At 62.3% G+C, this 56,085-nt stretch carries 56 protein-coding genes and 1 other RNA gene (2 of these 57 cut by a window edge); 20 read left to right on the top strand and 37 right to left on the bottom strand.

What is annotated here, in order from left to right; all coding sequences use genetic code 11:
• From HU760_RS05275 to rsmI, 8 genes are all read right to left on the bottom strand, one after another.
• Positions 1 to 1,020, bottom strand: partial view of a UDP-N-acetylmuramoyl-tripeptide--D-alanyl-D-alanine ligase gene (locus HU760_RS05275; RefSeq protein ID WP_186675146.1) — the 5' portion only. 348 nt of this gene lie to the left of the window's left edge; only the first 1,020 of its 1,368 coding nucleotides appear in the window; the start codon lies at positions 1,018 to 1,020; the stop codon falls past the left edge of the window.
• On the bottom strand, positions 1,013 to 2,503 hold the full coding sequence (locus tag HU760_RS05270) for a UDP-N-acetylmuramoyl-L-alanyl-D-glutamate--2,6-diaminopimelate ligase (RefSeq protein WP_437179776.1): 1,491 nt from the start codon (positions 2,501 to 2,503) through the stop codon (positions 1,013 to 1,015). The genes HU760_RS05275 and HU760_RS05270 overlap by 8 nt, the downstream gene beginning before the upstream one ends.
• On the bottom strand, positions 2,500 to 4,242 hold the full coding sequence (locus HU760_RS05265; protein ID WP_186675342.1) for a peptidoglycan D,D-transpeptidase FtsI family protein: 1,743 nt from the start codon (positions 4,240 to 4,242) through the stop codon (positions 2,500 to 2,502). Before HU760_RS05265 ends, HU760_RS05270 begins: the two co-directional genes overlap by 4 nt.
• Entirely contained in the window at positions 4,242 to 4,535 is a 294-nt protein-coding gene (gene ftsL, locus HU760_RS05260; protein WP_056801817.1) for a cell division protein FtsL, read from the bottom strand. Before ftsL ends, HU760_RS05265 begins: the two co-directional genes overlap by 1 nt.
• Positions 4,532 to 5,479 carry a 16S rRNA (cytosine(1402)-N(4))-methyltransferase RsmH gene (gene rsmH, locus HU760_RS05255; RefSeq protein WP_437179775.1) on the bottom strand — a complete coding sequence of 316 codons (948 nt, stop codon included), beginning with the start codon at positions 5,477 to 5,479 and terminating at the stop codon, positions 4,532 to 4,534. The genes ftsL and rsmH overlap by 4 nt, the downstream gene beginning before the upstream one ends.
• The gene (gene mraZ, locus HU760_RS05250; protein ID WP_029612140.1) at positions 5,476 to 5,931 is read right to left on the bottom strand and encodes a division/cell wall cluster transcriptional repressor MraZ; all 456 of its coding nucleotides are present in this window, start codon (positions 5,929 to 5,931) and stop codon (positions 5,476 to 5,478) included. Before mraZ ends, rsmH begins: the two co-directional genes overlap by 4 nt.
• A gap of 307 nt (positions 5,932 to 6,238) precedes the next feature.
• Positions 6,239 to 6,598: RNase P RNA component class A (rnpB, locus tag HU760_RS05245), an RNA gene on the bottom strand.
• 67 nt (positions 6,599 to 6,665) lie between these two features.
• Complete coding sequence (rsmI, locus tag HU760_RS05240; protein WP_186675148.1) at positions 6,666 to 7,541, bottom strand: 16S rRNA (cytidine(1402)-2'-O)-methyltransferase; 876 nt, start codon at positions 7,539 to 7,541, stop codon at positions 6,666 to 6,668.
• A 186-nt stretch (positions 7,542 to 7,727) separates the two neighbouring features.
• On the opposite strand from rsmI, the gene HU760_RS05235 reads away from it, so the two are divergent.
• The 5 genes from HU760_RS05235 to HU760_RS05215 all read left to right on the top strand — a co-directional run bounded on the left by HU760_RS05235 (position 7,728) and on the right by HU760_RS05215 (position 11,489).
• Entirely contained in the window at positions 7,728 to 9,545 is a 1,818-nt protein-coding gene (locus HU760_RS05235) for a penicillin-binding protein activator (RefSeq protein ID WP_186675149.1), read from the top strand.
• Positions 9,545 to 9,916 (top strand): YraN family protein, encoded by a 372-nt coding sequence (locus HU760_RS05230; RefSeq protein ID WP_186675150.1) that lies wholly within the window; start codon positions 9,545 to 9,547, stop codon positions 9,914 to 9,916. Before HU760_RS05235 ends, HU760_RS05230 begins: the two co-directional genes overlap by 1 nt.
• 86 nt (positions 9,917 to 10,002) lie before the next feature.
• Complete coding sequence (locus HU760_RS05225; RefSeq protein ID WP_170032430.1) at positions 10,003 to 10,596, top strand: phosphoheptose isomerase; 594 nt, start codon at positions 10,003 to 10,005, stop codon at positions 10,594 to 10,596.
• Entirely contained in the window at positions 10,593 to 11,171 is a 579-nt protein-coding gene (locus HU760_RS05220) for a BON domain-containing protein (RefSeq protein ID WP_186675151.1), read from the top strand. Before HU760_RS05225 ends, HU760_RS05220 begins: the two co-directional genes overlap by 4 nt.
• 99 nt (positions 11,172 to 11,270) lie before the next feature.
• Positions 11,271 to 11,489: a YgdI/YgdR family lipoprotein gene (locus HU760_RS05215; protein WP_170032434.1), complete on the top strand. Its 219-nt coding sequence runs from the start codon at positions 11,271 to 11,273 to the stop codon at positions 11,487 to 11,489.
• A gap of 49 nt (positions 11,490 to 11,538) precedes the next feature.
• Here HU760_RS05215 and HU760_RS05210 read toward each other — a convergent pair whose 3' ends face one another.
• From HU760_RS05210 to rplM, 7 genes are all read right to left on the bottom strand, one after another.
• A complete protein-coding gene (locus HU760_RS05210) occupies positions 11,539 to 11,967 on the bottom strand; it encodes a ClpXP protease specificity-enhancing factor (protein WP_186675152.1) in 429 nt (142 codons plus the stop codon).
• Between the two features lie 10 nt (positions 11,968 to 11,977).
• Positions 11,978 to 12,601: a glutathione S-transferase N-terminal domain-containing protein gene (locus tag HU760_RS05205; RefSeq protein ID WP_186675153.1), complete on the bottom strand. Its 624-nt coding sequence runs from the start codon at positions 12,599 to 12,601 to the stop codon at positions 11,978 to 11,980.
• Between the two features lie 117 nt (positions 12,602 to 12,718).
• The gene (locus HU760_RS05200) at positions 12,719 to 13,498 is read right to left on the bottom strand and encodes a cytochrome c1 (RefSeq protein WP_186675154.1); all 780 of its coding nucleotides are present in this window, start codon (positions 13,496 to 13,498) and stop codon (positions 12,719 to 12,721) included.
• Positions 13,498 to 14,709, bottom strand: coding sequence for a cytochrome b (locus HU760_RS05195; protein ID WP_170032442.1), 1,212 nt, complete (start codon positions 14,707 to 14,709; stop codon positions 13,498 to 13,500). Before HU760_RS05195 ends, HU760_RS05200 begins: the two co-directional genes overlap by 1 nt.
• The gene (petA, locus tag HU760_RS05190) at positions 14,709 to 15,302 is read right to left on the bottom strand and encodes a ubiquinol-cytochrome c reductase iron-sulfur subunit (protein ID WP_170032444.1); all 594 of its coding nucleotides are present in this window, start codon (positions 15,300 to 15,302) and stop codon (positions 14,709 to 14,711) included. The genes HU760_RS05195 and petA overlap by 1 nt, the downstream gene beginning before the upstream one ends.
• 263 nt (positions 15,303 to 15,565) lie before the next feature.
• Positions 15,566 to 15,958 (bottom strand): 30S ribosomal protein S9, encoded by a 393-nt coding sequence (gene rpsI, locus HU760_RS05185; protein WP_003260797.1) that lies wholly within the window; start codon positions 15,956 to 15,958, stop codon positions 15,566 to 15,568.
• A 14-nt stretch (positions 15,959 to 15,972) separates the two neighbouring features.
• Positions 15,973 to 16,401, bottom strand: coding sequence for a 50S ribosomal protein L13 (gene rplM, locus HU760_RS05180; RefSeq protein WP_003260798.1), 429 nt, complete (start codon positions 16,399 to 16,401; stop codon positions 15,973 to 15,975).
• A 258-nt stretch (positions 16,402 to 16,659) separates the two neighbouring features.
• Here rplM and HU760_RS05175 point away from each other — a divergent pair, with 258 nt between their 5' ends.
• Complete coding sequence (locus HU760_RS05175) at positions 16,660 to 17,700, top strand: NADP(H)-dependent aldo-keto reductase (protein ID WP_186675155.1); 1,041 nt, start codon at positions 16,660 to 16,662, stop codon at positions 17,698 to 17,700.
• Positions 17,701 to 17,913: 213 nt separating this feature from the next.
• Complete coding sequence (locus tag HU760_RS05170; protein ID WP_186675346.1) at positions 17,914 to 18,834, top strand: GlxA family transcriptional regulator; 921 nt, start codon at positions 17,914 to 17,916, stop codon at positions 18,832 to 18,834.
• A 33-nt stretch (positions 18,835 to 18,867) separates the two neighbouring features.
• On the opposite strand, the gene zapE is transcribed toward HU760_RS05170, so the two are convergent.
• From zapE to HU760_RS05155, 3 genes are all read right to left on the bottom strand, one after another.
• Positions 18,868 to 19,962, bottom strand: coding sequence for a cell division protein ZapE (gene zapE / locus HU760_RS05165; protein WP_186675156.1), 1,095 nt, complete (start codon positions 19,960 to 19,962; stop codon positions 18,868 to 18,870).
• A gap of 84 nt (positions 19,963 to 20,046) precedes the next feature.
• A complete protein-coding gene (locus tag HU760_RS05160; RefSeq protein ID WP_186675157.1) occupies positions 20,047 to 21,396 on the bottom strand; it encodes a tryptophan--tRNA ligase in 1,350 nt (449 codons plus the stop codon).
• Between the two features lie 25 nt (positions 21,397 to 21,421).
• Complete coding sequence (locus HU760_RS05155; RefSeq protein ID WP_186675158.1) at positions 21,422 to 22,057, bottom strand: alpha/beta hydrolase; 636 nt, start codon at positions 22,055 to 22,057, stop codon at positions 21,422 to 21,424.
• A 135-nt stretch (positions 22,058 to 22,192) separates the two neighbouring features.
• Between HU760_RS05155 and HU760_RS05150 the strand changes: the two genes are divergently transcribed.
• Positions 22,193 to 22,627 (top strand): Z-ring associated ZapG family protein, encoded by a 435-nt coding sequence (locus HU760_RS05150; protein ID WP_003257164.1) that lies wholly within the window; start codon positions 22,193 to 22,195, stop codon positions 22,625 to 22,627.
• 98 nt (positions 22,628 to 22,725) lie between these two features.
• Here HU760_RS05150 and HU760_RS05145 read toward each other — a convergent pair whose 3' ends face one another.
• Positions 22,726 to 23,922: a methionine gamma-lyase gene (locus HU760_RS05145; RefSeq protein ID WP_186675159.1), complete on the bottom strand. Its 1,197-nt coding sequence runs from the start codon at positions 23,920 to 23,922 to the stop codon at positions 22,726 to 22,728.
• A 127-nt stretch (positions 23,923 to 24,049) separates the two neighbouring features.
• Here HU760_RS05145 and HU760_RS05140 point away from each other — a divergent pair, with 127 nt between their 5' ends.
• The 3 genes from HU760_RS05140 to HU760_RS05135 all read left to right on the top strand — a co-directional run bounded on the left by HU760_RS05140 (position 24,050) and on the right by HU760_RS05135 (position 25,269).
• A complete protein-coding gene (locus HU760_RS05140; protein ID WP_186675160.1) occupies positions 24,050 to 24,529 on the top strand; it encodes an Lrp/AsnC family transcriptional regulator in 480 nt (159 codons plus the stop codon).
• A gap of 306 nt (positions 24,530 to 24,835) precedes the next feature.
• Entirely contained in the window at positions 24,836 to 25,021 is a 186-nt protein-coding gene (locus HU760_RS24595; RefSeq protein ID WP_367615776.1) for a pyocin-S2/colicin E7-DNase domain-containing protein, read from the top strand.
• Positions 25,018 to 25,269 (top strand): bacteriocin immunity protein, encoded by a 252-nt coding sequence (locus HU760_RS05135; RefSeq protein WP_186675161.1) that lies wholly within the window; start codon positions 25,018 to 25,020, stop codon positions 25,267 to 25,269. The genes HU760_RS24595 and HU760_RS05135 overlap by 4 nt, the downstream gene beginning before the upstream one ends.
• Before the next feature lie 179 nt (positions 25,270 to 25,448).
• Here the strand turns inward: HU760_RS05135 and cysN are convergent, their stop codons facing one another.
• The 3 genes from cysN to HU760_RS05120 form a co-directional block, all read right to left on the bottom strand.
• The gene (gene cysN, locus HU760_RS05130) at positions 25,449 to 27,350 is read right to left on the bottom strand and encodes a sulfate adenylyltransferase subunit CysN (RefSeq protein ID WP_186675162.1); all 1,902 of its coding nucleotides are present in this window, start codon (positions 27,348 to 27,350) and stop codon (positions 25,449 to 25,451) included.
• A 15-nt stretch (positions 27,351 to 27,365) separates the two neighbouring features.
• Entirely contained in the window at positions 27,366 to 28,283 is a 918-nt protein-coding gene (gene cysD, locus HU760_RS05125; RefSeq protein WP_170032460.1) for a sulfate adenylyltransferase subunit CysD, read from the bottom strand.
• A 186-nt stretch (positions 28,284 to 28,469) separates the two neighbouring features.
• The gene (locus tag HU760_RS05120) at positions 28,470 to 29,228 is read right to left on the bottom strand and encodes a Nif3-like dinuclear metal center hexameric protein (RefSeq protein WP_186675163.1); all 759 of its coding nucleotides are present in this window, start codon (positions 29,226 to 29,228) and stop codon (positions 28,470 to 28,472) included.
• A 168-nt stretch (positions 29,229 to 29,396) separates the two neighbouring features.
• Here HU760_RS05120 and algW point away from each other — a divergent pair, with 168 nt between their 5' ends.
• On the top strand, positions 29,397 to 30,557 hold the full coding sequence (gene algW, locus HU760_RS05115; protein ID WP_186675164.1) for a Do family serine endopeptidase AlgW: 1,161 nt from the start codon (positions 29,397 to 29,399) through the stop codon (positions 30,555 to 30,557).
• Positions 30,558 to 30,587: 30 nt separating this feature from the next.
• On the opposite strand, the gene HU760_RS05110 is transcribed toward algW, so the two are convergent.
• From HU760_RS05110 to HU760_RS05095, 4 genes are all read right to left on the bottom strand, one after another.
• On the bottom strand, positions 30,588 to 31,352 hold the full coding sequence (locus HU760_RS05110; RefSeq protein ID WP_170032466.1) for an amino acid ABC transporter ATP-binding protein: 765 nt from the start codon (positions 31,350 to 31,352) through the stop codon (positions 30,588 to 30,590).
• Between the two features lie 10 nt (positions 31,353 to 31,362).
• Positions 31,363 to 32,460 carry an amino acid ABC transporter permease gene (locus HU760_RS05105; protein ID WP_186675165.1) on the bottom strand — a complete coding sequence of 366 codons (1,098 nt, stop codon included), beginning with the start codon at positions 32,458 to 32,460 and terminating at the stop codon, positions 31,363 to 31,365.
• A gap of 10 nt (positions 32,461 to 32,470) precedes the next feature.
• Complete coding sequence (locus tag HU760_RS05100) at positions 32,471 to 33,649, bottom strand: amino acid ABC transporter permease (RefSeq protein ID WP_186675166.1); 1,179 nt, start codon at positions 33,647 to 33,649, stop codon at positions 32,471 to 32,473.
• Positions 33,650 to 33,716: 67 nt separating this feature from the next.
• On the bottom strand, positions 33,717 to 34,745 hold the full coding sequence (locus HU760_RS05095) for an amino acid ABC transporter substrate-binding protein (protein ID WP_186675167.1): 1,029 nt from the start codon (positions 34,743 to 34,745) through the stop codon (positions 33,717 to 33,719).
• A 332-nt stretch (positions 34,746 to 35,077) separates the two neighbouring features.
• On the opposite strand from HU760_RS05095, the gene HU760_RS05090 reads away from it, so the two are divergent.
• Both HU760_RS05090 and rhlB read left to right on the top strand, forming a co-directional pair.
• Entirely contained in the window at positions 35,078 to 35,734 is a 657-nt protein-coding gene (locus HU760_RS05090; RefSeq protein WP_186675168.1) for an alpha/beta hydrolase, read from the top strand.
• Between the two features lie 100 nt (positions 35,735 to 35,834).
• Positions 35,835 to 37,292 (top strand): ATP-dependent RNA helicase RhlB, encoded by a 1,458-nt coding sequence (gene rhlB / locus HU760_RS05085; RefSeq protein WP_186675169.1) that lies wholly within the window; start codon positions 35,835 to 35,837, stop codon positions 37,290 to 37,292.
• A gap of 130 nt (positions 37,293 to 37,422) precedes the next feature.
• On the opposite strand, the gene moaE is transcribed toward rhlB, so the two are convergent.
• The 5 genes from moaE to HU760_RS05060 all read right to left on the bottom strand — a co-directional run bounded on the left by moaE (position 37,423) and on the right by HU760_RS05060 (position 41,507).
• A complete protein-coding gene (gene moaE, locus HU760_RS05080) occupies positions 37,423 to 37,869 on the bottom strand; it encodes a molybdopterin synthase catalytic subunit MoaE (protein ID WP_186675170.1) in 447 nt (148 codons plus the stop codon).
• A 2-nt stretch (positions 37,870 to 37,871) separates the two neighbouring features.
• Complete coding sequence (locus HU760_RS05075; protein WP_170034283.1) at positions 37,872 to 38,117, bottom strand: MoaD/ThiS family protein; 246 nt, start codon at positions 38,115 to 38,117, stop codon at positions 37,872 to 37,874.
• Positions 38,117 to 38,587 (bottom strand): cyclic pyranopterin monophosphate synthase MoaC, encoded by a 471-nt coding sequence (gene moaC, locus HU760_RS05070; RefSeq protein ID WP_186675171.1) that lies wholly within the window; start codon positions 38,585 to 38,587, stop codon positions 38,117 to 38,119. The genes HU760_RS05075 and moaC overlap by 1 nt, the downstream gene beginning before the upstream one ends.
• A 116-nt stretch (positions 38,588 to 38,703) precedes the next feature.
• A complete protein-coding gene (locus HU760_RS05065; RefSeq protein WP_186675172.1) occupies positions 38,704 to 40,098 on the bottom strand; it encodes a PhoH family protein in 1,395 nt (464 codons plus the stop codon).
• A 272-nt stretch (positions 40,099 to 40,370) separates the two neighbouring features.
• On the bottom strand, positions 40,371 to 41,507 hold the full coding sequence (locus tag HU760_RS05060) for a polysaccharide deacetylase family protein (protein ID WP_186675173.1): 1,137 nt from the start codon (positions 41,505 to 41,507) through the stop codon (positions 40,371 to 40,373).
• Positions 41,508 to 41,644: 137 nt separating this feature from the next.
• On the opposite strand from HU760_RS05060, the gene yaaA reads away from it, so the two are divergent.
• On the top strand, positions 41,645 to 42,424 hold the full coding sequence (gene yaaA / locus HU760_RS05055; protein WP_186675174.1) for a peroxide stress protein YaaA: 780 nt from the start codon (positions 41,645 to 41,647) through the stop codon (positions 42,422 to 42,424).
• A gap of 115 nt (positions 42,425 to 42,539) precedes the next feature.
• On the opposite strand, the gene HU760_RS05050 is transcribed toward yaaA, so the two are convergent.
• The 6 genes from HU760_RS05050 to HU760_RS05025 all read right to left on the bottom strand — a co-directional run bounded on the left by HU760_RS05050 (position 42,540) and on the right by HU760_RS05025 (position 48,346).
• Entirely contained in the window at positions 42,540 to 43,754 is a 1,215-nt protein-coding gene (locus HU760_RS05050) for an efflux RND transporter periplasmic adaptor subunit (protein WP_186675175.1), read from the bottom strand.
• On the bottom strand, positions 43,747 to 45,204 hold the full coding sequence (locus HU760_RS05045) for a TolC family protein (RefSeq protein ID WP_186675176.1): 1,458 nt from the start codon (positions 45,202 to 45,204) through the stop codon (positions 43,747 to 43,749). The genes HU760_RS05050 and HU760_RS05045 overlap by 8 nt, the downstream gene beginning before the upstream one ends.
• Positions 45,197 to 46,366, bottom strand: coding sequence for an ABC transporter permease (locus tag HU760_RS05040; protein WP_186675177.1), 1,170 nt, complete (start codon positions 46,364 to 46,366; stop codon positions 45,197 to 45,199). Before HU760_RS05040 ends, HU760_RS05045 begins: the two co-directional genes overlap by 8 nt.
• A complete protein-coding gene (locus tag HU760_RS05035; RefSeq protein ID WP_186675178.1) occupies positions 46,359 to 47,006 on the bottom strand; it encodes an ABC transporter ATP-binding protein in 648 nt (215 codons plus the stop codon). Before HU760_RS05035 ends, HU760_RS05040 begins: the two co-directional genes overlap by 8 nt.
• Before the next feature lie 14 nt (positions 47,007 to 47,020).
• Positions 47,021 to 47,809: a hypothetical protein gene (locus HU760_RS05030; RefSeq protein ID WP_186675179.1), complete on the bottom strand. Its 789-nt coding sequence runs from the start codon at positions 47,807 to 47,809 to the stop codon at positions 47,021 to 47,023.
• A gap of 96 nt (positions 47,810 to 47,905) precedes the next feature.
• Positions 47,906 to 48,346: a hypothetical protein gene (locus HU760_RS05025; protein WP_186675180.1), complete on the bottom strand. Its 441-nt coding sequence runs from the start codon at positions 48,344 to 48,346 to the stop codon at positions 47,906 to 47,908.
• 927 nt (positions 48,347 to 49,273) lie between these two features.
• Here HU760_RS05025 and HU760_RS05020 point away from each other — a divergent pair.
• The 5 genes from HU760_RS05020 to HU760_RS05000 form a co-directional block, all read left to right on the top strand.
• Positions 49,274 to 50,590 carry a nucleotide sugar dehydrogenase gene (locus HU760_RS05020; RefSeq protein ID WP_186675181.1) on the top strand — a complete coding sequence of 439 codons (1,317 nt, stop codon included), beginning with the start codon at positions 49,274 to 49,276 and terminating at the stop codon, positions 50,588 to 50,590.
• An 86-nt stretch (positions 50,591 to 50,676) separates the two neighbouring features.
• Positions 50,677 to 52,158, top strand: a complete 1,482-nt coding sequence (locus HU760_RS05015; protein ID WP_170032494.1) for a glycosyltransferase family 2 protein — start codon at positions 50,677 to 50,679, stop codon at positions 52,156 to 52,158.
• Between the two features lie 36 nt (positions 52,159 to 52,194).
• A complete protein-coding gene (locus HU760_RS05010) occupies positions 52,195 to 53,361 on the top strand; it encodes an alginate biosynthesis protein Alg44 (protein WP_186675182.1) in 1,167 nt (388 codons plus the stop codon).
• 12 nt (positions 53,362 to 53,373) lie between these two features.
• Entirely contained in the window at positions 53,374 to 54,801 is a 1,428-nt protein-coding gene (algK, locus tag HU760_RS05005) for an alginate biosynthesis TPR repeat lipoprotein AlgK (RefSeq protein ID WP_186675183.1), read from the top strand.
• Positions 54,798 to 56,085: the 5' portion of an alginate export family protein gene (locus tag HU760_RS05000; RefSeq protein ID WP_186675184.1), read on the top strand. 191 nt of this gene lie beyond the right edge of the window; 1,288 of the gene's 1,479 nt are visible here — the first part of the coding sequence; the start codon lies at positions 54,798 to 54,800; its stop codon lies off the right edge, out of view. The genes algK and HU760_RS05000 overlap by 4 nt, the downstream gene beginning before the upstream one ends.

Raw genomic sequence — 56,085 nt, 5'->3', positions numbered from 1 at the left:
GGGATTTGCGTTGTAACTGTCGTCGATCACGCGCACGCCATTCGGCGCGAGCTGCGCCACGGTGCGGCCCTTGACCGGCTGCACCGCGGCCAGCCCGGCGGCGATGCCGTCCAGGCTCAGACCGACGGCATGGGCGGCAGCGGCGGCGGCCAGGGCGTTGCTGACGTTATGGGTACCCAACAGGTTCAGCTGTACCGGCACGCTGCCGCCTGGCCCGTGCAAGGTGAACGAAGGGCAGCCACGGGCATCACGACCGATGTCGCTGGCGTGGAAGTCGGCCTGCGGGTTGTCCAGGGCAAAGCTGACAATGTGGTGATTACCGGCGCGCTTGCGCCAGGTCTCGAACGCCTTGTCGGCCAGGTTGAGGACGGCCGTGCCACCTTCGCCCAGGCCTTCGAGGATTTCGCCCTTGGCCTCGACGATCTTCTCCGGGCCACCGAACTCACCGACGTGGGCGGTACCGGCGTTGTTGATGATGACCACCTGCGGTCGGGTCAGGCCGACGGTATAGCGGATCTCGCCAATGCGCGAGGCGCCCAGTTCGATCACTGCGGCGCTGTGCTCAGGTGCGATTTCCAGCAAGGTCAGCGGCGCGCCGAGGTCGTTGTTCAGATTGCCGCGTGTGGCATGCACCAGGCCACGGGTACGCAGGATGCTGGCCAGCATCTCCTTGACCGTGGTCTTGCCACTGGAGCCGGTAATGGCCACCACCGGCTTGTCGAAAGCTGCGCGATTCAGTGCGCCAAGCTGGCCGAGGGCCAGGCGGCAGTCGGCCACCCGCAGCTGGGGCAGGTCGACATCGGCCACTTCGCGCTCGACCAGCGCCGCGACAGCGCCCTTGGCCTTCACATCGGCCAAGTAGTCGTGGCCATCGAAGCGCGGGCCGGCCAGGGCGACGAACAGTTGCCCGGCGCCAACACTGCGGCTGTCGATGCTGACGCCGGTGAAAGAGGCGTCGGCACCGACTTGTTGACCACCCAGCGCTTTGGTCAGCTGGCTGAGTGACATCGGCTTAAGCATGTGGAGCCTCCCAGGCTGCAAGTGCCTTTTCGGCCTCGGTCAAATCGGAGAAGTCATGGCGCTGGCCATTGATCTCCTGGTAATCCTCGTGCCCCTTGCCGGCCAGCACGATCACATCGTCGGCAGCGGCAGTGGCGATCAGGTGTGCGATGGCTTCGCCACGACCGGCAACGAACTCAACCTCGGCAGGCTTGGCGAAACCCGGGCGGATGTCGTCAAAGATGCGCAGCGGGTCTTCAGTACGCGGGTTGTCGTCGGTGACCAGCACGCGGTCGGCCAGGCGCTCGGCCACTTCGGCCATCAGCGGGCGCTTGCCGCGGTCTCGGTCGCCGCCGCAGCCGAACAGGCACAGCAGCTTGCCGTGCGCATGCGGGCGCAGGGCTTCGAGCACTTTCTCCAGGGCGTCCGGTGTGTGTGCGTAATCCACCACCACCAGCGGCTTGTCGCCGCCGCCCAGGCGTTGCATGCGGCCCACCGGCCCCTTCAGTTGCGGGGTGACCTCGAGAATCTCGTCCAGCGCATAGTCCAACGCCAGCAAGGTGGCCACGGCGGCGAGCATGTTGCTGAGGTTGAAGCGGCCCAGCAGCTGGCTGCGCAACTTACGCTCACCCTGGGCAGTGACCAGGGTGGCCTGCACGCCATCATCGTTGAACACCGCTTCGCGGCAGAACAGTGAGGCGTCCGGGTTTTCCAGGCTGTAGCTGAGCAGCCGGGTCTCGACATGGTCGAAGCTAGGGCGGCGGGTGAAGTCGTCGGCCAGTCGACGGCCGAAGGCATCGTCCAGGTTGACCACCTGGCAGCGCAGGCTCGGCCAGGCGAACAACTTGGCCTTGGCGGCCTCGTAGGCCTCCATGCTGCCGTGATAGTCCAGGTGATCGCGGGACAGGTTGGTCATGACCGCGATGTCGAATTCCAGCGCGGCGACCCGGCCTTGCTCCAGGGCGTGGGAGGAAACCTCCATGGCAACGGCTTTGGCGCCACCTTTCTTGAGGTCATTGAGGGTCGACTGTACGGCGATCGGGTCGGGCGTGGTCAGGCGGCCACTCTGCAGCTCACCAAAGAAGCCGGTACCCAGGGTGCCAATCAAGCCGCAACGCTGGCCTAGCAAGTCCAGCGCCTGGGCCACCAGTTGGGTGACGCTGGTCTTGCCGTTGGTACCGGTCACGCCCACCAGGTTCAGCTGGCGGCTTGGTTCGCCATAGAAGCGACCTGCGATATCCGAAAGCTGGGCAATCAGGCCCTTGACCGGGATGAGCGGCACATCGGTGATTGGCAGGACGCTCGCGCCCTGCTCTTCATAGGCTACGGCGGCAGCGCCATGCGCCAGGGCATCGGCGATATGCTCGCGGCCATCGACCTTGGCGCCCGGGACAGCGAGGAACAGATCGCCCGGGCGCACATTGCGGCTGTCCAGCGTCAGTTCACGGATCAACGGGTCACGGCTGGCGTGGGCGAAAAGCTTGCTCAATGGCATTGTCATCATCCACGCCCTCCCTTGGCGGCTGCTGCGGCATTGACTTGCGATTGTTCGACGGGGGCTGGTGGCGGCAGGTTGTCCGGCGGCACGTTCATCAGGCGCAGGGTGCCGGACATGACCTTGCTGAACACCGGTGCCGAAACCAGTCCACCGAAGTAGCCGCCCTTGCCCGGTTCGTCGATCACCACGACGATGGCGTAGCGCGGGTCGCTCATCGGCCCGAAGCCAGCGAACAGCGAGCGGTAGGCGTTCTCGGTGTAGCCCTTGGAGCCCACGGTGGCCTTGCGCGCGGTACCGGACTTGCCGGCCACGTGGTAGAACGGCACCTGGGCGCGGAATACGCCACGCGGCGCTTCAATCACCTGCTGCAGCATGCCCTGGATGGTTTCGGCAGTTTCCTTCGGAATGGCCTGCACCGCCTCCGGCGCCTTGTCGACCTTGAGGATCGACAGCGGCACCATCTTGCCGTCGTTGGCCAGCGCCGCGTAGGCATGCACCAGCTGCAAGGCGGTTACCGACACGCCATAGCCATAGGACAGGGTCGCGGTCTCGGCCTTGCGCCACTCGCGGTGGTTGGGCAGGTTACCCACGCGTTCGCCAGGGAAACCAAGGCCGGTGTACTGGCCCAGGCCGACCTGGGACATGACCCGGTAGATTGCCTCGCCGCCGATGTCGAAGGCGATCTTGCTCATGCCGACGTTACTGGAGTTGATCAGGATGCCGGTCAGGTCGAGGATCGGCCCCTCGCTCTTGGACACGTCCTTGATGGTGTAGCGGCCGATCTGCAGGCTGCCCGGGTACACTTCGACCTTGTCGGTCGGCTTCCAGCGCCCACTCTCCAGCGCCGCGCTCATGGAAATCGGCTTGACCGTGGAGCCCGGCTCGAACACGTCGATGATCGCCCGGTTACGCATGGCAGCGGGGAACATGCTGCGGCGGTTGTTGGGGTTGTAGGTCGGCTGGTTGACCATGGCCAGCACCTCACCGGTCTTGACGTCCATGATCACCAGGCTGCCGGCCTTGGCGTCCTGTTCGGCAATGGCGTTGCGCAATTCGCGGGTGGCCAGGTACTGCAGGCGCAGGTCTATCGACAACGCCAAGGTCTTGCCGGCCTTGGCGTTCTTGGTGACCTGGATGTCCTTGATCAGCCGGCCGCGCCGGTCCTTGATCACTTGCCGCTTGCCGGGCACGCCGGCCAGCCACTCGTCATAGGCCAGTTCGACCCCTTCACGGCCATGGTCATCGAGGTCGGTGAAGCCGACCATGTGGGCGGTGACATCACCGGCCGGATAGAAGCGGCGGAATTCTTCCAGGCCATACACACCCGGTACTTTCAGGTCGAGCACGTGCTGGCCCTGCTCCGGGGTCAGGCCACGAACCAGGTAGATGAATTCTTTGCTCGCCTGCTGGGTCAGACGCTCGGTCAGCTGCTGCGGGTTCTGCCCCAGCGCTGCGGCCAACTGCGGCCAGCGGTCCTTGGAGGCCTGCATTTCCTTGGGGTTGGCCCACAGGGTAGTGACTGGCGTACTGACCGCCAGCGGTTCGCCGTTACGATCGGTGATCAGCCCGCGGTGTGCCGGGATAGGGATATGACGCAGGCTGCGTGCATCGCCCTGCCCCTTGAGGAAGTCACGGTCGACCACTTGCAGGTCGATGATGCGCCAGCAGATGGCACCCACCATGATCGCCAGCAAGGCGATCACCACGCGGAAGCGCCATGGGTACAGTGCGCCTTCGAGCTTCATCATGGCGCCACCATCCGTACTTCGTCTGCGGAGGGCACGCGCATTTTCAGCTGCTCGGAAGCCAGGCTTTCGATACGGCTGGCAGCCGTCCAGGTGCTTTGCTCGAGGATCAGTCGGCCCCACTCGGCCTGGGCCTTGTCACGCTCGTTCAGTTCGCCATACAGAGTGTTGAGCAACTGGCGGTTCCAGTGCGCGCTGTAGGACACGGCGATCGCCGAAACCAGCACGGCAACGAACAGCAGAAGCATCAGGAAGCTCCCGCCTGGCAAAGGTTTGGCAAACAACCTGCTCACCGCAGCTTCTCCGCGACCCGCATCACGGCGCTGCGCGCCCGCGGGTTGGCCTTGAGCTCGGCATCGGAGGCGAACTGGGCCTTGCCGATGAGCTTGATTTTCGGCTCGAAGACCTTGTGCTGCACCGGCAGGTTGCGCGGCAGGTTGTCCGCCTCCCCCTTGGCCAGCTTGCGCATGAACAGTTTGACGATACGGTCTTCCAGCGAGTGGAAACTGATCACCGCCAGGCGGCCGCCCACTTCCAGCGCGTCGATCGCGGCCTCCAGGCCCGCCTCGAGGTCACCGAGTTCGTTATTGACGTGAATGCGCAAGCCCTGGAAGGCGCGGGTCGCAGGGTTCTTGCCCTTCTCCCAGGCCGGATTGGCCACCTTCAGCACTTCGGCAAGGTCGCCGGTACGGGTGAACGGCTGCTGTTCGCGGCGCAGCACCACGGCGCGGGCCATGCGCTTGGCGAAACGCTCTTCGCCGTATTCCTTGAATACCCGGGCGATTTCTTCTTCAGGCGCGGTGGCGATGAACTCGGCGGCGCTGATGCCCTGGTCCGGGTTCATGCGCATGTCCAGCGGCCCATCATTGAGGAAGCTGAAGCCCCGCTCAGGGTCATCCAGCTGCGGCGAGGACACGCCCAGGTCCAGCAACACACCGCTGACCTTGCCATGCAGGCCACGCTCGGCCACTTCCGCGCCCAGCTCGGCAAAACTGCGCTGCACAATGACAAAGCGGCCGTCTTCGGCCGCCAGCGCTTGCCCGGTGGCAATCGCTTGTGGATCCTTGTCGAACCCCAGCAGCCGCCCTTGCGGCCCGAGCTTGCTGAGAATCAGCCGGCTGTGCCCGCCACGGCCGAAGGTACCGTCCAGATAGCAACCGTCGGCGCGCAGGGCCAATGCCTCGACAGCTTCGTCGAGCAGGACGGTAATGTGGTTGAAGCCGCTATCTATGGTCACAGGATCAGGTCACGCAATTCGTCGGGCATGGCGCCCGGTTGTTGAATAGCTGCAAGATCGGCTGCCGAAACCGCGTTCCAGGCATCTTCATCCCACAGCTGGAATTTGTTCAGTTGCCCCACCAGCATCGCCTTCTTGTCCAGCCTGGCGTACTCACGCAAACGGGGCGGCACCAGGAAGCGCCCACTGCCATCGAGCTCCAGGTCAACCGCATTACCGATCAGCAAGCGCTGCAGGCGGCGGTTTTCCTCACGCAACGATGGCAAGGCACGCAACTTGGCTTCTATCTGTTCCCACTCATCGAGGGGATAAACACACAAGCAGGGGTCAACGGCGTCGATGGTCACGATCAGCTGACCATTGCAACGCGAATCGAGCTCGTCACGGTACCGGCTCGGCATGGCGAGACGACCCTTGGCATCGAGGCTGACGGCGTTGGCTCCGCGGAACACGGCTGCGATTCCCCACAATGTTATCTTTTTTGTGCCAGAAAACCCACTTCATCCCACTTTCTGCCACTTGCGCACACTATAGGAATCCGCCCGCAGCACCGTCAAGGCACGTTCGGAAGGAAAAGCCTTACAGGACCGAGATTTAGCGCATTAAAGGAAGGGGGAAGGACTGCCGAGGAGAAAAAAACACAAGAAAAATCAAACCCACAGAGGCTGATGGAGTTGGAAGTTAAAGTGATTTATGAAGAGTAAGATCTTTTCGGTATTACCAAGGAGCATCTGCTATCGAATCAAGCAGGGAAGGAAGGTGGAGAGTCGATCTGTAAGCCGGGTTTTGTCGAGGACAGTCATTCCTCTACGACGGCCATCGCTGGACGCCTCTAGCAACCTACCCGGTTCCGACGCGGGCCACGCCTGATGGAACCCTATTTGGTCTTGCTCCGAGTGGGGTTTACCTAGCCACGCACTGTTGCCAGCCGTGCGGTGCGCTCTTACCGCACCTTTTCACCCTTACCGGCACCGAAGTGCTTAGGCGGTTATTTTCTGTGGCACTTTCCGTAGGCTCGCGCCTCCCAGGCGTTACCTGGCACTCTGCCCTGTGGAGCCCGGACTTTCCTCCCCCTGTCCTTGCGGAACAAAAACAGGCAGCGACTGTCCGATCGACTCTCCGCCGTCAAGATTAACGGCACGCGCGCCCAAGAACAAGCAATACCGGCAGATATATCAATACGCCACTACTCGGCCTTCTGCTTTTCCAGGGCAAATTGATACAGCAGGTTCTTGCGCACCCCGGTGATTTCCGCAGCCAGCGCCGCAGCCCGCTTGAGCGGCAACTCGGCCAGCAGCAGCCCGAGTACCCGCTGCGCCTCGGCACTGATCACCTGCTCGCCTTCCGGCGCACTCCAGCCACCGACCAGCACCACGCACTCACCGCGCTGCTGGTTGCTGTCACCGGCCACGAACGCCCGTAGCTCAGCCAGGGGCAAGCCCTTGAGCGTCTCGAAGGTCTTGGTCAGCTCGCGCGCCAACAACGCCGGGCGTTCGCCACCAAATACCGCCTCCATGTCCTCCAGGCATTCCAGGATACGGTGCGGGGCCTCATAGAAGATCAACGTGCGCGGCTCTTCCTTTACCTGCTCCAGACGCGCCCGCCGCGCCGCCGCCTTGGCCGGCAGGAAGCCTTCGAAGATGAAGCGATCCGACGGCAGGCCGGCCGCCGACAAGGCGGCGATCAGGGCACAGGCACCCGGCACCGGTACCACGTTGACCCCCGCCGCGCGCGCCTGGCGTACCAGGTGATAGCCCGGATCGGAGATCAGCGGCGTACCCGCATCGGAAACCAGCGCCACGTTCTCGCCGGCCAGCAGCTTGGCAAGGAAACGCCCGCCCTCGTCGCGCTCGTTGTGTTCATGACAGGCCGCCAACGGCGTGTCGATGCCAAAGTGCTGCAGCAGGCGGATCGAATGACGGGTATCTTCGGCCGCGATCAGAGCTACGTCTGCCAGCACTTTCAGCGCCCGGGCACTCATGTCGTCGAGGTTGCCGATGGGGGTGGCGACCACATACAGCGTCCCCACGGTGGATTTCGAAGCCCCTGCCACATCAGTCACTGCATACACCTGTCGTCCGGATCAAAGCCGCCATTGTAGCCCGAGTGCCCGCAACAGGGCGCAAAGAACTTCGCCGGCGACCAGTGGCAGGCCGCCTATAGTGAAGGATCGACACGGCAACATCGCGCCCCGGCCAGCGCTTGGGTACAATTGCCGGCCACCTTGATCGAGTAACAGGACCTTTACATGATCGCTTGCCTGCGGCTGTTCACAGCCCTCTGCCTGGCTGCCCTGCTGGCAGCCTGCGCCAGCTCGCCCTCATCCAGCCTGGGCGAACTGCCACGCACCCCGGACGCCAGCATCGAGCAACTGCTCGAAAAGGCCGCATCCAGCAAGTCTGCAGAAGACGCAGCCCTGCTGCGCCTGAGCGCGGCCGACCTGGCCTACAAGCAGAAGGACTTCCCGCGCGCCGCACGCATTCTCGAGCAGGTGCCGCTGGACCCACTCAAACCGGCCCAGCAGGTGTTCGCCAGCACCCTCGGCGCCGAGCTGGCCATGAGCCGCAACCAGCCCAAGGCAGCCCTGACCGCCCTGGCCCACCCCAGCCTGCAGCGCGTCGGCGAGCTACCGGAAGAACAGCAAGTGCGCACCTACAGTGTGTACGCTGCCGCCCTCGAAGCCGATGGCCAGGCCCTGGCCGCTGCGCAGCAGCGCGTGCTGCTGGCCCCGCTGCTCAGCGGCGCGGCCGCCAGCGCCAACCACGACGCCATCTGGGCCCTGGTCGCCTCGCTGCCGGCAGAGCAACTGCAGCAGCCAGTCAACGACCAGACCCTGGCTGGCTGGACCAGCCTGGCCTTCGCCGTGAAAAGCGCCGGCACCCTGGAGCAACAACAGGCTGCTATCGACGCCTGGGTCAAGCAGCACCCGGGCCACCCTGCGGCACAGCAACTGCCGCTGGCGCTGACCAAGCTCAAGGAGCTGGCCAGCCAGCCGCTGACCAAGATCGCCCTGCTGCTGCCTCAGGACGGCCCGCTGGCCGGCGTCGCCCGCGCCCTGCGCGACGGCTTCATGGCCGCGCACTTCCAGGCCCAGCAGGCCGGCCAGCCGGCACCGGCGGTGCAGGTGTTCGACAGCTCGCGCATCGGCTCGCTCGACGACTTCTACCGCCAGGCCCAGGCCGCTGGCGTGCAGCTGGTTATCGGCCCGCTGGAAAAACCGTTGGTGAAGCAACTGGCGAGCAAACCGCAACTGCCCATCACCACCCTGGCACTGAACTACGCCGACGCCGGGCAAAAGGCGCCGCCGCAACTGTTCCAGTTCGGCCTCGCTGCCGAAGACGAAGCCCGCGAAGTGGCGCGCCGCGCCCGCGCCGATGGCATGATGCGCGCCGTGGCCCTGGTACCGAGTGGCGAGTGGGGTGACCGCGTGCTGGCCGCCTTCCGCCAGGAGTGGGAAGGCAACGGTGGCACCCTGCTCGCCGCCGAGCGCATCGCCCAGCCGGTCGCCCTGGCCCAGCAGATTGCCGACCTGTTCCAGCTGCGCCAGAGCGAAGGCCGCGCCAAGAGCCTGCAGAGCACGGTTGGCGGCAGCATTGCTGCACAACCGTCGCGCCGCCAGGACATCGACTTCATCTTCCTCGCCTCGACCCCGCAACAGGCGCAGCAGATCAAGCCGACGCTGAACTTCCAGTACGCCGGTGACGTGCCGGTCTACGCCACCTCGAACCTGTACAGCGCCAGCGGTGACATCAATCAGTACAACGACATGAACGGCATCCGCTTCTGCGAAACGCCGTGGCTGCTCGACACCAGCAACAGCCTGCGCCAGCAGGTGGTGCAGCAATGGCCGCAAGCTGCCGGCAGCCTGGGCCGTCTGTATGCCATGGGCGTCGATGCCTATAGCCTGGCACCGCGCCTGGGCCAGCTGAAAGCGCTGCCGGACAACCGGGTAATGGGCCTTTCGGGCAGTCTGAGCATGAACGCCAGCCAGCGTGTCGAGCGCCAGCTGCCCTGGGCCGAGTTTGCCGGCGGCCAGGTCAAGCGCCTGCCTGACACCCCTCGCTGATGGTCGCAGCGTCGCCCACCAGCGCCGGCCAGGCGGCAGAAACCCAGGCCCTTGCGTACCTTCAAGGGCAGGGCCTGCAGCTGCTGGCGCGCAACTGGCGATGCAAAGGCGGCGAGCTTGATCTGGTCATGCTCGACGCCGATACAGTAGTATTCGTCGAAGTCCGCTATCGGTTGCACGCGGGCTTCGGTGGCGCCCTTGGCAGTATCGACGGGCGCAAGCAGAAACGGCTGGTGCTCGCCGCCAGCCTGTTCCTGCAGCAGGAGGCCCACTGGGGCAACCACCCCTGCCGCTTCGACGTAGTCGCCCTGCAGGGCAGCCACCACGCAGGCAGGCCCTTGCAATGGCTGAAAAACGCCTTCGAATGCTGAACCCACTTCGATTTTTTTGCTCTATGTTTCGCGGGCTGGTCCTTGTTGCGCGTCGCGCCGGCCACCGCCCTACTTAAGGTCACCAGATGGACATGCAATCCCGAATTCGCCGGCTGTTCCAGGCCAGCATCGATACCAAGCAACAGGCAATGGACATCCTGGCACCGCACATCGAGCAGGCCAGCCTGGTCATGGTCAACGCGCTGCTCAACGAGGGCAAGATGCTCGCTTGCGGGAACGGCGGCTCGGCCGGTGATGCCCAGCACTTTTCCTCGGAGCTGCTCAACCGCTTCGAGCGCGAGCGCCCGAGCCTGCCGGCCATCGCGCTGACCACCGATAGCTCGACCCTGACCTCCATCGCCAACGACTACAGCTATAACGAGGTCTTTTCCAAGCAGATCCGCGCCCTGGGCCAGCCCGGCGACGTTCTGCTGGCAATCTCCACCAGCGGCAACTCGGCCAACGTGATCCAGGCGATCCAGGCCGCACATGACCGCGAAATGATTGTCGTAGCATTGACTGGCCGCGACGGCGGCGGCATGGCTTCACTGCTGCTGCCCGAAGACGTGGAAATCCGCGTACCTTCGATGGTTACCGCGCGTATCCAGGAAGTCCACCTGCTGGCGATCCACTGCCTGTGCGACCTGATCGACAGCCAACTGTTCGGGAGTGAAGAATGACCCCTATGCGCCTCGGCCTGATGGCCCTGACCCTGTGCCTGAGCATCACCGGTTGCAGCTCGGTACTGACCTCTACCCGCAATTCGCCGATCGAAGACGATCGCGGCACGCGCACCATCGGCAGCAAGATCGACGATTCGCTGATCGAAACCAAGGCCTCAGTCAACATCGCCAAGGCCAGCCCTGACCTGGACAAAGGCTCGCACATCGTGGTCAGCAGCTACAACGGTATCGTGCTGCTGGCCGGCCAGACCCCACGCGCCGACCTCAAGAACCTCGCCGAGCAAACCGCCAGCCAGGTGCAGCGCGTCAAGAAAGTGCACAACGAGCTGCAGGTCATGCAGCCCTCCTCCATCCTGGCACGCAACAATGACGCCTGGCTGACCACCAAGATCAAGGCCCAGATGCTGACCGACAATGCCGTGCCCAGCTCGCGCATCAAGGTCATTACCGAAAACGGTATCGTCTACCTGCTCGGCCTGGTAACCCAGCAGGAAGCCAACTCGGCTACCGCCGTGGTGCAGGGCGTGTCGGGCGTACAGAAGATCGTCAAGCTGTTCGAGTACATCGACTGATTCATTGCCCGCCACGGCCCTGTTCACCGGCAACCGGCGACAGGGCCCTGGCAGGCAACAACAATGCTCCACCCCTTTCGGATATCCAGGAAACACCGCATGAAAAAGCTTCTGCTGCCTGCCTTGCTGATCGGCACCTTCGCCACCCTGGCCGGCTGCTCAACCCCTAGCCAGATCACCCTCAACGACGGCCGTGAAATCCAGACGGTCGACGTACCGGAGTACGACGCCGATACCGGCTTCTACGAGTTCCAGCAACTCGATGGCAAGCGCACCCGCATCAACAAGGATCAGGTCCGCACCATCAGCGACCTGTAATCCGATACTGGCGGCAAAAAAAGGCGACCTGATCAGGTCGCCTTTTTCATTACTTGACCACTTTGAGGCTTGGCCGGCCACTCGGGCGCGGCGGCTGCCCGCCACCCTCCGGTGGGCCGTCATCATCTGGCTGTACATCGTCCTCGTCGTCGATCACGTCATCCTGCGACGGCTCCAGCTCGAAGACCATACCCTGGCCATTCTCCCGGGCATAAATACCCAGGATGGCACCAGACGGCACGAACAACGAGTGGGCCACGCCACCGAAGCGACCTTCGAAGCTGACGGCGTCATTGTCCATGTGCAGATTACGCACGGCGTTTGGCGAGATATTCAAGACAATCTGGCCATCACTGGCGAAACCATCCGGCACCTGAACCTTTGGGTATTCGGCGTTGACCAGCATATGGGGGGTGCAATCGTTGTCGACGATCCACTCGTACAGTGCTCGAACCAGATAGGGGCGACTGGAGTTCATCAACGGCTCCTTAAAGCTTGCGCATTTCACGTTCTACGGACGACAGGCTCGCCTGGAAAGGCTCGCGGGCGAACTGCCGCTCCATGTAATCCAGCAGCGGCTTGGCTTGCCGCGGCAACTCGATACCCAATACCGGCAAACGCCAGAGTATGGGCAGTAGACAACAATCGACCAGGCTTTGCTCCTCGCTCATGAAGCAGGCGAACTCGCCGAACAACGGCGAGACCCCGGTCAGGCTTTCGCGCAGGGCCTTGCGCGCCTCGGTCCGGGCCGCCTCGCTGCTGCGCGAATCGAGCACGGTATCGGCCAGGGCGCACCAGTCGCGCTGGATGCGGTGCATCAGCAAACGGCTGTTGCCGCGCGCCACCGGATATACCGGCATCAGCGGCGGATGCGGATAACGCTCCTCGAGGTATTCCATTACCACGGTGGATTCATACAACGCCAGGTCACGATCGACCAGGGTCGGCACGCTCCCGTAAGGGTTCACCTCTGCCAGCTTGGGCGGCAGGCGGCCGGGGTCGACATCGATGACCTGCACACTGATACCCTTCTCGGCCAGCACGAGGCGTACCCGGTGAGAATAGTGATCAGCGGGGTCGGAATAGCAGGCTAACCTGTTGGTTGCGCCCATGTAGCGCCTCCTCGCACGGGATGCTTGTGAAACTGTAAATGAAAACGCGCCCGTGGAGGCCAGGCAGATCTGCCTGGCCTCCACGGGCGCGTTCAACAACCAGAAACTACTGCGTGATCAGTGCACGTCCTTCCAGTATTCACGCTTGAGCAAATAGGCGAATACGAAGAAGAAAGCCAGGTACAGCAACACGTAGGTACCGATGCGCTGGCTTTCCAGTTTGACCGGGTTGGCCGAATAGGCCAGGAAGGTCACCAGGTTCTTGACCTTCTCGTCGAACTGCTCGGTCGTCAGGGTACCGGAATTCGACGTAATGGTCAGCTGGTCGCAGGCTTCATGGGTGATCGGGCTGCCGGTCAGCGGATCGAACTGCTTCTTGCCATCAGTCACGGTCTGCACCTGTTTGCAGCCGATCACCTGGTTACCCTGCAGGCCGACCAGCACGTTAGGCATGCCCACGTTCGGGAACACTTTGTTGTTCACCCCGTACGGCCGCGATGGGTCTTCATAGAAGCTGCGCAGGTAGGTGTACAGCCAGTCGGTGCCGCGCACGCGGGCTACCAGGGTGAGGTCGGGCGGTGCGGCACCGAACCAGGTCTTGGCGTCACTGGGCTTCATGCCGATCTGCATGTGGTCACCGATCTTGGCACCAGTGAACACCAGCTTTTCCAGCATCAGTTCGTGAGGGATGCCCAGGTCATCGGCCACCCGCTCGTAACGCTGGAACTTGGCACTGTGGCAACCCATGCAATAGTTGGCAAAGGTACGCGCACCATCCTGCATGGCGGCCTTGTCGCTCAGGTCGATGTCGACCTTGTCCAGCTCCAGGCCCGTTTCAGCGGCGAAGGAGAAGGCAGGCATCACTGCCAGCAAAAATACTGCAATCAACTTTTTCATCAGCCAGTCACCCTTTCCGGAACCGGTTTGGTCTTCTCGAGCCTTGTATAGAACGGCATCAGCAGGAAGTAGGCGAAGTACAACACCGTGCACACCTGCGACAGCAAGGTACGCCCAGGTGTCGGCGCCAGTACGCCCAGCACGCCGAGGATGACGAAGGCAATGCAGAACACCAGCAGGAAGAGCTTGCTGATCCAGCCCTTGTAGCGCATGGAGCGCACCGGGCTGCGGTCGAGCCAGGGCAGTACGAACAACACCGCAATGGCCGCACCCATGGCGATCACGCCCATCAGCTTGTCAGGCACTGCACGCAAGATCGCGTAGAACGGCGTGAAGTACCAAACAGGCGCGATGTGCTCAGGGGTCTTGAAGGCGTTGGCCTGCTCGAAGTTCGGTTTTTCCAGGAAGTAACCGCCCATTTCCGGGAAGAAGAACACCACGGCGCAGAACACGAAGAGGAACACCACCACGCCGACAATATCCTTGACGGTGTAGTAAGGGTGGAACGGTATACCGTCCAGCGGGATGCCGTTTTCGTCCTTTTTCTTCTTGATGTCGACGCCGTCAGGGTTGTTCGAACCCACTTCGTGCAAGGCAAGAATGTGCAACACCACCAGGCCGAGGATCACGATCGGCAGGGCAACGACGTGCAGGGCGAAGAAGCGGTTAAGGGTAATACCCGAGATCAGGTAGTCACCGCGAATCCACTGGGTGAGGTCGCCCCCGATCACCGGGATGGCACCGAACAGCGAGATGATCACCTGGGCCCCCCAGTAGGACATCTGGCCCCACGGCAGCAAGTAGCCCATGAACGCTTCGGCCATCAACGCCAGGTAGATCAGCATGCCGAACAACCATACCAGCTCGCGCGGCTTCTGATAGGAGCCGTAGAGCAGGCCGCGGAACATGTGCAGGTAGACCACGATGAAGAACGCCGACGCACCGGTAGAGTGCAGGTAGCGCAGGATCCAGCCATATTCCACGTCGCGCATGATGTACTCGACCGAGGCGAACGCCTCTTCCGCCGAGGGGGTGAAGCTCATGGTCAACCACACACCGGTGACGATCTGGTTGACCAGCACCAGCAACGCGAGGGAGCCGAAGAAGTACAGGAAGTTGAAGTTCTTGGGTGCGTAATACTTGCTCAGGTGGTCTTCCCACATCTTGGTGGCGGGGAAGCGAGCATCAATCCAGTCCATGAACTTGCTCATCATGCGTTCTCCTGGTCAACGCCGATGACGACGATCTCGTCCGACTCGTAAGAGTGCGGTGGCACGGGCAAATTGAGAGGTGCCGGCTGCGACTTGTAGACACGACCAGCCAGGTCATAGTGGGAGCCGTGGCATGGGCAGAAATAGCCACCAACCCATTTCGGGCCGAGGTCGGCGGGTGCGACTTCCGGGCGGAAGGTGGGTGAGCAGCCGAGGTGCGTGCACAGCCCGACGAGGATGAGGATTTCCGGCTTGATCGAACGAACCTGCGGGTCAACGTAGGTTGGCTGTACCGAAGCCTTGGACTCAGGGTCGGCCAAATCACCAGCGACTTTCTTCAGGTTGCCAAGGATTTCGTCCGTTCGCCGCACGATGAACACAGGCTGGCCCCGCCACTCGGCCACCATCTGCTGCCCGGCCTCGACCTTGGCGATATTGACCTTCACCGGTGCACCTGCGGCTTTCGCCTTGGCACTGGGAAACCATGACCCCACGAACGGTACCGCAGCCCCCACTGCCCCCGCCGCCCCGACTACGGATGTCGCGGCTACGAGGAAGCGGCGCCGGCCTGCGTTGACGCCGTCATTGCTCATTCAGTCCTCTCCCATCAGCTTGCTTGGCCTGTTGAACCAGACCTGTACTTAGGTTGTGTCAGTGGCACTAAAAATTGGCCGCCATGGTAAGAAACAAATCCACACACTGACAAGGTGATTACCCCGGCCAAGGACGCCTACCCACGCTTTGCTTGATCTGCGTCTATGCGACAAGTGGTCACTGACATGCTGACAGGTTAGTTCAAGACATAAAAAAAGCCCGGTTCCAAGGAACCGGGCTTTTTTCGACTGCCGAAGCGGTATTAACGCTTGGAGTACTGAGGACGCTTACGCGCTTTACGCAGACCCACTTTCTTACGCTCGACTTCACGAGCGTCGCGGGTGACGTAGCCAGCACGACGCAGAGCGCCACGCAGGGTTTCGTCGTATTCCATCAGAGCGCGGGTGATACCGTGACGGATCGCACCGGCCTGACCGCTGACACCACCACCGGAAACGGTGACGTAGATGTCGAACTTCTCGACGGTTTCGGTCAGCTCGAGCGGCTGACGAACAACCATGCGAGCGGTTTCACGACCGAAGAACACGTCCAGAGAACGGTTGTTGATGGAAATGTTACCAGTACCCGGACGCAGGAATACGCGAGCGGTTGCGGTCTTGCGACGGCCAGTGCCGTAGTTTTGAGTCGCCGACATAATGAACTATCCCGTTAGATCTTCAGTTCTTGAGGCTGCTGAGCAGTGTGTGGGTGAGCAGCACCCGCGTACACTTTCAGCTTGCGGTACATGTCGCGACCCAGCGGGTTCTTCGGCAGCATGCCTTTGACCGCAGTTTCGATAACACGCTCAGGGGCCTTGGCGATCAACTTCTCGAAGTTGATTTCCTTGATACCGCCCGGGAAACCGGAGTGGGAGTAGTACATCTTGTCGGAAGACTTGGCACCAGTCACACGAACCTGCTCGGCGTTGATAACGACGATGTAGTCGCCGGTGTCAACGTGAGGGGTGTATTCTGGCTTGTGTTTGCCACGCAGACGGCTAGCGATTTCGGTAGCCAGACGACCCAGGGTCTGGCCAGCGGCGTCGACTACGAACCACTCGCGCTTTACTGTTTCCGGTTTAGCAGTAAAAGTTTTCATTCTCTAAAGCCTCAGAGGCCGCCCAGCGAAAAATAGACGGCGAATCTTACTGGATAGTGCACAGCTTGCCAAGGGCAAGCGCGCAGCCGAACACTGACGCTTTTGGGGGCTCGGGTCAGGCACGCCAATGTTCGACGGGGTTCTTCCTGCGTGGTGGTGCATCACTTCCGCCACACGGAGAGGGGCCGAATTATCCAGATTGCGAGAAATTTTTCAACCTGCTTTGATGGTCTTTCATTGCCAAGGAGTGTCTACCCGATGGAATACCGCCAGCTCGGCCGTACCGACCTCAACGTCAGCGCCCTGTGCCTGGGCACCATGACCTGGGGCGAACAGAACGACCAGGCCGAGGCCTTCGCGCAGATTGCCCGGGCCAAGGCCGCCGGGGTCAACTTCATCGACACCGCCGAGATGTACCCGGTGCCGCCCCGCCCCGAGACCTACGCCAGCACCGAGCGCATCATCGGCAACTGGTTCCGCGCCAGGGGTGATCGTGATGACTGGGTGCTGGCCAGCAAGGTCGCAGGCCCGGGCAACGGCATCAGCCATATTCGCGATGGCCAGCTCAAGCACAACCGCCAGCACATCGTCGCCGCGCTGGACGAGAGCCTCAAGCGCCTGCAGACCGACCGCATCGACCTGTACCAGTTGCACTGGCCGGAGCGCAGCACCAACTTCTTCGGCAAGCTGGGCTACCAGCACCTGCCACAGGATCACTTCACCCCGCTGGAAGAAACCCTCGAAGTGCTCGACGAGCAGGTGCGTGCCGGCAAGATCCGCCACGTCGGCCTGTCCAACGAAACGCCGTGGGGCACCATGAAGTTCCTGCAGCTGGCGGAAAGCCGTGGCTGGCCGCGGGCAGTGTCGATCCAGAACCCTTACAACCTGCTCAACCGCAGCTTCGAGGTAGGCCTGGCGGAAGTGGCCATCCGCGAGCAGTGCGGCCTGCTAGCCTACTCGCCGCTGGCCTTCGGCATGCTCTCGGGCAAATACGAGAACGGCGCGCGGCCAGCCAATGCGCGCCTGACCCTGTTCAGCCGCTTTGCACGCTACTCCAACCCGCAGACCGTGGCCGCCTGCAGCCGTTATGTGCAGCTGGCCCGCGAGCACGGCCTGGACCCGGCGCAGATGGCCCTGGCATTCGTCACCCGGCAACCATTCGTGACCAGCAACATCATTGGCGCGACCAGCCTGGCGCAACTGGACAGCAACCTGGCCAGCCTGGAGCTGAAGCTGAGCAATGAGCTGCTGGCGGCGATCGAGGCGATTCACCAGGAGCAGCCGAACCCTGCGCCTTGAGCGTAATCCTGTACCGCCCTCTTCGCGGGCTCACCCGCGAAGAAACCGGTGCGGTGTGGCAGGCTAGACAGCATCGTCAAAAAATAAGACGATCCAGCCGGTGATTGACCACTCTACCCTATAAGAACAATGACAATGATGTTTACCCAACCCTCCGCGTCGCTGCGGCGCGTCAGCATCCTGGCCATTGACAAGGTGTTCGCTTCGACCCTGATGCAGGCCAAGGACTTCTTCCACCTCGCCAGCCTGCGCTACGGCAAGCAGCTTGGCCTGGGCCTGCAGCCCATGTTCGAGATTCGCCTGGTGAGCCCGGACGGCCAGCCCGTGGACAGCTTCAGCAATGTGCAACTGCCGGTCGACGGTGGCCTGGACGATGCCGATGTGATCATCCTTCCGGCCTTCTGGGATGACTTCGACAACCTGCTGCAGCGTTATCCACAGGTGCTGCCATGGCTGCGCGAGCAGCATGCACGTGGTGCGGTGCTGTGCGCCGAGGCCAGCGGTGTGTTCTGGCTGGCCGAGTCCGGCCTGCTCGACGGTAAGGAGGCAACCACCTACTGGCGCTTCTTCGCCAGCTTTGCCGAGCGCTTCCCGAAGATCCGGCTGAACCAGGACAAGCACCTGACCGACGCCGACAATTTGTATTGCGCCGGCGGTACCACCTCGGCCTGCGACCTGTACATCTACCTGATCGAACGCTTCTGTGGCGCCAGCGTGGCCCGCGCCGTGTCGCGTGACATCCTCTACGAAGTGCAGCGCAACTACACCCCGGGGCGCATGGGCTTTGGCGGCCAGAAGCTGCATCAGGACCTGATCATCCTGCAGATCCAGCACTGGCTGGAGGAACACTTCGCCGACAAGTTCCGCTTCGAGGACGTGGCCCGCAACCACGGCATGAGCATCCGCAACTTCATGCGCCGCTTCCAGGGAGCGACCGGCGACAAGCCGCTGCATTACCTGCAACGGCTGCGGATCGAGACGGCGAAGGGCTTGCTGTCGAGTACGCGCAAGAGCATCAAGACCATCAGCTATGAGGTCGGCTATGACGATGCCAGTTTCTTTGCGCGGCTGTTCCGCCAGCACACGGAGTTGTCGCCGAACCAGTATCGGCAGCAGTTCATGCAGGAGGCTTGAGGGCCAGGGGGCCGCTTTGCGGCCCCTGGAATCTTACGGCTTGTGCGCGCGCGCCAGGAATTCGTGCGACTGCATCTCCAGCAACCGGCTCAACGTGCGCTGGAACTCGAAGGCCAGGCGCCCGCCGGTATACAGGTCCTTCAACTCTACTTCGGCCGAGATGATCAGCTTGACGTTGCGGTCGTAGAACTCGTCCACCATGTTGATGAAGCGGCGGGCGATGTCGTCGGTAGTGACGCCCATCTGCTCCACGTTGCTCAGCAGCACGGCATGGAAGATCTTGCCCAGCTCGATGTAGTCGTTCTGGCTACGCGGGCCGTCGCACAAGGCGCGGAAGTCGAACCAGGCCACGTCGTCACAGGTCAGCAGGGCCTGGATCGGGCGATTCTCGATCATCAGCACGTCGTTCTCGACCGCCTGGGTGCACTCAGGGGTCAAGGCCTTGAAGCTGGCGCGCAGGCTCTGGTGCGCCGCCTCATCGAGCGGGTAGTGGTACAGTTCGGCCTGCTCCAGATGACGCAGGCGATAGTCGACCCCGCTGTCGACGTTCACCACGTCGGTGTATTGCTTGATCATGGCGATGGCCGGCAGGAAGCGCGCGCGCTGCAGGCCATCCTTGTACAGGCCGTCCGGCACGATGTTGGAGGTCGCCACCAGCGATACGCCGTTCTTGAACAGCTCTTCCATCAAGGTGCCGAGGATCATCGCGTCGGTAATGTCCGAGACGAAGAACTCGTCGAAGCAGATTACCTTGGCTTCTTCGCTGAAGCGTTTGGCAATGATGGTCAGCGGGTTCTTCTCGCCCTTGAGGGTTTTCATTTCCTCGTGCACACGCTTCATGAAGCGGTGGAAGTGCGTACGCATCTTCTGCTTGAACGGCAGCGCCTCGAAGAAGGTATCGACCAGGTAGGTCTTGCCGCGCCCCACCCCACCCCAGAAGTACAGGCCCTTGACCGGGGTCTGCTCCTTCCTGCCGAACAGCTTGCCGAACACGCCCGGCTTGTTGTTCTGCGCGTGCACCAGGTCGTCGTACAGGCGCTGCAGGTGACGCACCGCAGTTTCCTGCGCCGCATCATGAAAGAAGTCGGGACGTTTCAGATCTGCTTGATATCGTTCTAGGGGCGTCATGATTCGTTAGCGGGGCAACAAAAAACGGGCCGTCACTGTAGCGACAGGCCCGCTTAATGGCAATCAGACTTGCGTCAATATGCCTCAGTCCTGTGGTGGCTGAAGCGCTACACGCAGGCTTTCGATAGCCGCATCACGCGCCTCGGCGTTGTCGAACTGCGGCCCGTCGGCGACCTGTTCGCCGTTCAGCCACAGACCGAAGCCCAGGCCCTCTACGCGCACATCTGCCTCGCCACCCTGCTGCAATTGCTTGCTCACCGCGCCGGCGCTCTTGCCGTCGGCGAAGCTGCGCGACAGCAGCAGTTGCTCACCGTCGGCGCCCAGCAGGCGGAAGCGGAAGCTGCCGTCTTCATCGCGGAAGCTGACGAACCGCGCACTCTTGGCGGCCTTTTTCTTCACTTCGGTGCTGGCTTGCACATTGGCGCGGAACGAACGCAGGCCAACGGCCTCGCGCAGTTGCTCGAGGAACGGCGTGGCGATCTTGCGCGCCTTGGCGGCACCGGCGAGCAGAATGTCTTCCAGGTCTGCCGGGCGGGCAATCAGCTGGTGGTAGTACTCGCGCTTCTCCGCCAACTGGCCGTCCAGCAGCTGGAACAGGCGCTGCTTGGCCTCACCCCAGCCCAGGCCCTGCAGCAGTTCCTCGCGGAACTCGGCGCATTGCGCCGGCGTCGAGAAGGCCTGGTACAGGGTGAACAGGTGGGCGTTGTCGGGATCTTTCGCTTCGCCGGGTGCGCGCGAGTCGGTGACGATGCGCGAAATGGCGTCCTTCATTTCCTTGGCGCTGGTGAACAGCGGGATGGTGTTGTCGTAGCTCTTGGACATCTTGCGCCCGTCCAGGCCCGGCAGGGTCGCCACGCTCTCCTCGATCACCGCTTCCGGCAGGGCGAAGAAGTCCTTGCCCTGGCCGAACAGGTGGTTGAAGCGCTGGCCGATGTCGCGGGCCATTTCCACGTGCTGGATCTGGTCACGCCCGACCGGCACCTTGTTGGCGTTGAACATCAGGATGTCGGCAGCCATCAGCACCGGGTAGCTGTACAGGCCCATGGTCACGCCGGCATCCGGGTCTTCGCCGTTTTCCAGGTTCTTGTCCACCGACGCCTTGTAGGCGTGCGCGCGGTTGAGCAGGCCTTTGGCGCTGACACAGGTCAGCAGCCAGGTCAGTTCGGGGATTTCCGGGATGTCGGACTGGCGGTAGAAGGTCACCTTGTCCGGGTCGAGACCACCGGCCAGCCAGGTGGCGGCGATTTCCAGGCGCGAACGCTGGATACGCAGCGGGTCGTCGCACTTGATCAGCGCGTGGTAGTCAGCCAGGAAGTAGAACGAGTCGACACCGGGCTGCTGGCTGGCAAGGATGGCCGGGCGGATGGCGCCGGCATAGTTGCCCAGGTGCGGAGTGCCGGTGGTGGTGATACCGGTAAGAATGCGCGTGGTCATGGGTGTTCGCTTATTCAGGCTTGGCTCAGTTCGAAAGGCGCGGCAGCAGCAGATCCTTCAGATCGGTCAGCTTGCCATGGAAGAAGTGTCCGCATTCTGCCACTTTCAGCAGCTCATGGGGGCGCGACAGGCTGTCGGACCATTCGTAAACCAGCTGCGGCGCGACGACTTCGTCGGCGTCAGGCTGCACCACGGTGATCGGGCACTGCTGCGGCAGCGGAAATTCCGGCGTCAGACGCATCACGGCCGGAGCGATCATGAACAGCTGCTGCAGCGTTACCCCGGCGGCTTCCAGACGGCCGGCCAGGCTGATGGCGACGAAGCCTCCGAACGAGAAGCCCATCAGCACCAGTGGCAGGCCCGGGTGCTTTTCACGCAGCCAGGCCGCAGCGGCCTCGGCATCGGCCACCTCGCCAGCGCCCATGTCATGGCTGCCAGCGCTCTGGCCGACGCCCCGATAGTTGAAACGCAAGGTCACATAGCCGGCATCACGGGCGCTGCGTTGCAGGGTCGAGACCACCTTGTTGAGCATGGTGCCGCCCTGGACCGGGTTGGGGTGGCAGATCAGCACCGCGCCACGGGCATCGGCCACATCCAGATACAAGGCTTCCAGCTGGCCGCTGGGGCCATCGATGAACAAAGGGGTTTCGCGGACAAGCAAGGCACTACTCCGTGACCTCGGAAGGGGTCGATTCGTCTAGGTGAGGAATTCTGTTCTGATTTGCGATCGCTCGCGGTATACAGCGCAGGTCTGAGCCGTTAACGTAAAGCAAAGCCGTTTATAGAGGAAGGACTCGTGGAACTCTCGCTCCTTGTTTGGTTGTTGCCGACCCTGGCCCTGGTCATCGGCGTGGTGGTCGGTTTCGTCGTCGCTCGCCTGCTGCCCAATGCAGCGCCGAGCAGCACCCAACGTCAACTGGATGATATCCAGAAGCGCTTCGACAGCTATCAGAACGAAGTGGTTACTCATTTCAACAGCACTGCCGTGCTGGTCAAGAAACTGACCCAAAGCTATCAGGACGTGCAGGACCACCTGGCCGAAGGCGCCAACAGCCTGGCCCTGGACGACGTCACTCGCCAACGCTTGCTCGCAGCCCTGCACTCCGAGGCAGCGCAAGGCCCGCGCGACCGTTTGACCCCGCCGAAGGATGCCGAAGTGCCGCGTGACTACGCACCGAAGGCGCCGAACTCGCCGGGCATGCTCGACGAGAGCTACGGGCTCAAGCGCTGATCTGCAGAAAATGACAAAGGCCTCGCAAGAGGCCTTTTTTGTGGCTGGATGCGCCGGCCCTTTCGCGCCAAGCCCGCGAAGAGGCCGGCCCAGGTGACCTAGTTGCTGGCCCGCAACGCCTGCTCGACATCCGCCAGCAGGTCCTCCACATCCTCCAACCCCACCGACAGCCGCACCAGACCCTCCGAGATCCCGTGATGCGCCCGCTCCTTCGCGGTATAACTGGAGTGCGTCATGCTCGCCGGGTGCTGCGCCAGCGACTCGGCATCCCCCAGGCTCACTGCCCGGGCAAACAGTTGCAAGGCATTCATGAAACGCCGCCCCGCCTCGATACCGCCCTTGAGCTCGAAGGCGATCATCCCGCCCGGCAAACGCATCTGCCGCTGCGCCAGTTCGTACTGGGTAAACGATGGCAACCCCGGATAGTGAATCAGTTCCACCTGCGGCTGCCGCTCGAGAAATTCCGCGACCTGCAAAGCGTTGGCACAGTGGCGGTCCATGCGCAGCGCCAAGGTCTTGATGCCACGCATCAGCAGCGCGGCGTCGTGTGGCGACAGCACTGCCCCGGTCATGTCCTTCAAGCCTTCCAGGCGGATGCGGTCGACCAGCGCCTTGCGCCCCACCACCAGGCCGGCGGTGATATCGCCATGGCCACTGAGGTACTTGGTGGCCGAATGCACCACCAGATCAGCCCCCAGCTCCAGCGGCCGCTGCAGGTACGGCGTGCAGTAGGTGTTGTCGACCACCACCGGCACGTCGTGCCCGCGTACAGCCTCGACGACCGCGGCAATATCCACCAGTTGCATGTTGGGGTTGGCCGGGGTTTCGAAGTAGATCATTCGCGTCTTGCTGTTGATCGCCGCCTTCAGGGCCTTGCCGTCATTCAGGTCGACATGGCGGATCTTCACCCCGAATTCGCCAATGCCATGGTGCAGGAAGGCGAAGGTGCAACCGTACAAGGTGCGCCCGACGATCAGCTCGTCGCCGGGCCGCAGCAGGGTCCAGATGGTCGAGGTAATGGCGCCCATGCCCGACGCCAACGCCAACCCCGCCTCGCCCCCTTCAAGCGAAGCCATGCGCTGTTCGAGCAGGGCCAGGGTGGGGTTGGAGATGCGGCTGTAGAAGTGCCCCGGTTGTTCGCCGGCGAAACACGCAGCGCCGTATTCGACGTTGGGGAAGGCGTAGGTAGCAGTCTGGTACACCGGCGGCACAAGGGCACCACCGTGGGATAGCGGGTCGTAGCCATGATGAATGGCTCGTGTGGAAAAACCGGTGTTGTTATCGGAGCCGCGCATGGCAACAGCCTCTTGTGGTTTGCTATAAGCTTATGCCACCGAGCTGCCCGATTTTTTCCAAAATGGCCCACGCATCCGTGCGCTTGTTGGAACAAAAACAATTATTACCGGATCAGGAGGGCAAAAAATGCCTTCAAGCCTCGACCGTACCGACCGCGCCCTGCTCGCCGCTCTGCAGGACAACGCCCGTCTCACCATTGCCGAACTGGCCGACCAGGTGGCACTGACCACCTCACCCTGCTGGCGGCGAGTAAAGCTGCTGGAAGATAACGGCTACATCACTGGCTACCAGGCGGTCCTTTCGCCCAAGTCACTGGGCTTCGGTGTAACCGCGTTCGTCAGCATCATGATGGATTCGCACACCAAGGACATGGCACTGGCGTTCGAACAGCGGCTGATGGAAATTCCAGAGATTGTCGCCTGCCACAACATTTCCGGGCGCTACGATTTTTTGCTGGAAATCCTGGCGCGGGATCTGGAGTCGTTTGGTGAGTTCACCCGCGAAGTGCTACAGCGTTTGCCAGGGGTGAAAGAGATCTATTCGAGTTTTTCTTACAAGGCAGTGAAGGAGCGGAGGGTGATACCGGTGTCGGAGAAACATATATAAAGGAGCAAGCTAGGCTATGTGTGAAAAGTCTTGAGACGAAGGTCAGGCAAGGCGAAAACAGCCGAGGAAGCGGAGTTTACGGGTTGTAAATGAGCATTCCGAGGCTGTTTTCAACGCAGCATCACCGAGTATCAAGGCTTTGCACACAGAGCCTAGGCAACCCTTCACGCTTGAATAAAAACGCTGCAAAAAACCTCCATGGCCTAACCCGAGTCGTTCGATAGACCATGGAGTCGCCAACCGTGCAAGGTATAGCACTTCCTCCCACCCCTGTAACCCCGGAATCAGGGCCGCCGGCCGGACAATATTAATCGACTGAAGAAAGGTTTAGCACCTTATGTACCCAGCAGTGAATATGCCGGTGCCCGCTGGGTTTATGAGCTTCACCACAGCCTCCCTATTTCAAAAGGCGGTGAAATATACAACGCTGAAAACATTCGCATTACTACACCTCGCCTCCATGTAGAAATCCACAAAAGGAGCATGAAGTGAAAGCACAGATTAGCGACTTTACCGAATCTGAATTTCTGGCCTATGTAAGAAAAATCTATTCTGTAGATTTTCCGTCCGACAAAGACCACATCAAAGCCGTGATGGAATTTGCCCGTCTTACCGAGCACCCAGGGAAAGCCGATCTCATATACTATCCGGAGGAAGGAAAGGATGGGCCAGAAGCGGTAGTTGCAGAAATCAAAGCCTGGCGTGCCGCCAACGGCAGACCAGGCTTCAAAGCCGAGTAATCGCCAAACGAACAGCTCTGCTATCACCGAAGGCTATTCAGGCTTCATGAGCGCTATGGTCTACCTCGTCATGTGGCACGACCAATGATTCCGGAATCGCAAAGAACATATGAATGAATTGCCGTTGGGCATTGAAAAAAAACCCCGCCGAGGCGGGGTTTTTCGTTGCGCAACGGTACTTAGATCGCACCACGCTGACGCAGCAGGTCCAGCACCTGTTTCACGCCCTCGTCCACGCTGGTGGTCTGGGTATCGATCACCAGGTCGGCATCCAGCGGCACATCGTACGGGAAGCTTTCACCCGGGATGTTGTCGCCGGCGGCTGCATACAGGCCTTGCGGGTCACGCTCACGGCAGGCCAATGGCGAAGCCTGGACATAAACGGTCACCAGCCGCTCCTTGCCGATCAGGGCCTTGGCCTGTTCACGGCCTTCGGCATCCGGGGCCACGAACGCAGCCAGGGTCAGCAGGCCGGCTTCGTTGAACTGGCGCGCCACATGGGCCGCGCGGCGCCAGTTCTCGGTGCGGCCGGCACGGTCCTGCGGCAGGCCCTTGTTCAGGTCATGGCGCAGGTTCTGGCCGTCGAGCACGTACACTGCACGGCCCATGTCGAACAGCTTGCGCTCAACGGCATAGGCCAGGGTGCTCTTGCCAGCGCCGGACAAGCCGCTGAACAGCACGGTGGCCGGCTGCTGGCCGAAGCGCAGGGCACGTTCTTCGGTGGAAACGTGGGCCTGCTTGCCGTGGTGGCCGGTGCTGCCGTGCGGCAGTACTGGCGGGGCGATGATCATGCCAGCGCCGACAGTGCCGTTGGTCAGGCGGTCGATGACGATGAACGCACCGGTGGTGCGGTTGCTGTCATAGCCGTCCAGGGCGATCGGGGCGTCCAGCGATACCTTGACCCGGCCGATCTCGTTCAGTTGCAGCGCACTGGCAGCGCCCTGCTCCAGGGTGTTCACGTCGACCTTGTGGGTGATGCTGGCAATCGAGCCCGGCACGTAGCTGGTGGCGCGCTTGATGTCGTACTTCTTGCCCGGCAGCATCGGCTCCTCGGCCATCCACACCAGCATCGCATCGAACTGGTCGGTGACCGGCGGGACGTTGTCGGCATGCACCAGCAGGTCGCCACGGGAGATGTCGATCTCGTCTTCCATGGTCAGGGTCACGGCCTGGCCGGGGCCGGCGTTTTCCAGCTCACCCTCGTAGGTGACGATGGACTTGACCCGGCTGCTCTTGCCCGAAGGCAGCACGACGATTTCATCGCCCTTGTGCACCACGCCGCTGGCGATGGTGCCGGCGAAACCGCGGAAGTTCAGGTTCGGGCGGTTGACGTACTGCACCGGGAAGCGCAGGTCGGTGAAGTTGCGGTCGGCCGACACTTCGACGGTTTCGAGGATTTCCATCAGCGTCGGGCCGGCATACCACGGCGAACGCTCGCTGTGGTTGACCACGTTGTCACCCTTGAGCGCCGACATCGGCACGAAGTGCAGGCTGCTCGGCACCAGGTTGATGGCTTCGGCAAACTTCAGGTAGTCGGCCTTGATCGACTCGAACACGCCCTGGTCGAAGCCTTTGAGGTCCATCTTGTTGACCGCGACGACGATGTGCTTGATGCCCAGCAGCGAGGCAATGTAGCTGTGGCGGCGGGTCTGGGTCTGCACGCCGTAACGGGCATCGACCAGGATGATCGCCAGGTCGCAGGTGGACGCGCCGGTGGCCATGTTGCGGGTGTACTGCTCGTGGCCCGGGGTGTCGGCGATGATGAACTTGCGCTTGGCGGTGGAGAAGTAGCGGTAGGCAACATCGATGGTGATGCCCTGCTCGCGCTCGGCCTGCAGGCCGTCGACCAGCAGCGCCAGGTCGACTTCTTCGCCGGTGGTGCCGACTTTCTTCGAATCACGGGTGATGGCCTCGAGGTGGTCCTCGTAGATCATCTTCGAGTCGTGCAGCAGGCGCCCGATCAGGGTGCTCTTGCCGTCGTCGACGTTGCCGCAGGTCAGGAAACGCAGCAGTTCCTTGCGCTCGTGCTGGGCCAGGTAGGCGAGGATGTCCTCGCTGATCAGATCAGATTGGTGCGACATGGAGTAACCCTGAAATTAGAAGTAGCCTTGGCGTTTCTTGTCTTCCATGGAACCGGCGCCATCGTGGTCGATGACACGGCCCTGGCGTTCGGACGTACGGGTCAGGAGCATTTCCTGGATGATGTCCGTCAGGGTCTCGGCTTGCGACTCGACAGCACCCGTCAACGGGTAGCAGCCAAGGGTACGGAAACGCACCTTCTTCTTGACGATGCGGGCTTTCTCTTCATCGGAGAGATGTTCGAGGATGCGCTCGTCGTCGATCATGATCAGGGTGCCGTTCTTCTCGATGACCTCACGCTCGGCAGCGAAGTACAGCGGCACGATCGGGATGCCTTCGAGGTAGATGTACTGCCAGATGTCCAGCTCGGTCCAGTTCGACAGCGGGAAGACCCGGATCGACTCGCCCTTGTTGACCTTGCCGTTGTACACGTTCCACAGCTCGGGGCGCTGGTTCTTCGGGTCCCAGCGGTGCTTGCTGTCACGGAACGAGTACACCCGCTCCTTGGCCCGCGACTTCTCTTCGTCGCGGCGTGCGCCACCGAAGGCGGCATCGAAGCCATATTTGTCCAGCGCCTGCTTCAGGCCCTGGGTCTTCATGATGTCGGTATGCTTGGAGCTGCCATGGGTGAACGGGTTGATACCCTGCGCCACACCCTCGGGGTTGACGTGGGTGATCAGCTCCAGGCCCATTTCCTCGACCATCTTGTCGCGGAAGCGGTACATCTCCTGGAACTTCCACTGCGTGTCGACGTGCATCACCGGGAACGGCAGCTTGCCCGGGAAGAAGGCCTTGCGCGCCAGGTGCAGCATCACGGCGGAATCCTTGCCGATCGAGTACAGCATCACCGGGTTGTCGAACTCGGCGGCCACCTCGCGGATGATGTGGATGCTCTCCGCCTCCAGCTGTTTCAAGTGCGTCAGTTTGTCGACCATGGCTACTCACGAAAAACGATCTTATGGACGGCCTGCGGGCCGTGTTCGAGCGGGTCACTTTATCACAGCGGCTGCTTCTATTTAGGCGGCCGGCTAGATCGAAAAAATCTAACGATATGACTGAAGTTTCGCGCTGCCAGGCTCGGCTTCTTCGCGGGCAAGACCGCGAAGAAGCCGACGCCACGATCAGATCGGGTTCGGGCAATCGATGAACAGGTGCTCGACGGCAAACCGCCGCGCCAGGTAATCGCCCAGCGCCTGTACCCCATAGCGTTCGGTGGCGTGATGCCCGGCAGCAATGAAGCTGACGCCGTTCTCGCGAGCGCTGTGGTAAGTCTGCTCGGAGGCTTCCCCGGTCAGATACAGGTCGACCCCGGCGGCAATCGCGGTGTCGATATAGCCCTGCCCGCCCCCGGTGCACCAGCCGACCCGGCGGATCATCTGCTCACCCTCGACCAGCAATGGCTCACGCCCCAGCACCTCCTGCACGCGGCGGGCAAAGTCGCGCGCAGTCATTGGCTCGGCCAGCGAACCGACCAGCCCGACCACCCTTGGGTTTTCCGGGTCCAGCGGCCCTTCGACGGTGATGTCCAGCTGCCGCGCCAATTGCACGTTGTTGCCCACGTCCGGGTGCACATCCAGCGGCAGGTGGAACGCCAGCAGGCTGATGTCATTGTTCAGCAGGGTCTTCAGCCGGCGCTGGCGGATGCCGGTGACACACGGGTTTTCGCCCTTCCAGAAGTATCCATGGTGCACCAGCACCAGGTCGGCCTCGGCCTCGACCGCCGCATCCAGCAACGCCTGGCTGGCGGTAACCCCGCTGACGATACGGCTGACCTGCGGCCGGCCCTCGACCTGCAGGCCATTGGGGCAGTAATCCTGGATCTTCGCGCTGCCCAGGTAACGCTCGGTTTCCTCGACCAGGGTGTTCAGAGCGACGGCCATGAAAATCTCCTCGAAATCTGCATCTTTATCGGGCACAACGCCCATGCAACGCCCGTATAATGCCGGCCATTATGGGCCGTCGCCGGCACTGGGGGAACCGGTGTATGATCGCGCGCGCTCATGCCCCACTGCGCGCCCACCGGCCTTCGCTCTTTCCAGGATTCGTTCATGTTCAAGGCTTTGCGTTACTTTGGCTGGCCCCTGCTTACCGGCGTACTGGTCGCCATGCTGATCATCCAGCGTTTTCCGCAATGGGTCGGCCTGCCCAGCCAGGACGTCAACCTGCAGCAAGCGCCGCAAACTTCGCGGATCGTGCAGGGCCCGGTGTCCTATGCCGATGCCGTGACCCTGGCCGCCCCGGCAGTGGTCAACCTGTACACCACCAAAGTGGTGAACAAGAGCTCGCACCCGCTGTTCGAAGACCCGCAGTTCCGCCGCTTCTTCGGTGACAACCTGCCCAAGCAGCGCCGTTGGGAGTCGAGCCTGGGTTCGGCGGTAATCATGAGCCCCGAAGGCTACCTGCTGACCAACAACCACGTGACCAGCGGCGCCGACCAGATCGTCGTGGCCCTGAAGGATGGCCGCGAGACCTTGGCTCGGGTCATCGGTAGCGACCCGGAAACCGACCTGGCGGTACTGAAGATCGACCTGAAGAATCTGCCGGCAATCACCATCGGCCGCTCCGACACCATTCACATCGGTGACGTGTCGCTGGCCATCGGCAACCCGTTCGGGGTCGGCCAGACCGTGACCATGGGCATCATCAGTGCCACTGGGCGCAACCAGCTGGGGCTGAACAACTATGAAGACTTCATCCAGACCGACGCGGCGATCAACCCGGGCAACTCCGGCGGTGCACTGGTGGATGCCAACGGCAACCTGATCGGCATCAACACGGCAATCTTCTCCAAGTCGGGCGGTTCGCAGGGCATCGGCTTCGCGATCCCGGTGAAACTGGCGCTGGAGGTGATGAAGTCGATCGTCGAGCACGGCCAGGTGATCCGTGGCTGGCTGGGCATCGAAGTGCAGCCGCTGAGCCAGGAGCTGGCCGAATCGTTCGGCATGAAAGGCCGTCCGGGCATCGTGGTGGCGGGTATCTTCCGCGAGGGGCCGGCGGCGAAGGCCGGGCTGCAGCTGGGTGACGTGATCCTGAGTATCAACGGCGAGCCGGCCGGTGACGGGCGCAAGTCGATGAACCAGGTGGCGCGGATCAAGCCGAACGAGAAAATCACCATCGAAGTGATGCGCAACGGGCAGCAGCTGAAGCTGATTGCCGAGGTGGGGCTGCGGCCGCCGCCAGCGCCGGCGGTGGCCAACGAAGAGAAATAGGAACGGGGCCGCTTTGCGGCCCCTTTTGCATCAATGCAGGATCTGGCTCAGGAACAACTTGGTCCGGTCGCTGCGCGGCCGGTCGAAGAAGTCATCTGGCGACGCCTGCTCGACGATCTCCCCCTTGTCCATGAAGATCACCCGGTTCGCCACGGTCCGGGCAAAGCCCATCTCGTGGGTCACGCAGAGCATGGTCATGCCATCCTCGGCCAGGCCCACCATGGTATCGAGCACTTCCTTGACCATCTCCGGGTCCAGCGCCGAGGTCGGTTCGTCGAACAGCATGATCTTCGGCTTCATGCACAATGCACGGGCGATCGCCACACGCTGCTGCTGGCCGCCGGACAGCTGCCCCGGGTACTTGTGCGCCTGCTCCGGAATACGCACACGCTCCAGGTAGTGCATGGCAATTTCCTCAGCCTTGCGCCGCGGCATCTTGCGCACCCACATCGGCGCCAGGGTGCAGTTTTCCAGGATGCTCAGGTGCGGGAACAGGTTGAAGTGCTGGAACACCATGCCCACCTCACGGCGGATGGCCTCGATCTGCTTGAGGTCGTTGGTCAGCTCCACCCCGTCGACCACGATGCGCCCCTGCTGATGCTCTTCCAGGCGGTTGAGGCAACGGATGGTCGTGGACTTGCCCGAGCCGGACGGCCCGCACAGCACGATACGCTCGCCCTGACGCACGTTCAGGTTGATGTCCTTGAGCACATGGAACTGGCCGTACCACTTGTTCACGCCCTGCATCTGGATGATGCCTTCGGGGCCGGCAGGCTGCTTGATCGCTTCACTCATTTCGAAACTCCTAACGCTTGTGGCCAGTGTCCAGCTTGCGCTCCAGGTGCATGGAGTAGCGGGACATACCGAAACAGAAAATCCAGAACACCAGGGCAGCGAACACGTAGCCCTCGGTGGCCATACCCAGCCAGGCCGGGTCGGCGGCGGCTTGCTTGACGCTGTTCAGCAGGTCGAACAGGCCGATGATGATCACCAGGCTGGTGTCCTTGAACAGGGCGATGAAGGTGTTGACGATGCCGGGGATCACCAGCTTGAGCGCCTGCGGCAGGATCACCAGGCCCATCGCCCGCCAGTAGCCCAGGCCCATCGCTGCGGCCGCTTCGTACTGGCCCTTGGGGATGGCCTGCAGGCCGCCACGCACCACCTCGGCGATGTACGCCGACTGGAACAGGATCACGCCGATCATCGCCCGCAGCAGCTTGTCGAAGCTCATGCCCTCAGGCAGGAACAACGGCAGCATCACCGATGACATGAACAGCACGGTGATCAGCGGCACGCCGCGCCAGAACTCGATGAAGGTGACACACACCACCTTTACCGCCGGCATCTTCGAGCGCCGCCCCAGGGCCAGCAGGATGCCCAGCGGCAAGGCACCGACGATCCCCACAGTGGCGATCACCAGGGTCAGCATCAGCCCGCCCCACTGGCTGGTCGGCACATTCTCCAGGCCCGGCACGCCGCCATGCAGCAGCGCGTAGGCCAGGATCGGGTACAGCACCAGGAAGCCCAGGCCGTAGATAGCCTTGCGCGGGAAACGCTTGATGAACAATGGCGCGGCCCCCAGCACCGCAAGCCACACGGTCAGGTCCACGCGCCAGCGCAGTTCGGTCGGGTAGTAGCCATACATGAACTGGCCGAAGCGCTGCTGCACGAACACCCAGCAGGCGCCCTCCTTGGTGCAGTCGGCGCGGGTGGTGCCGACCCAGTTGGCGTCGATGAACGCCCACTGCAGCAACGGCGGCACGATCAGCCACACCAGGTAGATGGCGAACAGGGTCAGCAGCGTGTTAAGCCAGCTGGAGAACAGATTGGCACGCATCCATGCGAGCACGCCGACGGTTTTCACCGGTGGCGGCATGTCGGGTTTGAAAACATGGGCATTCACTGGCGTATCCTCACCGCTCGATCAACGCAATGCGCTTGTTGTACCAGTTCATCAGCAGCGAAATGCTGATGCTGATGGCGAGATAGACACTCATGGTGATGGCTATCACCTCGATGGCCTGGCCGGTCTGGTTGAGCACGGTACCGGCGAACAGCGAGACCATCTCCGGGTAGCCGATACCGGCCGCCAGCGACGAGTTCTTCGCCAGGTTCAGGTACTGGCTGGTCAGCGGCGGAATGATCACCCGCAGTGCCTGGGGGATGATCACCTTGCGCAGGGTCGGGCCCTCGCGCAGGCCCAGCGAGCGCGCGGCCTCGGTCTGGCCATGGCTGACCGAGCGGATACCGGAACGCACGATCTCGGCGATGAACGCGGCGGTATAGATGGTCAACGCCAGGGTCAGCGCCAGCAGCTCGGGGATCAGCACCCAGCCACCGACGAAGTTGAATCCTTTCAATTGCGGCACTTCCCAGTGCACCGGGCTGCCAAACAGCGATACACAGGCCCCCGGGATGGCGATGAACAGCGCCAGGCCCACCCAGAACTTGTGGAATGGCTCGCCGGTTTCGTCGAAGCGTTTGTTGGCGTAGCGCACCATCGCGACGATGGCCAGCACGCTCAGGCCCAGGGCAATGACGAACGGCCAGAAGCCGTCGGCCATGGTCGCACCGGGCATGTTCAGGCCACGGTTGCTGATGAAGAAGGTGTCCTGGAGGTTGATGCTGCCGCGCGGCCCCGGCAGGGTCAGAAACACGGCGAAGTACCAGAACAGGATCTGCAGCAACGGCGGGATGTTGCGGAAGGTTTCCACGTACACCGTCGCCAGCTTGTTGATCATCCAGTTCGGCGACAGCCGTGCCACACCGATAATGAAGCCGAGAATGGTCGCCAGTACCACGCCGATGAAGGTCACCAACAGGGTGTTGAGCAGGCCGATGACGAACACCCGCGCATAGCTGTCGGATTCCACGTAGGGAATCAGGTGCTGGGCGATGCCGAAGCCGGCACTGCGGTCGAGGAAGTCGAAGCCCGAGGTGATACCTCGGTGTTGCAGGTTGGTCTGGGTATTGTGGAACAGATACCAGCCCAGACCGACCACGAAGGCTATCGTGAGGATCTGGAACAGCCACGCACGCACACGTGGATCGCTCAGGGATAACCCCTTTTGTGCGCCAATTCGATTTTGCATGAAGTGCCCCGGAAAGTAGGGTTCCGAACAACCTGCGACGGCGGGATGCCGCCGCAGGGTGCAGCCATCAGCGCACAGGTGGCGCGTACTGGATGCCGCCGTTGTTCCACAGGGCGTTCATGCCACGGTCGATCTTCAGGTCGGTACCCTGGCCCAGGTTCTTCTCGAACACTTCGCCATAGTTGCCGACTTGCTTGACGATCTGCACTACCCAGTCCTTGGGCAGCTTGAGGTCCTTGCCGTACTCGCCGTCCGCACCCAGCAGGCGGGCGACGTCCGGGTTCTTGGTAGCCTTGGCCTCGGCCTCGACGTTCTTCGAGGTGATGCCAGCCTCTTCGGCGTTGAGCATGGCGAACAGGGTCCACTTGACGATGCTGAACCATTCTTCGTCGCCTTTACGCACCACCGGGCCCAGCGGTTCCTTGGAGATGGTTTCCGGCAGTACCACGTACTCGGTCGGCGCGGCCAGCTTGGAGCGCTGGGCGAACAACTGCGACTTGTCCGAGGTCAGCACGTCGCAACGGCCCGACTCCAGCGACTTGGCACTTTCGTCCGAGGTGTCGAAGGTGATCGGGGTGTACTTCAGGCCATTGGCGCGGAAGTAGTCCGACACGTTCAGCTCGGTGGTGGTACCGGCCTGGATGCAGATGGTCGCGCCATCGAGTTCCTTGGCGCTGGATACACCCAGCTTTTTGTTGGCCAGGAAGCCAACGCCGTCGTAGTAGGTAACGCCGGCGAATACCAGGCCCATGCCGGCATCGCGCGAGCTGGTCCAGGTGGTGTTGCGCGACAGCACGTCGACTTCGCCCGACTGCAGCGCGGTGAAGCGTTCCTTGGCGTTGAGCTGGCTGAACTTGACCTTGGTGGCATCGCCGAACACGGCGGCGGCCACGGCACGACAAACGTCGGCGTCGATACCGACGATCTTGCCCTGCGCATCAGGTACCGAGAAGCCTGGAAGACCGTCGCTCACGCCACACTGGACGAAGCCCTTCTTCTTTACCGCATCGAGGGTGGCGCCGGCCTGGGCGTTGCTCACGGCGCCCAGCGCAGCGGCAGCGGTCAGGACTGCCAGGGTGGTTTTCAACATCTTCATTCACAACCTCCAAATCGCTCTTGTTGTATCGAGCCGGAATTGCACCGCACCCTTTTGAGGCGTATCCGACCCGTATTGGCTTGTTATTGGGTCAATTGGCGCAATGGGCTGTTCTGTGACAGCCTTCGCGTGCAAGGGGTGTTACCGTCACGGCCTGCCCTTTGCATCGAAGGTTGAATTGCAAAGCGCGTACCAGATTGTTTGGCTGTAGCGTTTAAGCGCTCGTCAAGTAGGAAAAGTTGTATCGTTGCGACATTCTTTTTCAGACAATCATTTCCAGCGCCTTCTTTTCAGGCACGCCCTAACCAGACCCGCACACTTTCGGAGCAGTCATGACCAACCCGCTGATTCTCGAACCGCAAAAAACCGCCGACGCTTGTGTGATCTGGTTGCACGGTCTGGGTGCTGACCGTTACGACTTCCTACCGGTTGCCGAATTCATGCAGGAGCGTCTGCTCACTACCCGCTTCATCATGCCCCAGGCGCCGACCCGCCCAGTGACCATCAATGGCGGCTATGCCATGCCCAGCTGGTATGACATCAAGGCCATGACCCCGGCCCGCGCCATCGACGAAGCACAACTGGAGGAATCGGCCGACCAGGTCATTGCCCTGATCAAGGCCGAGCAAGCCAAAGGCATCAACCTGTCGCGAATCTTCCTGGCCGGCTTTTCCCAGGGCGGCGCGGTGGTGCTGCACACAGCTTATATAAAGTGGCAGGAAGCCCTGGGGGGCGTGATCGCCCTGTCCACCTACGCCCCCACTTTCAATGACCAGCATCAGCTGAGCGCGTGCCAGCAACGCACCCCGGCCCTGTGCCTGCATGGCGTGCACGACCCGGTAGTGATCCCATCCATGGGCCGCACCGCTTTCGAGTACTTGAATACCTGGGGCATCGCGGCCCGCTGGCACGAATACCCGATGGAGCACGAAGTGGTGGTGGAAGAGCTGAACGACATTCACGACTGGCTGGCCAGGCAACTGCAATAAGCGGAAGCCACCTGTAGTTGTCAGCCCAAGCCACTACGCCGCGCCTGAATCTTGCATTACACTGCCGGCGTACATTCCTTAACCAGTTGATGAGACGATCGTGCTCAAGGCACTCAAGAAAATATTCGGCAAGGGAGACGCCGCGCCACAGGCCGTCGCTCCTGCTGCCAGCGTGACGGCGCCTGCGCCCGCCACCGACGCCCGGCCAGCGGCAAAACCGACCGCCCCGCGCGCCACCCCTGCGCCCAAGGCTGAACAACCTGCTGTCGTTGCGCCAGCCGCCGACAAGCCGGCCAAGGACAAACCGCGCCGTGAGCGCAAGCCCAAGCCGCAGGCCAACCTGTGGAAGCCGGAAGACTTCGTGGTCGAGCCGCAGGAAGGCAAGACCCGCTTCCACGACTTCAAGCTGTCCAACGAGCTGATGCACGCCATCCACGACCTGGGCTTCCCATACTGCACGCCGATCCAGGCGCAGGTACTGGGTTACACCCTGCGTGGCCAGGACGCCATCGGCCGGGCCCAGACCGGTACCGGCAAGACCGCAGCGTTCCTGATCTCGATCATTTCCCAGTTGCAGCAGACACCGCCGCCCAAGGAACGCTACATGGGTGAGCCACGCGCGCTGATCATCGCCCCCACCCGCGAACTGGTGGTACAGATCGCCAAGGACGCCATCGCCCTGACCAAGTACACCGGTCTCAACGTCATGAGCTTCGTCGGTGGCATGGACTTCGACAAACAGCTCAAGGCCCTGGAAGCGCGCCACTGCGACATCCTGGTCGCCACCCCCGGCCGTCTGCTGGACTTCAACCAGCGTGGCGAGGTGCACCTGGACATGGTCGAGGTGATGGTACTGGACGAGGCCGACCGCATGCTCGACATGGGCTTCATCCCACAGGTGCGCCAGATCATTCGTCAGACACCGCCGAAAAGCGAGCGCCAGACCTTGCTGTTCTCCGCCACCTTCACCGACGACGTGATGAACCTGGCCAAGCAGTGGACCACCAACCCGGCCATCGTCGAGATCGAGCCGGAGAACGTGGCCAGCGAAACGGTGGAACAGCACGTGTATGCCGTTGCCGGCAGCGACAAGTACAAACTGTTGTACAACCTGGTGACCCAGAACAAGTGGGAACGGGTGATGGTATTCGCCAACCGCAAGGACGAAGTGCGGCGCATCGAGGAAAAACTGGTGCGCGACGGCATCAATGCCGCCCAGTTGTCGGGCGACGTGCCACAGCACAAGCGTATCCGTACCCTGGAGAACTTCCGCGAAGGGCGCATCACCGTGCTGGTGGCTACCGACGTGGCCGGGCGTGGCATCCACATCGATGGCATCAGCCACGTGATCAACTTCACCTTGCCGGAAGACCCGGACGACTACGTGCACCGCATTGGCCGTACCGGCCGCGCGGGGACCAGTGGCGTGTCGATCAGCTTTGCCGGCGAGGATGACTCCTACCAGCTACCGGCGATCGAAGAGCTGCTGGGGCGCAAGATCAAGTGCGAGATGCCGCCGGATGAACTCCTGAAGTCGGTACCGCGCAAGCACCATTGACCTGTGCCGGCCTCTTCGCGGGTAAACCCGCTCCCACAGAGGTACTCCACAGCTTTCGAAACCTGTGCAGTACCTGTGGGAGCGGGTTTACCCGCGAACCGGGGCTACGCCCCGGCCATCAAACAAGGATCTACCAGCGCCCGGCGGCATCCTGGTCACTCTGCTTCCCTTCCACCCACCTTGCCCCTTCCTGGGTATTTTCCTTCTTCCAGAACGGCGCCCGGGTCTTCAGGTAGTCCATGATGAAGTTGCAGGCATCGAACGCCGCCTGCCGGTGGGCACTGGCCACGCCCGCGAACACGATCGGTTCACCCGGTTCCAGCGCTCCGATACGGTGCAGCACCTCGACCTTGAGCAACGGCCAACGCTGCTCGGCCTCGACCACGATCTTGGCCAGGGCCTTTTCGGTCATGCCCGGATAGTGTTCGAGGAACATCCCCGCCACTTCCCGGCCATCGTTGAAGTCCCGTACATAGCCGACAAAGGCGACCACCGCACCCACGCCGACATTGGCAGCGTGCATGGCGTTGGTCTCGGCACCCGGGTCGAACGCGCCTGCCTGTACTCGCACTGCCATGTTCAGCCTCCGGTCACCGGTGGGAAGAACGCCACTTCATCGCCCTCTTCCAACGCTTCGTCGAGCTTGCACAGCTCTTCGTTGCGCGCGCACATCAGGTTCTGCTCGGCCAGCACCTGATATTGCCCGCCCTTGGCGACCAGGGCCTGGCGCACATCGTCCAGCACCTTGAAAGCGCCCTCTACCCGCTCGGCATCCACACCCAGCAGTTCGCGGTAACGGGCGAAGTACATCACCTTGACCTTCATCACGCATCCACCTTGTAGTGGCCGCTCTTGCCGCCAAGTTTTTCCAACAGCCGCACCTGCTCGATGACCATGCCCTTGTCCACTGCCTTGCACATGTCATAGATCGTCAGCGCGGCTACGCTGGCCGCGGTCAGTGCCTCCATCTCCACCCCGGTCTGGCCAGCCAGCTTGCAGCGGGCAACGATGCGCACGGCATCCTGCCCCTCGGCACCGAGTTCGACCTTGACGCTGGTCAGCATCAACGGGTGGCACAACGGGATCAGGTCGCTGGTCTTTTTCGCTGCCTGGATTCCGGCAATGCGCGCCACGGCGAACACATCGCCCTTGGGGTGCTCGCCGTCGACGATCATCTGTAGGGTCTGCGGCAACATGCGCACCCGCGCCTCGGCAGTGGCCTCGCGCTCGGTCACGGCCTTTTCAGTGACGTCGACCATGTTGGCCCGCCCCTGGGAATCAAGATGTGTCAGCACTGCTCTGCTCCTGTGAAGGGAACTGGCAGTGTAAACCTGTGGGTCAGGTTTGAGCAGGGGGAATGCGCAACTGGACTGACGAGGAGGCCGGGCGGCGAACCGCCCGGCGGTTAGGGTTACAGATGCGACTCGGCGTACTCGGCCAGCACCGAGCGGGGCACGCCCTGCAAGGTGATGTGCACGCCATGAGGGAAGTCCTTGAAGCGCTCGGTCAGGTAGGTCAGACCCGAGCTGGTCGCGGACAGGTAGGGGGTGTCGATCTGCGCCAGGTTGCCCAGGCAGACCACCTTGGACCCGGAGCCAGCACGGGTGATGATGGTTTTCATCTGGTGCGGCGTCAGGTTCTGGCACTCGTCGATCAGGATCAGGCTTTGCTGGAAGCTGCGACCACGGATGTAGTTCAGCGACTTGAACTGCAACGGCACACGTTCAAGGATGTACTCGACACTGCCATGGGTGCTTTCGTCATCCATGTGCAAGGCTTCGAGGTTATCGGTGATGGCGCCCAGCCAGGGCTCCATCTTCTCCGCCTCGGTGCCCGGCAGGAAGCCGATCTCCTGGTCCAGCCCCTGCACGCTGCGGGTGGCGATGATGCGCCGGTAGCGCTTGCTGACCATGGTCTGCTCGATGGCTGCGGCCAGGGCCAGGATGGTCTTGCCGGAACCGGCGGCGCCGGTCAGGTTGACCAGGTGGATATCCGGGTCGAGCAGGGCGAACAGCGCCAGGCTCTGGTGGATATCGCGAGGCTTGAGGCCCCAGGCTTCCTGGTGCAGCAGTGGCTCCTGGTGCAGGTCGAGCAACAGCAGCTCATCGTTGCGGATACCCTTGATCCAGCCGACGAAGCCCTGCTCATCGATGATGAACTCATTGACATGCACTGCCGGCAGATTGTCGATCAATTGCACCCGGTGCCAGGTGCGGCCACGCTCCTGGCGGGTATCGACCTTGCTTACCCGGTCCCAGAACGAGCCGGTGACCGAATGATAGCCCTTGGACAGCAAGGACACGTCATCGACCAGCTGGTCGGTGCTGTAGTCCTCGGCCGCGATGCCACAGGCGCGCGCCTTAAGGCGCATGTTGATGTCCTTGGTGACCAGCACCACGTCCAGGTCGGTGCGCCGGGCCCTTACTTCGAGCAACTGGTTGATGATGATGTTGTCGTTGAGGTTTTCCGGCAGCAGCTTGTTAGGCTCGTTGCGCGGGGTCATCAGGATCGACAGGAAGCCCTTGGGCCCACTCTTGCCACGCTGGATCGGCACGCCCTGCTCGACATCGTTGGGCGAAGCGTCACCTAGGGTCTGGTCGATCAGGCGAATGGCCTGGCGGCATTCGGCAGCGATGCTCTGCTTGCCGGTCTTGAGCTTGTCGAGTTCCTCCAGCACCGTCATCGGGATGGCGACATGGTGCTCCTCGAAGTTGAGTAACGCGTTAGGGTCGTGAATCAGGACGTTGGTATCGAGCACATACAGGATTGGCTTGCTGGAGGAAGAGTTGCGTCCTTGGTCATCCATACTCGGTCACCTTATGTCGAAGCCACACGGCGTGGTCTGTTACGCCGCAGAGTGACTGCCGTTCTCCCCGTATCCGCGTTGTTACGGGCGGGAAGCGAACCTGGCTAGGTGGGCCTGGATGACGCCACCTGTGCTGCAGGAATCGGCTGTCTGGTTTCTTCATACCGCAAAAACCATGACCGGAAAAAGCGTTTTTACGCGTTTTTGAAGTTTATTTTGCCGAATGACGAAGAGGCCTTGGCGGCAGCGCCAGAGGGGACTACAGTCAGAAGTCACACCCCTGGTTCGCGGTATCCATATTCGCGACACCCTTCCCAGCCGATACCGCTCTGGGCGGTATTGCGCAGCAACCAATCCAGCGCCGGCTGCGCCTTGGGCAAGCCGTCATGGAACTGAATCACGCCCTTGCGCCACAGCAGCATCAAGGTCAGCACCCGCTGCGCCGAGGCTTGCGCCGTCAGCGCGCCATCATCCTGGGCATCGATATCCCACAACGATACCCGCAGTTGCTGGCTGGCCATGAACGTCTCGCCGTCGGCGCGGCGTTGCCCATAAGGCGGCCGGAACAACGGTACATATTGCTGCGGCAGGTCGGCCTGCACCCCCGCCTGGCTGCGCCGCAGCGAGTCCTGCCAGCCCGTCCACTGCGCATGGGAGCGATATTCCCAGCCCTGGATGCCCACGCACTGGCCGCCATAGAGCTGGCGCAAGGCGGTAGCCGCACCGGCGTCGCGGCGTTGCTGCAGGCGGTTGCCGAGCACGAAGAACGTACCTGCAAGCTTCTGCCGACGCAGGTAATCGGTGAGCTGGTCGGTTGTACCACCTTCAGGCCCGGGCCCACCGACGAAGGTCAGCAGGAACATGCGGTCATTCAGTTCATCACCATTGCGCTCGCGCGCCGACAGCCGCTCCACCTCGCTACTGGTTTGCGGCAGCAACGCGGCCTTGCGCAGTTGCTCGTCGAGGTACTGCACATGGAACTGGTGGCTGGGTTCGATCCAGCCGGTGTAGAACGTGCCGACATCGGCAGCGAAGGTTGCTGCCTGCGTGCGCAACTCTGCCATCGAGGTCACCGGATAACAGAACGACGCATCCTGCTCGCAACTGCGTTGCGCCTGTTGATAGCCTTGCCACAGCCGCTGCCACATGCGCGCCCGCACCAGGCGCACCTTCTGCAGGTTGATCTGCCGCAGCCCCAACCGGGTGGCCAGCGCCGCCTCGTCCAGCAGCTCGCTTTCGTGCAGCACCTGGGCGAACGAAAGGATTTCCGCCCGCGAGGCCACATCGAACAATGCCGGGCTGTCCAGCTGTTCGGGCCACAGGCTGCGGTCCAGGCTTACCTGGGGTAATGGGGCGGCTTGCACGGCCAGGCTCAACAGGCCGGCCAGCAAGGCAGAGGCAATGCGCACGGTTGAAGGCTCCGCAACGGCGAAACGCGCACTATAGCGCCTGCACTGGCCATGGTCTGTGACTATCGTCGCCATAGTTTGGACTTGTACCGCCCAGCCCGTAGAATTCCCGGCCAACGATGCCAGGAGCCGACCCGATGCTGACGGTGATTTCCCCCGCCAAGACCCTCGACTACGACACCCCGCCGGTGACCGAGCGTTACACCCTGCCGCAATACCTGGACGACTCCCAGGAACTGATTCGGCAACTGCGCGAACTGTCGCCAGCGCAGATCAGCGAACTGATGCATTTGTCCGACAAGCTCGCCGGCCTGAATGCAGCGCGCTTTGGCAGCTGGACCCCGGACTTCACCCCGGCCAATGCCAAGCAGGCACTGCTGGCGTTCAAGGGTGACGTGTACACCGGCCTCGATGCCGAAAGCCTGGGCGAGGACGACTTCAGCTACGCCCAGGAGCACCTGCGCATGCTCTCGGGCTTGTACGGCCTGCTGCGCCCGCTGGACCTGATGCAGCCTTATCGCCTGGAAATGGGCACCAAGCTCGCCAATGCCCGCGGCAAGGACCTGTACGCGTTCTGGGGCACGCGCATCAGCGAATGGTTGAACCAGGCCCTGGCCGAGCAGGGCGATGACGTGCTGCTCAACCTGGCCAGCAACGAATACTTCAGCGCGGTGAAACGCAGCGCATTGAAGGCGCGGGTAATCAACGTCGATTTCAAGGACTTGAAGAACGGCCAGTACAAGATCATCAGTTTCTACGCCAAGAAGGCACGGGGGATGATGAGCCGCTTCGTGATCCAGCGGCGCATCAGCGACCCGGAACAGCTCAAGCAGTTCGATGTGCAGGGCTACTACTACAGTGCCGAGCAGTCGAAACCGGACCACCTGGTGTTCCTGCGCGATCATCCTTCCGAGTGATCCGGTAACGGCCGCCTCGAGGTTGAACCCGCCCCCACCGGCACTGCGCTGCACGCAAGGCCGAGGCAATACCTGCAGGGGCCGGTTTACCCGCGAAGTGGGCCGCACAGCGGCCCTACGGTAGCAGCACAAACCCTGCCTCCAGCCCGTCCACCTGCAGCCCTTGCACCACCGCCCTTGCCGATCTGACCACAACCCTGCGCGGCGTCTGTTGCGCAGACTGGCGATAAACCACGTATTGCCTGCCCGCTTCATCCTGCTGCAAGGCCTCGGCAGGCACCACCATCGCAGCGTCTTCGCGATGTATCAGTACCGCCAAGCGGGCACTCATGCCCAGGCGCAAGCGCTGCTGTGTGGCGCCTTCAGGCAGTTGCAGGTCAACCCGTACGTCGTACCATGCCGTTTGTTCGGTATCGTCACGCGCCTGCTGGCCAACCTGCGCCAGGCGCCCGGCAAGCAGGTGACCTGCAATGAAGGCTTGCACCTCCATGCCTTCGCGCAGATCACCCAAGTCGCTTTCTGCCACCTTGGCAGCCACCTGCAAATGTTCAAGGCCACTCAAAGTCAGCAGTGGCATCCCCTGGGCAAGCGCCAGGCCCTCCTGAAGTGGGCCTGGCGTGGCTGCGCTGCCGGCGGCACGGGCCAACAGGCCAGCAAACGGCGCCTTTACCACCCTCAGATCACGCCTCGCCCGCAACGCCCGCCAGTGTGCTTCGGCGTTTGCCAGCTCCATTTCGGCAATCTTCAACGCATCCCCCTGGCCCCGGGCCTGGGTCAGTTGCAGGTCCTGCTGCGCATCCAGCACTGCCTGCCGCTGCGCTTGCTGCAACTGTTCCAGGCTCTCAACTTCCATACGGGCAACGATACCTCGGTCCAACAGCCGTCGGGTTTCATCCAGCGCCGCCTGGCCAGCCGCCAACGTGGCGCGTGCCCCCGCCAGCGTACGTAGGCTGCGAGCGACCTCCGGGCCAGCCTGCCAGCCTCGCAACTGGCTGACCAATGCCTTGGCCTTCAGCCGCTCGGCCTCGGCCTGGCGCAGCTGGATATCGAGTTGCGTGGTGTCCAGGTGCATCAATGACTGCCCGGCGGCGACCTGCTGCCCCTCACGTACCAGCAGCGACGTCAGTACACCATCGAAGGGCGCACTGAGGGTCACCTGGCGGCCAGCCTGCAGCCTGCCAACCAGCCCCAGATGCACCTCCAACGGCTGCGGTTCGACCTGCACCCAGCGTTGCGCGTCCCTTGCGGAGGAATCTGGCCACGCCTGCCAAAGCAGCACTACCAGCATGCCTGTGCTGCCCGCCAGCACCCACCACCACCGCCTAGTCATTGAGCGCCACGTTCCAGCTGTCGAGCGTCACTCCCAGCACCTGGTCCAGTACCACCTGGGCTTCGAGGTAATCGAGGATGGCATCCAGACGGCTACTTTGCGCGTAGCGCAGATCCCCTTCGAAGCTCAGCACCTGGAAATTGCTGGAGCGCCCTGCGGCCAACTTCTCCTGTTCGATGTCGAGCTTGCGTTGCGACAAGGCCAACGCGCGCTCGGCGATTTCCACCTGGCGCCAGCGCACCTGCACATCCCGCACAGCTGTGCTCACTTCGCGCTGGAGCTGCTGGCGGCTTTCGGTCAGGCTCAGGTTCTGCCGATCCATGGCCACCTGGGCACGCACCCAGGCCTGGCGCCGGTCGAGGTCACCAATGGGCACCTCCAGTTCAAGCCCGAGATAGCGTTCACCGGAGGTCCCGTTGCCTGGCTGCTCGCGCAGTTGACTGACCCCAGCGACCAGCGACAGGTCCCACCATTGGGCGTTGTGCGCGACCTGCAGGTCGATCGCAGCCTGCTCTACAGCCAGCTGTTGCATCAGGTACGCCGGTTGTCGCGCTTCTGCACGAGCCAGTGCCTGGCGGGCGTCCACCTGCCGACGCTCGACACGCAGCGACTCCACCGCTTTCAGCGGCGTCGACAGGTCTATTGCCAACAACTGTGCCAATGCCTGACGACTCTGCTGCAACTGGTTGCGGCTGCTTTCGCGCGCCATCTCCTGGTTGGCGACTTCGGCCTGCGTCTGGACGATATCGAACGCAGCCATGCGCCCGGCAACGATCAATGCCCGGTTTACCTCCACCAACTGCCGTGACCGCGCCAGGCCATCTTCGGCGATACGCAGCTGCTCCTGGGCGCGCAGCAGCGCGCGGTACAGCATGATCGTGCGGGTAATGACTGCAGAAATCTCGTCCTTGAGCGCCAGGCGGTTGAGTTGTTCGGCCAGGCGCGCCTGACGCAGCGGCGCACTGGCGATGTCGCGCCCGGCACCACGCAACAAGGGCTGGATGATCGTCAGGTTCGCCCCGTCGCTGTAGCGTCGCCCGGCACCATCGGCACGGGTGTGGCCACGAGCCCAGTCAAGGCTCAAACGCGTGCCGTAGGGTGTCAGCAGGCTGGCTGTCGGGGCCAGCCGTGCTTCCCGATAGCGATCGGCGTGGTTGCGATTAGCCAGGTAGCGGACTTTGAGTGCCAACTGCGGGGCAAACTGGTCCTGTGCCACCCGTAGCTCGAACTTCTGTGCGATGCGCTCAAGGTAAGCCCCCCGGACCGCGCGGTTGTCGCGCAACGCCAGGGCAATCGCATCGGCCAGTTGGATATCCACGGGTTCGCCGTGCAGGGTCGACAAGGCACTTACCGATGGCACGTGCTGCAAAGTCGGGCGCGACGGCTGCAGGCCGTCTTCAGCCAGGGCCAGCAGCGGCGACAGGAAGACCAGCGCCCACCACCTAGTCATCCCGTAACGCCAGCAACGGTTGCAGCCGCGCTGCAGCCAACGCAGGCTGCAGACCGAACAACAGCGCCAGCGCCAGCGACGCCCCCATGCTTGCCGGCAGCGACCCGACATGCAGGGCAAAGCGCCACCCGGCAGCCAGCGCGAACAACCAGGCAGCGGCCAAGCCGAGCACGACGCCAAGCAGCGCGCCGGCTGCCCCTAGCAACAGTGCTTCGAGCAGGAACAACCAGGCAATGTCGCGCCCCCGTGCGCCCAAGGCAACGCTCACACCAATTTCCCGACGGCGCTGCGCCACATTCATCACCATGACATTCATCACCCCCACCCCGCCAAGCACCAGGGCGATGGCAGCGGTGCTCGCGAGCATCCAGCTCATCATCCGCGACTGGCCGGCCATGCTCTCCAGCATTTGCCTGGGCAACTGGACATCTACCTCATGCCTCGGCAAACGTGCTTGCAGAAAGTGCGACAGCGAAGCGCCAACCTCGGTCAGGCCCACTCCGGCGTCACCCAACGCGACAAGCGTTCCGACCTGTGGCGCGGGGCTCAGGCGATGCATGCCGGCCAGAGGCATCAATACTGCGTCGTCGAAGTTCACCGGCAGCATGGGGTTGTAGCCACGGCCTCCCAGCACCCCGACCACGTCGAACAGGTAACTGCCCAACTGCACGCGATCCCCCACCCGGGCCCGCAACTGCCTTGCCAGCGAAGCCCCCAGCAGCAGATGCGCAGCCTGGTCATCGTAGCGGGACAACAATCGCCCCTGACCAACCTCGAGGTCCAGAACCTCGGCCAGGTACGCGGTGCTGCCTGCGACCATGACCTCGATACTTGTTCTATCGAATTGCAGCGCCTGCACGGCGGTTGCCAAAGGTGCCGCTGCTCGAATACCAGGCGGCCAAGGCTCTGCCTCCAGACCCAAAGCGCCGCCCGGCGCGGCAGCGCCCTCCAGACTGACCACCAGCAAGTCGCTGCCCAACCCCTGGAACATCTGCCGGACATGCTGCGCGGCGCCATGGCCGATGTTCATCAAAGCCACCAGCGCGGCGCAGCCAATCGCTATGCCCGACAGTGCCAACCAGGCTCTGGCGCCCAGCTGCCGCACGCTGCCCAGTGCCTCGCCAATGCGTTGCGGCCAGCTTGGCCCATAGGCCTCAGGCATCGAAGACGCCACCGTCACGCACCAGCAGGCGCCGCTGCATGCGCTGCGCCATGGCCGGGTCGTGGGTAACCATGAGCAAGGTCATGCCCTGCTCACGATTCAGCCTGCAGAGCAGCTCGATGATCGCCTGAGCCGTTTCGCAATCAAGGTTCCCGGTGGGCTCGTCGGCCAGCAGAATCCGCGGCCCGGTGACCAGCGCCCGGGCGATCGCAACACGCTGGCGCTGGCCACCAGAGAGATCTGCGGGCCGGTTCCGGGCACGATGGGCCAGGCCGACTTTTTCCAGCTGCAGCGTCGCAGCCTGCCGTGCCGAGGCCAGGCCGACGCCGCGGTAACTCAACGGCAACGCGACATTGTCGAGAATGGACAGGCGGGGCAGCAGATTGAAGCTCTGGAACACGAAACCCAGCAGGCGGTTTCGGGTGATGGCACGTTGGTCGGCAGTGGCATGCATCATGTCGCAACCGTCCAGTACCAGCCGCCCCCGGCACGGCTGGTCGAGCAGGCCGATCAGGTTGAGTAAGGTGCTTTTGCCTGAACCAGAGGGGCCGGTGATGGCGCAGGATTGACCTGCGTGAAGTGAAAGCGACACATCACGCAAAATACCTTCGTTGCCTATCCAGCGTGTAATGCCTTGCATGACTATACTTCGCGTCACTCTGTCATGCCCTCCTCGGCAGTGCCTGCCTCCATCCGCTCGAACGGCTCGAGCGATGCCTTTTCTCTGGTTCCCCATTCATTTGCGATCATATTGACCAATGACGTATCAAATTCTGGCCATTCCACCTCATACATGGATAGTTGCCTCATGATCTGGGCCTCATAGTTCCCATACTCTGCCACTTCAATAGGTGGCAACGAGTTATAGAAATCTAATATTTCGCGCAATCCGCCATCATTTCGCCTCGTCTGCTGATACTCCACATTCATCTTTTCGATCATGTGTTGCGCCCACTGGTTGTGCAGTTCTGTCTTCTCTGCCAACGCGGCGCGACGTTCACTGACGGTAAAGGCACCGCTTTCGTCATATACAATGAGGCTGAGTTGCTCGCGTGAGAATCCCTTAAATGGATTCTCTGCTTTTCCCTTGGCAAAAGCATTGGCCTGACGGGCACGCTCAAGCCACTCCAGATCCTGCGTTTCAGGTAGTTGCGAATCGTAAAAATCCTTTGCTAATGAGTAAGTTAGGCCTCCAAGTCTGTCGATGATACTGGTAGCCAATTCCGCCAGTTCCTTCCGTGAGTGGCGGCTATCGCGCTGCGCTGCCAGCTCGGCAGCAATACTTAGCTTCTTTGCCAAGCCAGACAGATATTCTTCCTCTACTTGTTCTCGGCTACCCGCAACTAGCGACTGCTCGGCATTGACATCACCTTCTATTTGCCGAATTCGCGTCACAGCACCAAATGCATTACCAGTAACAATGCGACCATTGATCATATCCATGATGACACCTCATTTCCCTGCGCAAATTGAGACAGCGGCCTTCCCAAACTGCACTCCCAGGCTTGTCCGCAGGAAGTGCAGTCATTTGTCGACCGCCTACTTCAGGGTAAACTCAACTTTCCACGAATAATCCGCAGCGGTTCCGGTAATGGTAGCCGTGCAGATCGCACCACCGCTCGGAGTCGCAGTCTTGGTCCAAACGGGCTGTTTGATTCCATTCGCTGACGTTTTCAGCTGGAATGTCGTGCCAAATGCGCACGTTTTTCCGCCTATGGTGTATCGGATCATGGCAGCGTTCACATCCGGGCTGATGACACGCTGGACCCGCATGAAGGTCGAAGCGCCCGGTTGGATGGTCTTCGACGGTTGGGGGTTGGCAATCTGGTAGGTAGAACTCTCATTGGAGGTCACCAAGGTCATGGTTGCGGGTTGTGAACCAAGGTTCTTGATGGTCACGTCTACGGGAGGCCCCGCCTGCACCATGCCAGCCAGCAACAAGGAACCGCCGGCGATCAGGATTTGCGATGTCTTCTTCATTTGGCGTTCTCTCGTCTCTTCCATGTGATGAATGGATGAGACGCCCTCGGTGGCCAGTGGCCCGAGGCTGCCCAAGACGCTCCTTCGTTCATGAACAGCTCCGCAGAGCGTCCAGAGGGGGTAACGGCCAATGCGGTAAAAGCCTTAGCATTCATGTGGCCATCATGTGTTTCCGCATGTGTTAATGCTGCATCCGTCCAGAACCGGCTTCACATTGCCATCATGTCATTTGTTCGACGCCAAAAAACCATCACGCCCACCCTTATCGCCAAACGCCATAAGACCGTTCGTACCTTTTTTGACGAATTTTGAAAATTTTTTTCAGATGCTGGCAAAAAAATATCTCGCAACAGTTTCGCCCTTTATATATCGGGGCGAAACACCTGCGTGCTATCAGATTGAAATCTGTGCGCCACTGAAAAAATATTTAGAAATCTTTCATCCGGGCCGAACCGACCCGGAACTTCTGCTACGCCGAATCGCTCATAGTGCCGTAACGATTTTCCTGCCCCCGGGCTGTACGAGATGACTTACAGATGACAATGGCAGGTATCCACTACCCGCCCTAATAACTTCGACAGGTATAACGGGCACACCCCGAGCCCCTGTCCATGCAGGAGAGACGCGTCCCTTACAATTCGTCCTAGTGGTTGATTTCAAAGGGTTTTTCCAGTTGAAAGAACAAGCACAGCAACGCGCCAGGTAGCGCATTGCAATAAAGACGGCTGCATTCCAGGGCACGTTTTTTAATTGATGGCCTTTTACTGCCAAGTTTGAGTGCATAACTTTTGCGCTCCGGATTTATTTTGCCTGCGCTCGGCGAAGTGTGCATTCGCCATGGATCCGTGCGCCCGAAAACTGTTGTTAATCAACCCAGTCCGGCTCTCTGCGGAGGCGCCGACGTGATAAACACATGAGGTGATAGCGATGCGTATCAGCATCTTTGGTTTGGGTTATGTGGGTGCAGTCTGTGCAGGCTGCCTGACGGCGCGAGGCCATGAAGTGATCGGTGTGGACGTGTCCAGCACCAAGATCGACCTGATCAATCAGGGCAAGTCGCCCATCGTCGAACCTGGCCTGGAAGCACTGCTGCAACAGGGCATCGCCAACGGCCGCCTGCGCGGTACCACCGACTTCGCCGAAGCCATTCGTGCCAGCGACGTGTCGATGATCTGCGTGGGGACCCCGAGCAAGAAGAACGGCGACCTGGGCCTTGAATACATCGAGTCGGTGTGCCGCGAAATCGGCTACGTACTGCGCGACAGCGATCGCCGCCACACCATCGTGGTGCGCAGCACCGTGCTGCCGGGCACCGTGAAGAATGTGGTGATCCCGATCCTCGAAGACTGCTCGGGCAAAAAGGCCGGCGTCGATTTCGGCGTTGCGGTGAACCCGGAGTTCCTGCGTGAAAGCACCGCGATCAAGGATTACGACCACCCGCCAATGACCGTCATCGGTGAACTGGACAGCGCCAGCGGCGACATTCTGCAAGCGCTGTACGAAGAACTCGACGCCCCGGTCATCCGCAAGCCGATCGAAGTGGCCGAGATGATCAAGTACACCTGCAACGTGTGGCACGCCACCAAAGTCACCTTCGCCAACGAGATCGGCAACATTGCCAAGGCGGTGGGCGTGGATGGCCGTGAGGTGATGGACGTGGTGTGCCAGGACAAGGTGCTGAACCTGTCCCAGTACTACATGCGCCCTGGCTTCGCCTTCGGCGGCTCGTGCCTGCCCAAGGATGTGCGCGCCCTCACCTACCGCGCCGCCAGCCTGGATGTCCGCGCGCCACTGCTCGACTCGCTGATGCGCAGCAATGAATCGCAGGTGCAGAACGCCTTCGAGCTGATCGAAGCCCACGACAAGCGCAAGGTCGCCCTGCTCGGCCTGAGCTTCAAGGCCGGCACCGACGACCTGCGCGAAAGCCCGCTGGTGGAACTGGCCGAACGCCTGATCGGCAAGGGCTACCAACTGGACATCTACGACGAGAACGTCCAGTACGCCCGTGTCCACGGCGCCAACAAGGACTACATCGAGTCGAAGATCCCGCACGTGTCGTCGCTGCTCAACGCCGACTTCCAGAAGGTCATCGACAACGCCGACATCATCGTCCTGGGCAACCGTGACGAGCAGTTCCGCGCACTTGCCGAGCAAGCGCCGGCCGGCAAGCACGTGATCGACCTGGTTGGTTTCATGAGCAAACCGACCTGCGCTACCAGCCGTACCGAAGGCATCTGCTGGTAACAGCAGGCGCCGGCGGCGCAGGTGTTGCCTACCAAGGTGATACCTGCGTCGCCCACCCTTTCCCGAATTCTCGACGGATGCTGAACATGCAAAGGCTCCAGACAGTGCTGTTGCAGTGCGCCGGGTGGCTGCTCTACATGAGCCTGCTCATGCTGATCGCCCTGGCCCTGCCAGCCGATATCTTCGACTCGCAGTCGAAGCACTTCATCTTCCTGGTCGGCGCAGTCGGCATCTGGCGCTATTCCATGGGCGCCACCCATTTCATCCGCGGCATGATCTTCCTCTACGGCGTGTACCCGTACCTGCGCCGCAAGGTACAGAAGATGGGCAATGCCGCCGACCCGTCGCACGTGTACCTGATGGTGACCAGCTTCCGTATCGAAGCCCTGACCACCGCCCAGGTGTACAGCTCGGTGATCCGCGAGGCGATCAACTGTGGTTTCCCTACCACCGTGGTCTGCTCGCTGGTGGAAATGTCGGACGAACTGCTGGTGAAAAGCCTGTGGGCCAAATACAACCCGCCCGCCCACGTCAAGCTGGACATCGTGCGCATCGCCGGTACCGGCAAGCGTGACGGCCTGGCCTATGGCTTCCGTGCCATCTCGCGCATGCTGCCGGACGACAACGCCGTGGTCGCCGTGATCGACGGTGACACCGTGCTCGGCGACGGCGTGGTCCGCAAGACCGTGCCGTGGTTCAAGCTGTTCCCCAACGTCGGCGGCCTGACCACCAACGAGTTCTGCGAAGTGCGTGGCGGCTACATCATGAGCGAGTGGCACAAGCTGCGCTTCGCCCAGCGCCATATCAACATGTGCTCGATGGCCCTGTCCAAGCGCGTGCTGACCATGACCGGGCGCATGTCGATGTTCCGCGCCAGCGTGGTGACCAACCCGGAGTTCATCGCCGACGTCGAAAGCGACTCGCTGATGCACTGGCGCCTGGGCCGCTTCAAGTTCCTCACCGGTGACGACAAGTCCAGCTGGTTCAGCCTGATGCGCCTGGGCTACGACACCTTCTACGTGCCGGATGCCGCCATCAACACGGTCGAGCACCCGCCGGAGAAAAGCTTCCTCAAGGCCAGCCGCAAGCTGATGTACCGCTGGTATGGCAACAACCTGCGGCAGAACTCTCGTGCGCTGGGCCTGGGCCTGCGCCGCCTGGGGCTGTTCACCAGCATCGTGCTGTTCGACCAGCGCGTGTCGATGTGGACCAGCCTGCTGGGCCTGACCGTGGCGGTGATCGCCAGCCTCAAGTTCGGCATGGGCTACCTGCTGGTGTACCTGCTGTGGATCGGCATCACCCGCCTGATCCTCACCATCATGCTGCTGTGCTCCGGCCACAACGTCGGCCCGGCCTACCCGCTGATTCTCTATTACAACCAGATCATCGGCGCGCTGATGAAGATCTACGTGTTCTTCCGCCTCGACAAACAGTCCTGGACGCGTCAGCCCACTGCCCTCAAGCGTGACCTCGCCAGTTTTCAACAATGGTTCAACACCTGGTCCTCGCGGACCATGACCTTCTCGGCTGCCAGCATCTTCGTCGCTGTGCTGTTCATGGTCGTGTGAGCCCAACCCGGATCGGAACTAACAGGAACAAACCACATGAATACCGCCGTGAACGTCAACGTCGTGCATGAGTCCGAAGCCCAGCGCCAGCATGCCCGGGTACGCATCCCCGCCAAGCTGCGGTTCCTGGACCCTCAGCGCCAGGCCCACGATGTGAAGGTCGACGACCTCTCCGCCGGTGGCCTGAGCTTCCACACCAAGCAACCCCTGTCGGTTGGCGATGTGCTGCGCGGGCGGCTGCAGTTCACGGTCGACAACCTCGGCCTGTCGATGGACATCGAGTTCCAGGTGCGCTCCTACCACCCGGACAGCGGCCGTACCGGCGCGCAGTTCCAGAACCTGGAGCCACGTGACATCGCCACCCTGCGACACATCATCACCACCCACCTGTCGGGTGAGCTGATCAGCGTCGGCGACGTGCTCAGCACCCTGCAGCGCGACAACTTCACCAAGGCACGCAAGCAGAAGGACGGCGGCAGTGGCCTGAGCGCATTCGGCCGTCTCAAGGCGGTCACCGTCACCCTCGGCGTGTTCGTGGTCGGCGTCGCCGCCTTCGGCTTCGTCGCCAAGTCGCTGTACGGCATGTACTTCGTCAGCCACGCCGAAGCCGGCGTGGTGGCGGTACCGACCACCACCATCACCATGCCGCGCGACGGCACCGTGAGCAGCCTGGTCGACAGCGGCGGGATGATCGGCAAAGGTGCGCCACTGGCCACCTTCACCACCAGCATGCTGGACATGCTCAAGGGCAACCTGGAAGACGCACAGCTGGAGCCGGCCAAGATCGAGGAACTGTTCGGCAAGCAGCTGTCCGGCACCCTCACCAGCCCCTGTGATTGCGTGGTCGCCCGCCAGCTGGTGGACAACGGCCAGTACGCGGCCAAGGGCCAACCGATCTTCCAGCTGATCCCGCGTACCACCAACCCGATGGTCGAGGCGCGTTTCAGCTACCGCCAGTTCGACGAGGTCAAGCCAGGTACCCGGGTCAACTTCCAGGTAGCCGGCGAAGACGAAGTGCGCACCGGCCAGATCGTCAGCAGCGCCAGCCTCAACAGCGAAGACCTGGCCTCCGACATTCGTGTGCAGATCAAGCCCGACAGCACCATGCCTGCCGAACTGGCCGGGCGCCCGGCGTCGGTCAACAGCGACCGTGGCCCCTCGCTGAACTGGCTGATCGACAAAGCCATGGCCCGTGGGCTGTAAGAGGATCGCCACATGATTCCCTACAAGAAAAGCGCCAGCCTGGGCCTGTGTGCCCTGGCTGCAGCCATCACCCTGGCCGGCTGTGCCGGCCTGCCCGACCAGCGCCTGGCCAACGAAGCCATGAAGCGCGGTGACACGGCACTGGCCGAGCGCAACTACAAGGCCCTGGCCGACCTGGGCTACAGCGAAGCGCAAGTGGGCCTGGCCGACATCAAGGTCGCCACCCGCGACCCGGCGAAAATCAAGGAAGCCGAGGCCACCTACCGCGCCGCGGCTGCCACTTCGCCGCGCGCCCAGGCGCGCCTTGGCCGCCTGCTGGTGGCCAAGCCCGACAGCACCCAGGCCGAACGCGAAGAAGCCGAGAAGCTGCTCAAGCAAGCCGCCGCACAGGGCGAAGGCAACACCCTGATCCCGCTGGCGATGCTCTACCTGAGCTACCCACAGAGCTTCCCCAAGGTCAATGCGCAGCAACAGATCGACCAGTGGCGTGCCGCTGGCAACCCCGAAGCGGGCCTGGCCCAGATCCTGCTGTACCGCACCCAGGGCACCTATGACCAGCACCTGGGCGACGTGGAAAAAATCTGCAAGGCCGCGCTCGCTGCCACCGATATCTGCTACGTCGAGCTGGCCACCGTGTACCAGAAGCGTGGCCAGGCAGACCAGCAGGCTGCCCTGCTCGACCAGCTCAAGGCCGCCTATGCCTATGGCGCGGTACCGGCCAGCCGGGTCGACAGCGTTGCCCGAGTGCTGGCCGACCGCAGCCTCGGCCAGACCGACGAAAAAACCGCCAAGGACCTGCTCGAGCAGGTGGCCCCGGCCAACCCGGCGTCCTGGGTCAGCCTGGCGCAGTTGGTCTACGACTTCCCCGAGCTGGGCGATACCGACCAGCTGATGGCCTACATCGACAAAGGTCGCGAAGCCGAACAGCCACGCGCCGAACTGTTGCTCGGCCGCCTGTACTACGAAGGCAAGACCCTGCCTGCGGATGCGGAAAAAGCCGAGCAACACCTGCAAGCCGCCGCCGACGCTGGCGAAGTCAGCGCCCATTACTACCTGGGGCAGCTGTACCGCCGTGGCTACCTCGGCAACGTCGAGCCACAGAAAGCCGTCGACCACCTGCTGGCCGCCGCCCGTGGCGGACAGAACAGCGCCGACTATGCGCTGGCCCAGCTGTTCAGCGAAGGCCACGGCATTCGCCCGCAACCGGGCAATGCCTGGGTATTCGCCCAGCTGGCCCAGGTCAACCCGACGCCGCAGTCCACTGAACTGCTGCAGCAACTCGACCAGCAACTCACGCCTGACCAGCGCAGCCAGGCGCAGACCCTGCTGGCGCAAGAGAAGCAGGCACGCGGCAGCATGAGCCAGGGTGCCAACAGCACCCTGGCCATCGAAGCCCTGCAAGACGACGAAAAAGAAGTAACCGGTGAGGACTCGCTATGACGCTCAATCCCTTCGTGAAAGCTGGCATCGGCCTGAGCTTCGCCCTGCTGTGGTCCTGCCCGACCCTGGCGGAAATGACCGCTGAAAAGAACTTCGGCCTGGATGTGAAAATCACCGGCCAGTCGGAAGACGACCGTGACCTCGGTACCCGCTCCGGCGGCGATGTCAGCGGCCTGGGCCTCGACCTGCGCCCTTGGGTATATGGCGAGCGCGGCAACTGGAGTGCCTATGCCATGGGCCAGGCCGTCACCGCTACCGACACCATCGAAACCGACACCCTGCGCCAGAACGACGACGGCACCACCACCGACACCGCCGCCGACGGCCGTGAGCAGGACAAGAGCTACCTGGCCATGCGCGAATTCTGGGTCGGCTACAGCGGCCTCACCGCCTACCCCGGCGAGCAGCTGCGTTTCGGTCGCCAGCGCCTGCGCAGCGACGATGGCATGTGGCGTGACACCAACATCGAGGCGCTGAACTGGACCTTCGACACCACCCTGCTCAAGGCCGACCTGGGCGTGGCCCAGCGCTTCAGCGAATACCGCACCGACCTCACCGAGCTGGCTCCGGAAGACAAGGACCGCACGCACGTCTACGGCAACGTCGCCACGCAGTGGACCCCTGGCCACTGGGTCGGCGTGCGCGCCCACCACACCCATGACGGCGGCAGCCTGAAGAACCCGGGCGAAACCGTCGATGCGCTGGACAAGACCCGCACCGGCGACCTGACCTGGCTGGGCCTGGAAGCCAACAGCGATGCCTACAACTGGCGCAACGACCACACCGTCAACTACTGGGGCAGTGTCACCTGGCTGACCGGTGACCGCGACACCCTCAGCAGCCAGGTAGTGGGCGACCAGACCGTAGCCACCGGCAAGCAGAGCGGCGACGTCAACGCCTGGGCCACCGACCTCGGCATCCGCGTGCGCCTCGACCCGCAATGGCAGGTCGGTGCGGCCTACGCCCGTGGCAGCGGCGGTGGCGGCGACGACGGTTCGAGCAACTACGAGCAGACCGGCCTGGAGAGCAACCGCTCCAACTACACCGGTACCCGTTCCCGCGTGCACCGCTTCGGTGAAGCCTTCCGCGGCGAGCTGGGCAACCTGCAGGCGGCAACCCTGTTCGCTTCCTGGCAGCTGCGCGACGACTATGACGCCAGCTTCATCTACCACAAGTTCTGGCGTGTCGACGGCAACCAGAACATCGGCTCCAGCGGCATCAACGCGGTGGTCAACGACAACGGCGTGAATCGCCCACTGGTCGATGGCGAAAAAGACCTTGGCC

It is taken from the genome of Pseudomonas oryzicola (assembly GCF_014269185.2).
GTDB lineage: Bacteria > Pseudomonadota > Gammaproteobacteria > Pseudomonadales > Pseudomonadaceae > Aquipseudomonas > Aquipseudomonas oryzicola.
Note: the sequence above shows the minus strand (reverse complement) of the source record. Positions and strands in the feature narration are given on the sequence as shown.

Bases quoted from the DNA above. Each gene is read 5' to 3' on its own strand.
- HU760_RS05090 (WP_186675168.1), top strand. From the start codon at position 35,078: ATGACCAACCCGCTGATTCTCGAACCGCAAAAAACCGCCGACGCTTGT.
- HU760_RS05215 (WP_170032434.1), top strand. From the start codon at position 11,271: ATGAAAAAGCTTCTGCTGCCTGCCTTGCTGATCGGCACCTTCGCCACC.
- HU760_RS05020 (WP_186675181.1), top strand. From the start codon at position 49,274: ATGCGTATCAGCATCTTTGGTTTGGGTTATGTGGGTGCAGTCTGTGCA.
- HU760_RS05220 (WP_186675151.1), top strand. From the start codon at position 10,593: ATGACCCCTATGCGCCTCGGCCTGATGGCCCTGACCCTGTGCCTGAGC.
- HU760_RS05225 (WP_170032430.1), top strand. From the start codon at position 10,003: ATGGACATGCAATCCCGAATTCGCCGGCTGTTCCAGGCCAGCATCGAT.
- HU760_RS05015 (WP_170032494.1), top strand. From the start codon at position 50,677: ATGCAAAGGCTCCAGACAGTGCTGTTGCAGTGCGCCGGGTGGCTGCTC.
- algK (WP_186675183.1), top strand. From the start codon at position 53,374: ATGATTCCCTACAAGAAAAGCGCCAGCCTGGGCCTGTGTGCCCTGGCT.
- HU760_RS05235 (WP_186675149.1), top strand. From the start codon at position 7,728: ATGATCGCTTGCCTGCGGCTGTTCACAGCCCTCTGCCTGGCTGCCCTG.
- HU760_RS05040 (WP_186675177.1), bottom strand. From the start codon at position 46,366: ATGCCTGAGGCCTATGGGCCAAGCTGGCCGCAACGCATTGGCGAGGCA.
- cysN (WP_186675162.1), bottom strand. From the start codon at position 27,350: ATGTCGCACCAATCTGATCTGATCAGCGAGGACATCCTCGCCTACCTG.
- HU760_RS05210 (WP_186675152.1), bottom strand. From the start codon at position 11,967: ATGAACTCCAGTCGCCCCTATCTGGTTCGAGCACTGTACGAGTGGATC.
- HU760_RS05010 (WP_186675182.1), top strand. From the start codon at position 52,195: ATGAATACCGCCGTGAACGTCAACGTCGTGCATGAGTCCGAAGCCCAG.
- petA (WP_170032444.1), bottom strand. From the start codon at position 15,302: ATGAGCAATGACGGCGTCAACGCAGGCCGGCGCCGCTTCCTCGTAGCC.
- HU760_RS05045 (WP_186675176.1), bottom strand. From the start codon at position 45,204: ATGACTAGGTGGTGGGCGCTGGTCTTCCTGTCGCCGCTGCTGGCCCTG.
- rplM (WP_003260798.1), bottom strand. From the start codon at position 16,401: ATGAAAACTTTTACTGCTAAACCGGAAACAGTAAAGCGCGAGTGGTTC.
- HU760_RS05205 (WP_186675153.1), bottom strand. From the start codon at position 12,601: ATGGGCGCAACCAACAGGTTAGCCTGCTATTCCGACCCCGCTGATCAC.
- algW (WP_186675164.1), top strand. From the start codon at position 29,397: ATGTTCAAGGCTTTGCGTTACTTTGGCTGGCCCCTGCTTACCGGCGTA.
- HU760_RS05265 (WP_186675342.1), bottom strand. From the start codon at position 4,242: ATGAAGCTCGAAGGCGCACTGTACCCATGGCGCTTCCGCGTGGTGATC.
- HU760_RS05030 (WP_186675179.1), bottom strand. From the start codon at position 47,809: ATGGATATGATCAATGGTCGCATTGTTACTGGTAATGCATTTGGTGCT.
- HU760_RS05095 (WP_186675167.1), bottom strand. From the start codon at position 34,745: ATGAAGATGTTGAAAACCACCCTGGCAGTCCTGACCGCTGCCGCTGCG.
- HU760_RS05140 (WP_186675160.1), top strand. From the start codon at position 24,050: ATGCCTTCAAGCCTCGACCGTACCGACCGCGCCCTGCTCGCCGCTCTG.
- HU760_RS05270 (WP_437179776.1), bottom strand. From the start codon at position 2,503: ATGATGACAATGCCATTGAGCAAGCTTTTCGCCCACGCCAGCCGTGAC.
- HU760_RS05100 (WP_186675166.1), bottom strand. From the start codon at position 33,649: ATGCAAAATCGAATTGGCGCACAAAAGGGGTTATCCCTGAGCGATCCA.
- cysD (WP_170032460.1), bottom strand. From the start codon at position 28,283: ATGGTCGACAAACTGACGCACTTGAAACAGCTGGAGGCGGAGAGCATC.
- HU760_RS05200 (WP_186675154.1), bottom strand. From the start codon at position 13,498: ATGAAAAAGTTGATTGCAGTATTTTTGCTGGCAGTGATGCCTGCCTTC.
- HU760_RS05075 (WP_170034283.1), bottom strand. From the start codon at position 38,117: ATGAAGGTCAAGGTGATGTACTTCGCCCGTTACCGCGAACTGCTGGGT.
- HU760_RS05195 (WP_170032442.1), bottom strand. From the start codon at position 14,709: ATGAGCAAGTTCATGGACTGGATTGATGCTCGCTTCCCCGCCACCAAG.
- moaE (WP_186675170.1), bottom strand. From the start codon at position 37,869: ATGGCAGTGCGAGTACAGGCAGGCGCGTTCGACCCGGGTGCCGAGACC.
- HU760_RS05230 (WP_186675150.1), top strand. From the start codon at position 9,545: ATGGTCGCAGCGTCGCCCACCAGCGCCGGCCAGGCGGCAGAAACCCAG.
- HU760_RS05160 (WP_186675157.1), bottom strand. From the start codon at position 21,396: ATGACCACGCGCATTCTTACCGGTATCACCACCACCGGCACTCCGCAC.
- HU760_RS05175 (WP_186675155.1), top strand. From the start codon at position 16,660: ATGGAATACCGCCAGCTCGGCCGTACCGACCTCAACGTCAGCGCCCTG.
- rpsI (WP_003260797.1), bottom strand. From the start codon at position 15,958: ATGTCGGCGACTCAAAACTACGGCACTGGCCGTCGCAAGACCGCAACC.
- HU760_RS05110 (WP_170032466.1), bottom strand. From the start codon at position 31,352: ATGAGTGAAGCGATCAAGCAGCCTGCCGGCCCCGAAGGCATCATCCAG.
- HU760_RS05065 (WP_186675172.1), bottom strand. From the start codon at position 40,098: ATGGATGACCAAGGACGCAACTCTTCCTCCAGCAAGCCAATCCTGTAT.
- HU760_RS05170 (WP_186675346.1), top strand. From the start codon at position 17,914: ATGCAGGCCAAGGACTTCTTCCACCTCGCCAGCCTGCGCTACGGCAAG.
- HU760_RS05050 (WP_186675175.1), bottom strand. From the start codon at position 43,754: ATGACTAGGCGGTGGTGGTGGGTGCTGGCGGGCAGCACAGGCATGCTG.
- yaaA (WP_186675174.1), top strand. From the start codon at position 41,645: ATGCTGACGGTGATTTCCCCCGCCAAGACCCTCGACTACGACACCCCG.
- HU760_RS05035 (WP_186675178.1), bottom strand. From the start codon at position 47,006: ATGCAAGGCATTACACGCTGGATAGGCAACGAAGGTATTTTGCGTGAT.
- HU760_RS05025 (WP_186675180.1), bottom strand. From the start codon at position 48,346: ATGAAGAAGACATCGCAAATCCTGATCGCCGGCGGTTCCTTGTTGCTG.
- HU760_RS05120 (WP_186675163.1), bottom strand. From the start codon at position 29,228: ATGGCCGTCGCTCTGAACACCCTGGTCGAGGAAACCGAGCGTTACCTG.
- zapE (WP_186675156.1), bottom strand. From the start codon at position 19,962: ATGACGCCCCTAGAACGATATCAAGCAGATCTGAAACGTCCCGACTTC.
- HU760_RS05145 (WP_186675159.1), bottom strand. From the start codon at position 23,922: ATGCGCGGCTCCGATAACAACACCGGTTTTTCCACACGAGCCATTCAT.